The sequence below is a fragment of the uncultured Megasphaera sp. genome, from assembly GCF_900539295.1.
In the GTDB taxonomy this organism is placed as follows: domain Bacteria; phylum Bacillota; class Negativicutes; order Veillonellales; family Megasphaeraceae; genus Megasphaera.
This window is the reverse complement of the sequence record NZ_UQBH01000003.1, coordinates 1-57671: the sequence shown is the minus strand read 5'-3', so window position 1 is coordinate 57671 and position 57671 is coordinate 1. Positions and strand designations below refer to the sequence as shown.

At 51.9% G+C, this 57671-nt stretch carries 44 protein-coding genes; 7 read left to right on the top strand and 37 right to left on the bottom strand.

Features of this window, described 5'->3' with window-relative positions; translation table 11 throughout:
* Window positions 1–115: 115 nt before the first annotated feature.
* The 3 genes from QZQ46_RS01570 to QZQ46_RS01560 all read right to left on the bottom strand — a co-directional run bounded on the left by QZQ46_RS01570 (window position 116) and on the right by QZQ46_RS01560 (window position 5299).
* Entirely contained in the window at window positions 116–1459 is a 1344-nt protein-coding gene (locus QZQ46_RS01570; RefSeq protein WP_296826205.1) for an S-layer homology domain-containing protein, read from the bottom strand.
* 316 nt (window positions 1460–1775) lie between these two features.
* Window positions 1776–3230: a [FeFe] hydrogenase, group A gene (locus tag QZQ46_RS01565; protein WP_296826204.1), complete on the bottom strand. Its 1455-nt coding sequence runs from the start codon at window positions 3228–3230 to the stop codon at window positions 1776–1778.
* A 200-nt stretch (window positions 3231–3430) separates the two neighbouring features.
* Window positions 3431–5299 carry an ABC-F family ATP-binding cassette domain-containing protein gene (locus QZQ46_RS01560; RefSeq protein WP_296826203.1) on the bottom strand — a complete coding sequence of 623 codons (1869 nt, stop codon included), beginning with the start codon at window positions 5297–5299 and terminating at the stop codon, window positions 3431–3433.
* Window positions 5300–5458: 159 nt separating this feature from the next.
* Between QZQ46_RS01560 and QZQ46_RS01555 the strand changes: the two genes are divergently transcribed.
* Window positions 5459–7009, top strand: a complete 1551-nt coding sequence (locus QZQ46_RS01555; protein ID WP_296826202.1) for a polysaccharide biosynthesis protein — start codon at window positions 5459–5461, stop codon at window positions 7007–7009.
* 95 nt (window positions 7010–7104) lie between these two features.
* Here QZQ46_RS01555 and QZQ46_RS01550 read toward each other — a convergent pair whose 3' ends face one another.
* The 11 genes from QZQ46_RS01550 to QZQ46_RS01500 form a co-directional block, all read right to left on the bottom strand.
* Window positions 7105–8277: a pyridoxal phosphate-dependent aminotransferase gene (locus tag QZQ46_RS01550; protein WP_296826201.1), complete on the bottom strand. Its 1173-nt coding sequence runs from the start codon at window positions 8275–8277 to the stop codon at window positions 7105–7107.
* A gap of 142 nt (window positions 8278–8419) precedes the next feature.
* Window positions 8420–9628, bottom strand: coding sequence for an alanine racemase (gene alr, locus QZQ46_RS01545; protein WP_296826200.1), 1209 nt, complete (start codon window positions 9626–9628; stop codon window positions 8420–8422).
* Between the two features lie 60 nt (window positions 9629–9688).
* The gene (locus QZQ46_RS01540) at window positions 9689–10951 is read right to left on the bottom strand and encodes a serine hydrolase (protein WP_296826199.1); all 1263 of its coding nucleotides are present in this window, start codon (window positions 10949–10951) and stop codon (window positions 9689–9691) included.
* Between the two features lie 119 nt (window positions 10952–11070).
* The gene (locus QZQ46_RS01535; RefSeq protein ID WP_296826198.1) at window positions 11071–11856 is read right to left on the bottom strand and encodes an alginate biosynthesis protein AlgP; all 786 of its coding nucleotides are present in this window, start codon (window positions 11854–11856) and stop codon (window positions 11071–11073) included.
* Between the two features lie 101 nt (window positions 11857–11957).
* On the bottom strand, window positions 11958–13154 hold the full coding sequence (locus QZQ46_RS01530; protein ID WP_296826197.1) for a tetratricopeptide repeat protein: 1197 nt from the start codon (window positions 13152–13154) through the stop codon (window positions 11958–11960).
* A gap of 191 nt (window positions 13155–13345) precedes the next feature.
* Entirely contained in the window at window positions 13346–14200 is an 855-nt protein-coding gene (locus tag QZQ46_RS01525) for a pirin family protein (protein ID WP_296826196.1), read from the bottom strand.
* A gap of 222 nt (window positions 14201–14422) precedes the next feature.
* Window positions 14423–14905 (bottom strand): prolyl-tRNA synthetase associated domain-containing protein, encoded by a 483-nt coding sequence (locus QZQ46_RS01520; protein WP_296826195.1) that lies wholly within the window; start codon window positions 14903–14905, stop codon window positions 14423–14425.
* 180 nt (window positions 14906–15085) lie between these two features.
* A complete protein-coding gene (locus QZQ46_RS01515) occupies window positions 15086–15829 on the bottom strand; it encodes an SDR family oxidoreductase (RefSeq protein ID WP_296826194.1) in 744 nt (247 codons plus the stop codon).
* 22 nt (window positions 15830–15851) lie between these two features.
* On the bottom strand, window positions 15852–16286 hold the full coding sequence (locus QZQ46_RS01510) for a hypothetical protein (protein ID WP_296826193.1): 435 nt from the start codon (window positions 16284–16286) through the stop codon (window positions 15852–15854).
* Window positions 16283–16651: a cyclophilin-like fold protein gene (locus QZQ46_RS01505; protein ID WP_296826192.1), complete on the bottom strand. Its 369-nt coding sequence runs from the start codon at window positions 16649–16651 to the stop codon at window positions 16283–16285. The genes QZQ46_RS01510 and QZQ46_RS01505 overlap by 4 nt, the downstream gene beginning before the upstream one ends.
* A 1-nt stretch (window position 16652) precedes the next feature.
* Window positions 16653–17138 carry a flavodoxin gene (locus tag QZQ46_RS01500; protein ID WP_296826191.1) on the bottom strand — a complete coding sequence of 162 codons (486 nt, stop codon included), beginning with the start codon at window positions 17136–17138 and terminating at the stop codon, window positions 16653–16655.
* Between the two features lie 102 nt (window positions 17139–17240).
* On the opposite strand from QZQ46_RS01500, the gene QZQ46_RS01495 reads away from it, so the two are divergent.
* The gene (locus QZQ46_RS01495; protein WP_296826190.1) at window positions 17241–18176 is read left to right on the top strand and encodes a LysR family transcriptional regulator; all 936 of its coding nucleotides are present in this window, start codon (window positions 17241–17243) and stop codon (window positions 18174–18176) included.
* A 74-nt stretch (window positions 18177–18250) separates the two neighbouring features.
* A complete protein-coding gene (locus QZQ46_RS01490) occupies window positions 18251–20728 on the top strand; it encodes an excinuclease ABC subunit UvrA (RefSeq protein ID WP_296826189.1) in 2478 nt (825 codons plus the stop codon).
* 151 nt (window positions 20729–20879) lie between these two features.
* On the opposite strand, the gene QZQ46_RS01485 is transcribed toward QZQ46_RS01490, so the two are convergent.
* The 8 genes from QZQ46_RS01485 to QZQ46_RS01450 form a co-directional block, all read right to left on the bottom strand.
* Complete coding sequence (locus QZQ46_RS01485; RefSeq protein WP_044504158.1) at window positions 20880–21065, bottom strand: FeoB-associated Cys-rich membrane protein; 186 nt, start codon at window positions 21063–21065, stop codon at window positions 20880–20882.
* A gap of 33 nt (window positions 21066–21098) precedes the next feature.
* Window positions 21099–23483 carry a ferrous iron transport protein B gene (feoB, locus tag QZQ46_RS01480; RefSeq protein WP_296826188.1) on the bottom strand — a complete coding sequence of 795 codons (2385 nt, stop codon included), beginning with the start codon at window positions 23481–23483 and terminating at the stop codon, window positions 21099–21101.
* A gap of 20 nt (window positions 23484–23503) precedes the next feature.
* Window positions 23504–23740, bottom strand: a complete 237-nt coding sequence (locus QZQ46_RS01475; RefSeq protein WP_044504160.1) for a FeoA family protein — start codon at window positions 23738–23740, stop codon at window positions 23504–23506.
* A gap of 21 nt (window positions 23741–23761) precedes the next feature.
* A complete protein-coding gene (locus tag QZQ46_RS01470) occupies window positions 23762–24055 on the bottom strand; it encodes a DUF2325 domain-containing protein (RefSeq protein WP_044504161.1) in 294 nt (97 codons plus the stop codon).
* Between the two features lie 251 nt (window positions 24056–24306).
* Entirely contained in the window at window positions 24307–26397 is a 2091-nt protein-coding gene (locus QZQ46_RS01465) for a cation-translocating P-type ATPase (RefSeq protein ID WP_296826187.1), read from the bottom strand.
* Window positions 26398–26399: 2 nt separating this feature from the next.
* Window positions 26400–27032: an HMA2 domain-containing protein gene (locus QZQ46_RS01460; protein WP_296826186.1), complete on the bottom strand. Its 633-nt coding sequence runs from the start codon at window positions 27030–27032 to the stop codon at window positions 26400–26402.
* A 2-nt stretch (window positions 27033–27034) separates the two neighbouring features.
* Window positions 27035–27319 carry an HMA2 domain-containing protein gene (locus QZQ46_RS01455; RefSeq protein WP_065360473.1) on the bottom strand — a complete coding sequence of 95 codons (285 nt, stop codon included), beginning with the start codon at window positions 27317–27319 and terminating at the stop codon, window positions 27035–27037.
* Window positions 27320–27399: 80 nt separating this feature from the next.
* Window positions 27400–27618, bottom strand: coding sequence for a hypothetical protein (locus QZQ46_RS01450; RefSeq protein WP_044504165.1), 219 nt, complete (start codon window positions 27616–27618; stop codon window positions 27400–27402).
* Window positions 27619–27922: 304 nt separating this feature from the next.
* Between QZQ46_RS01450 and QZQ46_RS01445 the strand changes: the two genes are divergently transcribed.
* Window positions 27923–28642: a hypothetical protein gene (locus QZQ46_RS01445; protein WP_296826185.1), complete on the top strand. Its 720-nt coding sequence runs from the start codon at window positions 27923–27925 to the stop codon at window positions 28640–28642.
* Here the strand turns inward: QZQ46_RS01445 and dprA are convergent.
* From dprA to hrcA, 12 genes are all read right to left on the bottom strand, one after another.
* Entirely contained in the window at window positions 28637–29761 is a 1125-nt protein-coding gene (gene dprA / locus QZQ46_RS01440) for a DNA-processing protein DprA (protein WP_296826184.1), read from the bottom strand. The two genes, QZQ46_RS01445 and dprA, sit on opposite strands and share 6 nt — an antisense overlap.
* Window positions 29762–29774: 13 nt before the next feature.
* Window positions 29775–31280, bottom strand: coding sequence for a YifB family Mg chelatase-like AAA ATPase (locus tag QZQ46_RS01435; protein ID WP_296826183.1), 1506 nt, complete (start codon window positions 31278–31280; stop codon window positions 29775–29777).
* Between the two features lie 4 nt (window positions 31281–31284).
* Window positions 31285–31656 carry a YraN family protein gene (locus QZQ46_RS01430; protein WP_296826182.1) on the bottom strand — a complete coding sequence of 124 codons (372 nt, stop codon included), beginning with the start codon at window positions 31654–31656 and terminating at the stop codon, window positions 31285–31287.
* A 103-nt stretch (window positions 31657–31759) separates the two neighbouring features.
* Window positions 31760–31888 carry a hypothetical protein gene (locus QZQ46_RS01425; protein ID WP_296826181.1) on the bottom strand — a complete coding sequence of 43 codons (129 nt, stop codon included), beginning with the start codon at window positions 31886–31888 and terminating at the stop codon, window positions 31760–31762.
* On the bottom strand, window positions 31885–32229 hold the full coding sequence (locus QZQ46_RS01420; protein WP_292278308.1) for a histidine triad nucleotide-binding protein: 345 nt from the start codon (window positions 32227–32229) through the stop codon (window positions 31885–31887). Before QZQ46_RS01420 ends, QZQ46_RS01425 begins: the two co-directional genes overlap by 4 nt.
* Window positions 32230–32267: 38 nt before the next feature.
* A complete protein-coding gene (gene mtaB / locus QZQ46_RS01415) occupies window positions 32268–33587 on the bottom strand; it encodes a tRNA (N(6)-L-threonylcarbamoyladenosine(37)-C(2))-methylthiotransferase MtaB (RefSeq protein ID WP_296826180.1) in 1320 nt (439 codons plus the stop codon).
* Window positions 33587–34315 (bottom strand): 16S rRNA (uracil(1498)-N(3))-methyltransferase, encoded by a 729-nt coding sequence (locus QZQ46_RS01410; RefSeq protein ID WP_296826179.1) that lies wholly within the window; start codon window positions 34313–34315, stop codon window positions 33587–33589. Before QZQ46_RS01410 ends, mtaB begins: the two co-directional genes overlap by 1 nt.
* A 4-nt stretch (window positions 34316–34319) precedes the next feature.
* Window positions 34320–35195 (bottom strand): 50S ribosomal protein L11 methyltransferase, encoded by an 876-nt coding sequence (gene prmA, locus QZQ46_RS01405; protein WP_296826178.1) that lies wholly within the window; start codon window positions 35193–35195, stop codon window positions 34320–34322.
* A gap of 20 nt (window positions 35196–35215) precedes the next feature.
* Window positions 35216–36547, bottom strand: a complete 1332-nt coding sequence (dnaJ, locus tag QZQ46_RS01400; protein WP_296826177.1) for a molecular chaperone DnaJ — start codon at window positions 36545–36547, stop codon at window positions 35216–35218.
* 23 nt (window positions 36548–36570) lie between these two features.
* The gene (dnaK, locus tag QZQ46_RS01395) at window positions 36571–38421 is read right to left on the bottom strand and encodes a molecular chaperone DnaK (RefSeq protein ID WP_296826176.1); all 1851 of its coding nucleotides are present in this window, start codon (window positions 38419–38421) and stop codon (window positions 36571–36573) included.
* A gap of 33 nt (window positions 38422–38454) precedes the next feature.
* The gene (gene grpE, locus QZQ46_RS01390) at window positions 38455–39057 is read right to left on the bottom strand and encodes a nucleotide exchange factor GrpE (RefSeq protein ID WP_296826175.1); all 603 of its coding nucleotides are present in this window, start codon (window positions 39055–39057) and stop codon (window positions 38455–38457) included.
* An 18-nt stretch (window positions 39058–39075) separates the two neighbouring features.
* The gene (gene hrcA / locus QZQ46_RS01385; protein WP_225069726.1) at window positions 39076–40110 is read right to left on the bottom strand and encodes a heat-inducible transcriptional repressor HrcA; all 1035 of its coding nucleotides are present in this window, start codon (window positions 40108–40110) and stop codon (window positions 39076–39078) included.
* A gap of 306 nt (window positions 40111–40416) precedes the next feature.
* Here hrcA and QZQ46_RS01380 point away from each other — a divergent pair, with 306 nt between their 5' ends.
* Entirely contained in the window at window positions 40417–40821 is a 405-nt protein-coding gene (locus tag QZQ46_RS01380) for an OsmC family protein (RefSeq protein WP_292278315.1), read from the top strand.
* Between the two features lie 108 nt (window positions 40822–40929).
* On the opposite strand, the gene QZQ46_RS01375 is transcribed toward QZQ46_RS01380, so the two are convergent.
* Complete coding sequence (locus QZQ46_RS01375) at window positions 40930–41199, bottom strand: helix-turn-helix transcriptional regulator (RefSeq protein WP_296826174.1); 270 nt, start codon at window positions 41197–41199, stop codon at window positions 40930–40932.
* Between the two features lie 280 nt (window positions 41200–41479).
* Here QZQ46_RS01375 and QZQ46_RS01370 point away from each other — a divergent pair, with 280 nt between their 5' ends.
* Window positions 41480–41833 carry a MerR family transcriptional regulator gene (locus QZQ46_RS01370; protein ID WP_296826173.1) on the top strand — a complete coding sequence of 118 codons (354 nt, stop codon included), beginning with the start codon at window positions 41480–41482 and terminating at the stop codon, window positions 41831–41833.
* A 161-nt stretch (window positions 41834–41994) separates the two neighbouring features.
* Window positions 41995–43035: a DUF362 domain-containing protein gene (locus QZQ46_RS01365; RefSeq protein WP_296826172.1), complete on the top strand. Its 1041-nt coding sequence runs from the start codon at window positions 41995–41997 to the stop codon at window positions 43033–43035.
* Window positions 43036–43253: 218 nt separating this feature from the next.
* Here the strand turns inward: QZQ46_RS01365 and QZQ46_RS01360 are convergent, their stop codons facing one another.
* Together QZQ46_RS01360 and QZQ46_RS10565 are read right to left on the bottom strand one after the other, a co-directional pair.
* Entirely contained in the window at window positions 43254–52928 is a 9675-nt protein-coding gene (locus QZQ46_RS01360; RefSeq protein WP_296826171.1) for an S-layer homology domain-containing protein, read from the bottom strand.
* Window positions 52925–56734: an ESPR-type extended signal peptide-containing protein gene (locus QZQ46_RS10565; RefSeq protein WP_298014579.1), complete on the bottom strand. Its 3810-nt coding sequence runs from the start codon at window positions 56732–56734 to the stop codon at window positions 52925–52927. The genes QZQ46_RS01360 and QZQ46_RS10565 overlap by 4 nt, the downstream gene beginning before the upstream one ends.
* Between the last annotated feature and the right edge of the window lie 937 nt (window positions 56735–57671).

Here is a 57671-nt window from a genome sequence, read left to right as displayed (position 1 = left end):
TCCCCCTGCAAAGCCTGCCGGCACAACTCCTTTCAAAAGGTTTCCCTTATGCAAAAGAGGACTGCCAAAGTTGACAGTCCTCTTTTGTTATATGCTATGTAGGGGAAAGCGACTCTTAGAACAAGAAGTTGATTTCTACATCCGTGAATTCATCGGGATCGTCCGAGCCGTGTTTCGCTTTGGTGCCGAAGGTCTGAGCAGCCGTGAGGACGACGTTTTTCGCTAAGGTGTAGTCAATGCCGACACCCCAGGATTTGACGTTGTCGAGGACGCTGTCATCGCGCCAGGAGTTGGTAGCACCGCCGAGGAGGGCACCTTTATCGGAGTTGATGTATTCAACCCATGCATCCCACGTGCCCTTGGTATCGCTGTCAGCCGAGCCGTAGGTCAATTTACCGATCCAAACTTCCGGATCCTTGGTGTCGTCGCTGCCGAGATAAGCACTGTTGCTGTTGATCTTTTCGTAGTTAGCGAGGGCGTTCCATTTGCCGAAATTGAGGCTGGCATACGCACCCCAGAGGTCATCCGCTGCGAAGTAATCGCCGGTGTTGGCGCCGCCGCTGACGGAGAAGTCATTGTAATAAGCACCGATAGCAGAGCCTGCCGAGCTGCCGCCGCCGAAGATACCTTCCAAGACGCCGTAGCCGGTCTTGACGCCGTCAAAGCCGTCTTCATCGGAACCTGCAATGTCGCCGGCTTTAAATTTACCATAGCCGCCGGTCAACGCAAAGTGGTCGCCGGAATAGGACAATTCAGCCCGGTCGAAGACGTCGCCGTACTGGAAGCCGTAGGCATGATCACCGCCGAGGACGTACGTATCGGTACGGCCGACGCTGAGGTTCCACGTATTGCCGCCGAAGTTGTAGTCGACTTTGGCATTGTCCGTGAAGATGTCGTTGTTGTCGCTGGCCGAGCCGTTGTCGCCAAAGTTGAGGTCATTCGTGCTGATACCGTAGGTTACGGTCGTACGGTCGTTAACCTGGGCATTGGCACGGATACGAACGCGGTAATCCCAAGAAGAGTCGTTGCGGTAGCCTTCGCCGTCTTTAGCATTGGCCGTGCCGCGGCTCTGGTGCTGGAAGCGAACACGAGCGTCACCGGTCAATTTGACGTTGCCGACGCGGTTTTCGAGGGCGCTGACGCGGACGCCGAGGTTGTTCAGTTCATCGGCAAATTCGTCAGCCAATTTGTTGATCAGTGCCCGCTGTTCGACAGAAGCCTTGTCCATGTGAGCCATGGCTTTGGCAACCATTTCGGCAGCTTCATAACGGGTAATGTTGCGCTGACCCTGGAAGTGTTCGCCGTCGACACCCTGGATGATGCCGGCATCGGCCAGTTCTACGACGGATTTGTAAGCCCAGCTGTCAGACGGTACATCGACGAAGGGATTGGCCGCAAAGGCGCTGGCAGCACCGACAGCCATCATAACGGCTAAGGTTGTAGTGATCTTCTTTTTCATTATGTATACCTTCTTTCTTGGTTTTCAAGCCAGAAAAAGACAGGCAAACAGATCTTCCTTATTCGCTGCAATCGAGTGTTCCTAGTTTCCTCTCGCCTAAAACAAAGATAATGTCTGCACTTGCCCGCTCATTCCGTAGCTTGTTACAATGAGTACATACTTATTATAGCCTTTCATGATATTGGTTGTCAATATCTTATTTATTGTATATATTTTTCATCCACAATAGTCATAAAACCCACCACACAGCCATCGGCAAAAATCCCCGACAAAAAAGGCCCTGCAAAAAGATGCAGGACCTTTGTGATAATTCTCCTTATTCAGCTGTAGGCGGTTTGTATTTCGGCGACATGGGATTCGTCTGGGGCGTGAGGTTCTTCATGCGGCCCAACTGATCGCTCTTGTCAGAGAAATAGGTATGCAAGGTAAATTCCGCCATTTCCGACAACGGTTCGTCGAGGAATACTTCATAGAGTTCAGCGATTTCCGGATTCTGCCAGCTGGCTTTGACGTCCGTATCGGCATCGCTCTGATAGAGAGAAGCCGTCCGAGCTTCCTGTACTTTTTTAATCTGCGGCATCTTGACTTTCGGCTGGCCGCCCCCACCGATACAGCCGCCGGGGCAGGCCATGATTTCGATGAAGGAATAGTCTTCAAAGGCGTCTTCTTTGATGAGTTCGTCGATGAAGGCACGGGCATTGCCGAGACCGCTGATGGCCGCGACGTGGATGACGAAGTGACCGAAGATGACCGTCGCTTTTTTGACGCCCTGCAGGCCTCGTACCGGTTCGAAGGGGATGAAGTCCTTCGGAGCCGGACGGCCGGTAAACATATGGTATGCCGTGCGGATAGCCGCTTCCATAACGCCGCCGGAGTTGCCGAAAATACGGCCGCCGCCGGACGAAGAACCGAAGGTCTTATCGAACTGGCTGTTTTCCAGGCTGTCAAAGTCGATGCCTTCTTCCTGAATCCACCGAGCCAATTCCCGCGTCGTGATACAGATATCCGTATCGCGGATTTCCGGTTCATCCCAGAACAGGCCCGCGGCGCTCAGCTGGGGACGGCGGATTTCCGATTTTTTGGCCGTGCACGGCGTGACGCAGACGTTGACGATTTTCTTGGGGTCGATGTTCTTCTGCTGGGCAAAGTGAGTCTTGATGACCGGGCTCAAGATACTGATGGGGCTCTTCGTCGACGACAGATGAGGAATGAGGTCGGGATAGAAGGTTTCCGCAAATTCAACCCAAGCCGGGCAGCAGCTGGTGAACTGAGGAATCGGAATTTCTTCAGACTGCAGGCGGTGGAGCAACTCCATCGCTTCTTCCATGATGGTCATATCAGCACCGAAATCGGTATCGAAGACGTAGTCTGCACCGAGGGCACGCAGGGCCGCAACCATCTTGCCTTCGACGAAGCTGCCCGGTTCCATGCCGAAAGATTCACCGAGGCCGACGCGGACGGCCGGAGCCGTTTGGAAAATAACGATTTTATCCGGGTCTTTCAAGGCGTCCTTGACCCGGCCGACGTCATCGACTTCGTTGATGGCATCAAAGGGGCAGGCTGTCGCACACTGGCCGCAATGGACACAAATCGGAAGATCGCCGGTGCTGGACAGGGAATAGTAATCCAGTACGGTCTGCGTGTCGGCACAGGCGCGGCGGCATAAGGTACAATTTTTGCACTTGGTGACGTCAAACTGAACGGCACAGTTATGTTCATCAATGGGGACGCGGCGGTCGATGTTTTCAAAGCGGGAATGAAATTCAGGCATAGCAAATACTCCTTTTCGGTCTGAAATTTAAAATGCTGGTATGACGTTGGCAGCGGCCAAGAACTATGTAACATTTTATCACAAACTTTGTTACTTATAGGATAATACAAACCAGCATAAATTTCCATTGCTTTTAGAGAATTCGACCGCCTTTTTTGCCATATTTTCTATGCTTTTTTATCATATTTAAAAAATTACGGTCAGTCCCCCTTTAAATCTTCTAATTCACACCATCTTTCCGTCAAAGTATCCACTTTCTCTTGCGTTTCCTTTTGATCTGCCAAGAGTGTCTCGACTTGTTCGTAATTACTGCCGGCTGCCGCGATGGCCGCGTTGATTCCCTTGAGCATCGCCTCATAACGAGGCAGTTCTTCCGTAATTTTCTTCAGTTCTTCCTCTTGGCGCTGCGTCAGTCCGGCCTTAATCTGTACCGGTTTTATATTCGTTTTAGTAATAGAAGGTCGACTGGGCTTTTCACTTTTCTTTTCTTGGTGATGACTGTATTTTTCTTCCAAGTATTCACTATAATCGCCGTAAAAGCGTTCCCACTGCCCCGCGTGTAATGTGAAAAGTTTATCAACCACCCGATCTAAAAAGTAGCGATCGTGAGAAACGACGAGGACGACTCCCTGGAAGGTGTCGAGATAATTTTCAAGGACCGTCAAGGTCGGAATGTCGAGATCATTCGTCGGTTCGTCCAATAAGAGGACGTTGGGCTGGTCCATCAAGAGGCGCAGCAAGTACAGACGGCGCCGTTCGCCGCCGCTCAACTTGGCGATAAACGTGTGCTGCATCTCTTCCGTAAACAGGAACTGTTCGAGAAGGCGCGTGGCCGAAATGCGCTGGCCGAATTGGTTGACCACAAAGTGCCCCCGTTCCTGAATGTAATCGATGACCCGCATCGATTCATCAAAATCCGGCAGCTGCTGGGTAAAGAAGCCGAAGCGGACGGTCTGGCCGATGGTAAGGGATCCTTCTGTCGGTACCAGTTGGCCGGAAAGGACCTTCAAGAGGGTCGACTTGCCGACGCCGTTGGCTCCGATGATGCCGATGCGGTCGTGCTTGACGACGTGATAGTCCACGTGGCGGAACAAGGGCTTGGCCGGATCGTAGCCAAAGGCCACGTCATCGATGTCGAGGATGGTCTTCCCCAGTCGGGCTGACGTATCGAGGAGTTCCACTTCGCCGATGGGCTTGCCGTTTTCAATGGCACAGAGCTGTTCATACCGTTCCTTACGGGCCTTTTGTTTCGTCGACCGCGCCTGAGCGCCGCGCTGAATCCAAGCCTTTTCCCGGCGAATGAGGTTGCGCCGCTTGGCTTCACTGGCTTCGTCCCGTTCGAGTCTCTCTTGGCGCAGTTCCAAGTACTGGCTGTAATTGCCGGCATAGGTATAAACGCGGCCCCGGTCGAGTTCAATCATCGAATCGACGACGGTGTCGAGGAAATACCGGTCATGAGTGCTGAGCAGGATGGCAGACTTGCTGTCCCGGAGGTATTCTTCCAGCCAGAGGATGGTCTGTTCGTCGAGGTGGTTCGTCGGTTCGTCCATGATCAGGAGATCACAGGGCATGATCAGAGCCCGAGCCAGACCCAAGCGTTTGCGCTGGCCGCCGGAGAGGTCATCGACGGACTGGGATAAGTCGGAAATCCCCAATTTTCCGAGGATGATCTTAGCCTGCGCCTCGAGTTCCCAGGCCTGCTGGCGGTCCATTTCGGCACTGAGAGAGACGACGGCTTCGTCATCACCCTTTTGAACGGCTTCTTCATACTGCCGGAGGAGCTTCATGATGGGCAGATTGCCGTCGAGGACGCTTTCAAGGACCGAGTGGCCCGGCACAAACTGCGGTTCCTGGGGCAGATAGTGGATGCGGGCCTTGGGATTGAACCAAAGGGTACCGCTGTCCATATCGGAAAGGCCGGCAATGATCTTAAGGAGGGTCGTCTTACCGGCCCCATTGAGGCCGATGAGGCCCAGCTTCTGGCCGCTGTCGATAGCAAAGGATACGTCATCGAAGAGGACGCGGAGACCATAGGATTTCTTTACCTGTTCTACTGTTAATATATTCATTAATACATCACTTTCTCTATCTGGATTTTACGTTTACACTAGCACAAAGACCGGCAAGATGCAAGCCTTTCGACCGGCCTAGGACTATATACAAGGCCTGGCAAATGTGATAAAATTAGTTGTTATCGTGATAAATTTCTAGAGAGATAAGGGGTTACTATGGCAAACAAGTTTATCTCGGGTACCTTGATCCTGACCTTGTCCGGCTTTGTCGTCAAAGCTATTGGCAGTATCAACTGGATCATCTTGTCCCGTATTCTCGGCGGTGAAGGCATCGGCATCTATCAGATGGCCTTTCCGATCTACCTCTTGGCACTCGATATTTCCAGTGCCGGCCTTCCCATTGCAATTTCCATTATTACGGCTGAAAAAGTAGCCAAACAGGATTACTTCGGAGCCCAGCGCATCTTTCACGTATCCTTATCGATGCTGTGTACGACGGCCTTCTTCCTGAGTGTCCTCATGTTCTTTGGCTCCAGCTTCCTTATCGATGAACATATCATTCGAGAAAGCCGGGCTTATTATTCCCTCATTGCCCTGGCACCGGCAATCTTCTTTACGACGATCATCGCCGGCTATCGCGGCTATCTCCAAGGCTGGCAGCAGATGACGCCGACGGCCTTGTCCCAGATTGTCGAACAGCTGGTCCGCGTCGTCGTCATGCTGGGCTTTGCAGCCCTTCTCCTGCCCTACGGCCTCGACTATGCTGCCGGCGGTGCCAGTCTCGGTGCCGGTGCCGGTGGTCTTGCCGCCTGGCTGGTTCTCGTCTATTACTATTATAAACTGAAGCGGACCCTCCCCGTCGACGGACCGGTTTTTGAAAAGGAAAAGATCAAGTACATCTTAAAGCGCCTCATCGTCCTGGCCATTCCGATTTCCCTTTCAAGCATCATGCTCCCCGTCGTCTCCAATTTGGATCTGCTCATCGTACCGCGACGCCTCGAAGCTGCCGGCTATGCCACCCACCAGGCAACGGCCCTTTTCGGCTACCTGACGGGCATGTCGGTCCCGCTCATCAATTTGGCCACGATCTTGACGGCGGCCATGGCCATGAGCCTGGTTCCGGCCATCAGCCACAGCTTCACCTTGAAAGAATACGATGAAATCCGCGAACGGACGGCGACGTCCATGCGCATCGCCTTCCTGGTCACCATCCCCTTCAGCGTCATCCTCTACGTCATGGCTGAACCAATCGTCACCTTCATCTACAACGCGCCGGCCGCTGCCGACGCCACGCGGGCCGTGGCCATCGCCATCTGCTTTTTGGGACTGCACCAGATTTCAACGGCTATCCTCCAAGGCCTAAAAAAGCCGAAGATTCCGGTCATCAACATGGTCCTGGCCGCTGTCGTCAAAGTTATGTGCAACTGGTTCTTAGTCGCCATCCCGGCCTTCGGCATCACCGGTGCTGCCTATGCGACTGTCGCCGACATCGCCGTCGCCGCCATCCTCAACATGTGCTTCATTTACCGTGAAATCGGCTACGTCATCGACCTCAAAGTCATCTTAAAGAACGTCGTCTCGGCGGCGATCATGGGCGTTGCCATGTACTTCATGTACCCCTACCTATTCAACCATATCGGCCTGTTCCTGGCCCTGTTCCTATCCTGTATCATAGGCTCGGTCATCTACATCGGCGGCATGGTCTTAAGCGGCGGCGTCACCCGTCAGGATGCTGCCAAAATGCCCTTTATCGGCCGATTCATCTAATTTCATCTGACACAACAAAAGGAGCTGCCCCGCAGGACAGCTCCTTTTTTATGGAAAATTTGAGAAATCAGTTGATAAGCAATACAGAAGTAAGATTATTTGCGGTATTTTTCGACGAAGCGGCCCATTCTCTTCAGTGCTTCTTCGATCGTTTCCATACTGGTTGCATAGGAGATGCGGACAAAGCCTTCGCCCTGTTCGCCAAAGGCCGTACCCGGAACGACGGCAACTTTTTCTTCCTGAACCAATTTTTCGCAGAATTCAGCCGAAGTCATGCCCGTGCAGCGGATATCCGGGAAGATATAGAAGGCGCCCTTCGGTTCAAAGACCGGCAGGCCGATGTCGCGCAGGCCTTTATAGATAACTTGGCGGCGGCGGTCGTATTCCTGACGCATAGCTTCTACTTCTTCATCGCAGTCCTTCAGGGCCGTAATGCCACCGAACTGAGCCGTCGTATTGGCACACATGATGGCATACTGGTGGAGTTTCAAAATCGGTGCTAACCCGTCGCGAGGTGCGCAGATATAGCCGAGACGCATACCGGTCATGGCATGAGCTTTGGAGAAACCGTTGAATACGATTGTCCGTTCGCGCATATCCGGCAATTTGGCGAAGGTCGTGAACTTAGCATCGCCGTACATGAGTTCGCAGTAAATTTCGTCTGCCATGACGATGAGATCGTGTTTTTTAACGAATTCAGCGATAGGCATCAATTCTTCTGCCGTCATAACCGTACCGGTCGGGTTGTTCGGATAGCCGATAACCAAGGCTTTCGTCTTCGGCGTAACGACTTTTTCCAGAGCGGCTACGCTCAGTTTGAAATCATCTTCCGGATAAGTCGGTACGAATACGGCTTTCCCGCCGGCTAGTTCAACAGCTGCCGGATAAGCTACGTATGCAGGGTCTGGAATGAGGACTTCGTCGCCCGGTTCGGTCATAGCCAACAGAGCCATGGCCAAGCCTTCGGAAACGCCGACGGTAACCAGGATTTCATCTTTCGGATCGTACTTGACGCCATAGCGTTTTTCAAAGGTTTCGCTGATGGTTTCACGAAGTTCCATCATGCCCGAGTTACCGGTATAGCTCGTTTCTTTCGCATCGAGGCTGGCCTTCATAGCGTCGATAACTTTATCGGGGGCCGCAAAATCCGGTTCGCCGATACTGAGGGACAGGACGCCTTCAACCTGAGCTGCAATATCGAAGAATTTGCGAATCCCCGATGGCTTGATAGCCCTGACATTTGCCGCTGTTTTTTCGTTCCAATTCATACTAATACACCGCCTTTTCCTATGAGTATTTTTGCACTTTAATATGCTTTCTTTACATATATTATATCACTTTTGCAAGAATGATAAAAGGTTTATAACAAAAAAAATGCTGTTCCTCTCACGAGGACAGCATTTTTCTTATCTATTCGCTTATGGGCTTGTCAAAAAGATATTCTTCCCGGCCTACGGCTTTGCCGTTTTTCATATAGACACGGGGAACGCGGCGAGACAGGTTGCACATGATTTCATAATTAATCGTGCCGCAGACATCGGCGATTTCTTCAATGGAAATGAAGCTGTCGCCCTGTTGACCGAAGAGGACGACTTCGTCGCCGGCATGAACGTTGGCTTCGCCGCTGACGTCGATCATGCACTGGTCCATGCAGATCGTCCCGACCTGAGGCACGCGGTGGCCGTGGTAGAGGACGTCGACCTTGCCCGATAAAATACGGGAATAGCCGTCGGCATAGCCTACGGGAAGGGTGGCGATTTTGCGGCGTTCGGGAGCCTTGTAGTGACGGCCGTAGCTGACCGTGGCCCCGGCATCGATGAGCTTGACGTGAGCGATACAGCAACGCAGGGACATGACTGGCCGCAGGTCATAGGGCGTGATGTCGATGTCCGACGACGGCTCACAGCCGTACATGATGATGCCCGGCCGCACCATGTCGCAGTAATATTCGGGAAGTTCCAGGACAGCCGCACTGTTGCAGCAGTGGCGAAGGGCAATGTCGATGCCTTCTTCTTCCATGCGCTTGCACATCCAGCGGAAATGACCGTACTGTTCGTTCGTAAAGGTTTTATCCTTACAGTCCGATACGGCAAAGTGAGTAAAAATACCGCGGACCTCGATGTTCGGCAGGGCCGCCAAAGTCTTGATATCGGAGACACTGGCTTCATTGACGGGAAAACCGACGCGGCTCATGCCCGTATCGATGGCGATATGGACGCGCAGAATCTTGCCCAGACGCTGAGCTTCCTCTGAAAAGAATCGGGCATTCTTCAAGTTGAAGACCGCCGGCTCGATATCGTAAGTGAGGAGTTCTTCTGTTCGCCTGGCATCGGTGTGGCCGAGGATGAAGATTTCCTTATCGAGGTGAGCATAGCGCCGCAGTTCAACGGCTTCGTCCAAACTGGAGACGGCAAAGCAGTCGGCCCCGTTTTCCGCAAAGGTACGGGCCAGTTCGACACTTCCGTGTCCATAGGCATTGGCCTTGACGACGGCCGCGATTTTGACGTCCGGTCCGACGTGTTTGCGAATCTGACGCATATTATGGGCCGCTGCATCGAGATCAATTTGAGCCCAGACAGCCCGCCGGGTAAAATTCATCGTACTTTCATAAGCATTCATTGTATATCGCCTTCCCCTATGGAACTTTCCAATTGTATTGGTATCATCATAGCACAGGGCCTAGAGACCGTCAATAAAACGGCACAGGCCGTCTAAGACCTTCTCTTCCCAGATATAATTGGTGCTGAAAGAGCCCAGGCTGCGCGGATCTTCTTCAGAGATTCCCTCGCCGTTCATGACGTAGGCAAAACCGCTCTTCGTCCCCGGTATGACAAAGAGACCCGACAGGAGACCAAAGGCCTGCCCCGTGTGCCCCCAAAGAGAAATTTCTTTTTCGCGGCACGGCCGGGCAGGACCGCTGCCGTCCACCAAGAATGCTCCTAAGCCATAGGAAAAAATCGTCTGACCGCAGGTATTGCCGTTATGGCCGTCATACTGCCACTGAGGCTGGAACATCTCCCGTAAGGACGAAGGCTTAAGAATTTGCCGCCCTCGATACGCCCCGTCATGGAGGATCATCTCGAGGGTCTGCCCCATTTCAGCAAGGGACAATCGCAGCCCGCCTTGAGGCGAAAAAAAAGTGCCATTGGTCCCCGGTCGGTATCCATCGAGCTTATAGGTCTGACAGACCATTTCTGCATAAGGGTTTTGAAGGGCAACCGTCTCTTTTTCCGGCTGCCGGCCTTCAAAATCGTCGATGCTCCCCTGCCAGCTGCCGCCTTCACCATTCTTACGGTAAATCGTACCCAGCTTTTCAAATTCAGCTTCCGTCAGATTGCCCGGCACATAGTCGCCCCAGCAGTCAAGGTCCTTTAGGATGTGCTCCTTTTGATAATGGTCAAAGCGCTGACCGGTCACGGCTTCAATGACCGTTCCCAAGAGGCCGTAATTGAGGTTGCAGTAGGTAAAATACTGTCCCGGCATTTCTCCCGTGGGAGCAAAGTGCCGCCCCTCTTCCCAGTAAGGACTGCCGGCCTTGAAAAAGGATTCGACGCCGACAGACGGCGGTATGCTGTAGACCTTACCATCGCGCAGTCCCGACGTATGCGAAGCCAGCATGCGCAGCGTCAGCGGGATATCGTCATAGGCCGGATGGCGCAGGCGAAAGCCAAGATAAGAGCTGACGTCGTCATCAAGAGACAACACGCCCTCTTCGACGAACTGCAGGAGGGTAAAAACAGTGAACATCTTCGACACGGAAGCGATGCGAAAGCGGCTGTCAGCCGTCATCGGCAAGGGGTCCGGCCGGAATCGTCGGATACCGCCGGCAAAGCGGTACACTTCCTGCCCTTCATGATAAACGACGAGGGCCAAGGCCGGAACTTGAAAGGCCCCATCGCCGATGAGAGATGAAAAATAATTGTCCCAATCTGGTATCATCATGTGCCGTCTCCTAATAAAAAGCCTCATAAAGGCATCGATTCATCAAAAAAAGACTGCCCTTGCAGACAGTCTTCCCTCCGGCCTCGAAAAGAGCCCTTTTCCCCTCTGAAAAGGAACCCTTATCCGCGGTAATTTTCCGGATAAATAGTTATATCGAAATGATTTTTATCCCATTCATGCGTAATCTGATGTTTGTACGGTGCTAAGGCATTGAGGAGTACTTCATAGGCCTTGCTGCCCTGATAGATGCCGTCATCAGAAATATCGACTTTATAACCGTTTTCATGGGAGTAAAGGCCGCTGGCGTGGTAGCCGCCTTCAGCGCCGCCGGTAATGATAAAGGAAATACCGGCCTGACGAGCTTCCGCATTCAAGCGGTCCAAAAAGGCGATGGTCGAACTCTGGAAATGAACCGTATCCGTCGTGTGATTGCTGTCCCAGGGCGTATCCATCCCTTCAGTGCTGCTCCATTTGCGAAGGTTGCTCTTGCCAAAATCACGGCGATAGGCATAGGCATTGGCAATGGCCGCATCGTAAGAATCGTGCTGATACTGATACTCATACTGATCTTCATACTTCTGGCGATTCCAAGGCGTAACGACCGTTGCTTCATGAGTCGATTCAGCATAATGGTATTTTTCTTCGCCTGTCGTGGATGCGGCAGGAACGCTTTCCTGGTTATTCAAAATAGCGTGAACCCGATCTTTCAGCGAACCTTCGTGGTGTTCCGCAGTCTTCGTCGGCACATATTTTTTCTGAGCCGGCCCTTCGTGCTGAGCCTCTTCTGCCGCACCTACTGCGGCAGATACTGTTTTCTCCGTTCTGACCTGTACGTCTGCTGCCGATACCGTAACAGCACCCATAAGGCAGCATATAGACAAGGCCGCCATAACAGCCTTCTTCATCAAATTCCCCCTTCAATACGATGATGTATATATTATAGGCAGTTTCACTCAAGAATAACGCCTACAATTATACCACATCTTGCGGGAATTTGAAAAGTAAATTATTCGGACAGCAATTCGCGCTGAGTCATTTCCTGAACCGAGGCTTCATCCTGGTCGGCTTTCTGACTGTCTCCCAGTTTCTGGAAGGCCTGGCTGCGCGTTTTATAGCCATCTGCATAAGGCGCGATAGAAAGGGCTTTGGTCAAATATTCAACAGCCCGCTTGTAATCGCCCTGATCAAAAGCCAACTGGCCCATACTGTCGTATACGGCATGGTAATCGGAATTGGTTACGGCCAAGCGCAGGGCACTGGCATAGTCTTTCCGAGCCTTATTGTACTGTTTGAGATAGCGGTAACATTCACCGCGGTTGTTGTAATCCATGGCCGTTTCCTTTATGGACAAAGCCTTGGTTAAATCGGCAATCCCTTTTTCCGGCTGCGATAATTTGGCATAGACCAAACCTCGCTGGGAGTAGACATCCCTATTTTCCGGCTCTTGTTCAACCGCTTTATTCAACAAGTTCAAGGCCAGTTCATTCAGGTCGTTCTGTTCAGCCATAAAGCCGGCTAAGAAATAATGGCCCTGATGCATGAGTTCATACATGGTGCCGATATTCATACGGCGTTTTGCCAGCTGCTTTCTTCCTTGTTTTTGGTAAATCAAACTTTCGAGGAAATAATTCTTTGAGAAAGACGGCAGCAGTTTTTCCCCTTGGCGGAGATCGGCCAAAGCCTGATCATAAGAGTCGGTCTTGGTATAGGCCCGAGCCCGGTTAAAATAGGCCAGTACCTGATAAGGTTCGCCCGGTTTCGACAAGGTCAACGCCTGAGTATAATCCTTGACAGCCAATTTATAATCCTGGCGCTGTTCGTAGACCGAACCCCGGTTAAGATACAAATAGGTCTTGTCCGGTGCCAAGGAAACAGCCTTGTCACTATCAGCCAGGGCTTCGTCCGAGTTGCCCATCATCAAGTAAATAAGGCCGCGCCGAGCATACAGATCGGCGTTGTCCGAGTCTGACTCAATTTGTCGATTCATGATCTGCAGGGCTTCGTCATAGTTATTACTCCGAACGGCTTGAGAAAGGCTGCTGTCTTGATTGTCTTCCGGCAGGGACGGCGTCACTTCCGCTGCCGCCGCAGCAGCTTTTGTCGTCACATCGCGGCCGGCATCGTCATCTGCCATGGAAAAAGCCGGTATCATGAGCAAACAAGACGCCATCCCGGCCAACACACATCGTTTCAATCCTTTCATAATCAGGACCCCCTTATTGGTGGTTAAATGAATGCTATTGTATATATTTCGACATTTTTCTAAAAAATCCTTCAAAGATTCAGTTAAATACCAAATCCACGGTTATTTCTCCTCGAAAAAGGGCAAAAAAAGCCCCTCCGGTGGGGATATTCGCCGCCGGAAGGGACAAAAACACATCTTTTTTGTAAGGCTCAGCCCTTATGAGGGTCAAAGTCGAGCCGATCTTTTATAAAGGTATTATTTTGCAATTCTTCAAAGGCCTGCTGCAGCTCCTGTTTAGTATTCATGACGATAGGGCCGCCCCAAACGACGGGTTCATGAAGAGCCCGGGACTGCATGACCAGTATCTGCGAGCCCCCTTCAGCCCCCTGGAGGGTCAGGCTTTCGCCGTCTGAAAGTTTAACCGCCGTCTTTACTTCCACCGGTTCGCCGGCGATGACGGCATCGCCTAAGAGGGTAAAGGCCATGACCGAATCGTCGGCCTTCGTTTCGAGGACGAATTCAGCACCGGCTTCCAAATGAATATCGTAGTAATTGAGAGGCAGATGGTCGCCCTGATGGGCCTTGCGGCCCTTGTATTCTCCGGCCAGCAGACGGATAAATCCGCCTTCGATGCTGATTTCTTCGATTTCATCGTTGCCGATATGGCGGTACGTCGGCCGGCTCATCTTTTCTTTCTGCGGCAGGTTCAGCCACAGCTGGACGCCTAAAATCCGCGGTGACGCCGGAACCTGTTCTTCATGGAGAATCCCTGATCCCGAGTTCATCCACTGGACTTCGCCGTCGGAAATACTGTCTTCATTGCCAAGGGTATCCTTGTGGACCATCTTCCCTTTATAGAGGTAGGTCACCGTTTCAATCCCCCGATGAGGATGCATGGGAAATCCCGCCGTATAGTCATCGGGATTCGTACTGTCAAAAGAATCGAGCATGAGGATCGGGTCAAAAGCTTCTACCGTAGCGTTTCCCAAGACGCGGGTCAGGTGGACCCCTGCCCCATCAATGGCTTTAGAGCCCTTCACGCGCTTTACAATTATCCGTTCCATATTTCCCTCCACTTCTACACATGATTTCACCAATCGGTGATAACACAGACATCTGCCCCAAAGGCGGTCCTTTGCCATCAATTCGGCCAAGGCCGCACCAAGGCATCATAAGAGACAGACAAGTTAATTACACAAAAAGTATTGTTTCACGTCCATAATACCTTTTTTCTGCTTTCAGGTAAAGAGGTCATTTTTTCGATTGTGTCTAGAGATTCTTATCGATCAAACGTCGACAAACTCCGCCTCATTCCCGTGTTCTTGAATGAGAGACAGCAAGTCGTCAGCCGAAAGCCATACCGTCGCCGTATTGTCATTGGGATGAACGCCTATGAGGTTATCCTTAAAGTCGGCATCGACATAGAGATGAACCCGTCTTTCCCCATCGTTGAGGAGACCCAGGGGCGTCACGGCGCCGGGAGTCAGATGCAAGATGGCCATCAAATCGTCCGGCGAGGCAAAAGAAAGGGCCCTCAGGCCCTGGGCTTTGCGAAAGGCCTTCAAATCGACCCGCTTATCGCCCTTGACGGAAATCAAATAGTAGTGCTGCTTTTTATCGTCGCGGACAAAGAGGTTCTTGGCATCCCACTGCGGATAGGGCAGGGCCACGGCCCGTATTTCTTCCATATTGAAAACGGCCTCGTGATCCGTCACCTCATAGGAAATTCCCTTGGCCTTCAAATAAGCGTATATCTCTTCTTTTCCCATGATGGATTCCTCCTTGCCGCCCCTTATCACAGGCCGCAGCTCATATCTTTATGTTCTTTAGTATACCATGGTTGGGGCCATTTTTTGAATGCTAAAAAAAGAGCGCCGCCCTCCTAAAAAGAAGGATCAGCACTCTTTCTCCTGCCTTACGATTATAAAAAATCTCAGCAAGCGTACTCGTCAAGCCTGACTCGTCGGATAGATGGTCATTTCACTGATGTCGACGTCTTCCGGCTGTTCGATAGCAAAGCGGACGCAGGAAGCGACGGCATCGGGAGAAATGCTGTGGACTTGATAGAAATTTTTCATCCGCTCTGCCGTAGCCTCATCACCGATATGATGCACGAGTTCCGTATCGATGGCCGCAGGAAACAGGGTCGTCGTGCGAATACGGGTCCCCTCCTGGGCCGACTCCATGCGGACGACTTCCATGGCATTGCGGACAGCAAATTTTGTGGCCCCGTAGACGCCGGAACCGACGTAGTTTTTAAGGCCGGCCACAGAAGACGTAGTAATAATATGACCGCCCTTTTGGGCTTTAAAAACAGGCAGTACGGCGGCAATGCCGTGGAGGACGCCTTTGAGGTTGACGTCGATCATGGCATTCCATTCATCGATGCGGACGTCACTCATGGGCGAATTGGGCATGATGCCGGCATTGTTGAATAAGACATCGACCCGTCCGAAGGTATCCATGGCAGCCTGTACCAGACCTTGGACCTGGTCAAATCGGGTCACATCGACTTGATAATACGCGGCTTTCCCGCCCAGGTGTTCAATATCGCGGACGAGGGCTTCGAGCCGCTGCGTGCGCCGGGCGCCGAGCATGACCTTGGCCCCTTGTTTGGCCAGCATCATGGCCGTGGCTGCGCCGATGCCCGAAGACGCACCGGTGATGACGACGACTTTATCACGAATAGACATAGTAGTTCTCCTTTCTAATCAATTATTCTTCTTTCGTCAGCCGATGATGATAGCGGACGACATTCATTTCTTTCAAATTATCGGGATTGATTTCAATCGTTTCGCCATAAGGCTCGAGGTAAATGCTGTGGTCGCCGCTGATGGACCAGGTCCCGGAATAGATGTTGTCTACATTATGCTGATTTTCGGTCCACGTGTGATCGGCCTTAAAGGTAATCTTTTGGTTGATGTCGGTATCGATGTGGTTGATCCATACGCCGACGATATCCTTATCTTCAATGGCCCGTTGTTTTTGGCTGGCCGATGAACTTTCATCGACGCCGGAAGCCTGGGCCGTACCGGTATTTTGCTGCGGCTGCGGTTCATTTTGCGCCGCTTCCCCGCAGCCGGCTACGAAGGCAGATATTAAACTGATCAGCAAGACAGACGTGATTTTCTTCGACAATTTCATCATCATTTCTCCTTTACAGTTTCAAATAAAATATCGGCATCGGCCATGCCGGAAAAGAAACGGATATCGCCGTCGACGTGGCCAATGGGAACCTGTTCAAAGACTTCGCCGTTCTGACTGTATAAGATGACCAGACTCCCGAGAGGCGGCCAGAAAGAAATGTCACCTACGGCGTAATCCTTATTCTGCGACGCTTTTACGGGCAGGCTGCCGCCGCCGAAGCGATGGCACATTTCCCGACCGTAGAGATTGGACATCTTAATCGTAAAGGGCATCTTTTTCAACAAGGCCCGTGCCGTAGCATTGTCCTTCCAGTCGGCCCAAAGAACTTTTTCGTGATTAATCGTTACTTTTACTTTCGTATCGTTCATCTTATGGATTCACTCCTAACTTCTCAATCCAGCTGCGTATTTTCTTCTGACAATGATTCACTTCATAACTTCCGATACAGAGCCCCCGGCCCAAGGTCGACTTCGGCAGATAGCGCTTCATATCGGCTATCGTATCGTGTAAGTCGCTGCCGCCGGAAGTCGCAAAGGGGATGACCGTCTTCCCGGAAAAATCATAGGCTTCATAAAAAGACCGGACGACCATCGGTTCCCGGTACCACCAGATGGGGTGGCCGATGAACACTACATCGTAGTCGTCCATGGCGGCTATCTGAGTTTTCAAAGGCGGGCGGATATCGTCATTTACTTCTTGGTGAGCCTGACGCGAGCAGGGGTCGTGGTCTTGGGGATAGAAACGGTCGGTTTCTATTTCGAATAAGTCGCCGCCGGTCTGCCGGGCAATTTCCCGGGCCACGGCGCGAGTATTTCCGCTATGGGAAAAGTAGGCAATTAAAATCGTGTGCTTCATCGTTGTCCCTCCTTCTGACAAGGTTATTATGCCACGCCTTGCCTTGACTGAGAATCGTCAATAAGTTACCATGGTATTAACCAAAAGTTTACGGAGGCTATGATGGATATTCAAAACCTGCAAACTTTCCTGGCTGTCGCCAAGCTGGGAAGCTTTACCAAGGCGGCTGAACAGAACTTCATTTCCCCGACAGCCGTCATGAAGCAAATCAATAAACTCGAAAGTGAACTGGACTGCACCCTCTTGGAGCGATCGTCAGCCGGCATCCGCTTGAAGCCGGAAGGCGAGGTTTTCCTCGCCTATGCTCAGCAGCTGATTGAGCTCTCCCACGAGGCCTATTTGGCCTGCCATAAGGCGACGAACCAAAGTTTCACCCTGCGTCTGGGGACGTCCCTCCTCCATCCCAGCCGTCCCTTTTTATCGATTTGGAACCGCATCAAGGACAAGCTGCCCCAATACAGCCTGACCATCGTCCAGCTCCCAAGCGACCTTATCACCCAAAACCGGGAATACGAAGCCCTGGGAAAGACCTGCGACATCCTCATCGGCACCTTTGATCAGGCGACGACCCACACCTTGGTCGACGCCGTTCCCTTAGGCTCTTATCGCTTCAGTATCGCCGTCCGCTCAGACAATCCCTTAGCCGAAAAAGACCTGTTAGAAATCAAAGACCTGGAAAACCAGCACCTGCTCATGGTCCCTAAGGGCATCAGCCATAAAAACGACCTGCTCCGAGCTCAGATGGAGCAAGAGCTGGCCCATTGCCAAATTCTCGAAACGCCGGGCCGTTACAGTCTCGATACCTTCAATGCCGCCATCGACAAAAATGCCGCCCTCATCAACCTGACGCCCTGGGAAGACATCCATCCCGGCCTGGTCAGCATTCCCTTGGCGACGGATATCACCGTCGACTACGGCATCTTAGCTGCCAAAGATGCACCGTCTCGGGTAAAAGAATTTCTATCGACCATCCGCTACCATCTCCTCACCCAAATGGGCGAATACGGCCCGGTTACGCCTGTCGAAGGAAGTCCCTGACAGCCGCCTGAAATACGCAGCCCACCGTACGCTGCCAAAATGTTTACCTTTTTCCATTACCGGGAGTGAAAACCATGATTGATAAAATGCTCATCCGCGGCGCCAAGGTCCATAACCTGAAAAACATCGACGTCGATATCCCCCTTCATAAAATCGTCGGCATTGCCGGCGTTTCCGGCTCGGGCAAGTCGTCCCTGGCCCTGGGCGTCCTCTACGCCGAAGGCTCCCGCCGCTACCTGGAATCCCTGTCAACCTATACTCGCCGCCGCATGACCCAGGCCTCGCAGGCCGCCGTCGACGAAGTCCTCTATGTGCCGGCGGCCTTGGCCCTGCACCAACGGCCCGGCGTTCCGGGCATCCGCAGCACCTTCGGCACGGGTACAGAACTTCTAAACAGCCTGCGCCTCATCTATTCCCGCCTGGCCAGCCACCGCTGCCCGAACGGGCACTACGTCCGGCCATCCTTAAACGTAGCCGCCGAAAAAGACCTCGTCTGCCCGGAATGCGGCGTCCATTTCATGGCCCCGTCGGCAGAAGAACTGGCCTTTAACTCTCAAGGCGCCTGCCCCGACTGCAGCGGCACGGGAACGGTCCGCACCGTCGACATGGCGACCCTCGTTCCCGACGAATCCATCAGCATCGACGACGGCGCCGTCGCCCCTTGGAACAGCCTCATGTGGTCCCTCATGACCGACGTCTGCCGGGCCATGGGCGTCCGCACAGACGTGCCCTTTCGCGATTTGACGGCCGAAGAAAAAGACATCGTCTACCACGGACCGGCCGTGAAGAAGCACATTTTCTACAAATCTAAAAATTCCAATGAAGCCGGCGAACTCGACTTCACCTACTATAACGCCGTCTACACCGTCGAAAACGCCTTGTCTAAGGTCAAGGACGAAAAGGGCATGAAGCGCGTCGAAAAATTCTTAAAAGAAGAAGTCTGCCCGACCTGCCACGGGACCCGCCTGTCGGAAGCAGCCAGGGCCCCTAAGGTACAGGGCATCTCCCTCGACGAATCCTGCACCATGACCCTCTCGGCCTTAACAAAGTGGGTACAAGCCGTTCCGAAATCCCTCCCCAAAGACATGGTTCCCATGGCCGACAGCATCGTAGAGGCCTTCCAAAATACGGCCAAGCGCCTCATCGATCTGGGCCTGGGTTACCTCACCCTCGACCGCTCGGCAGGCACCCTCTCGACGGGAGAACGGCAGCGGATGCAGCTGGCCCGGGCCGTCCGCAATCGGACGACGGGAGTCCTCTACGTCCTCGACGAACCGTCTATCGGCCTCCACCCGGCAAACATCGTCGGCCTTACGGGCGTCATGAACGATTTGGTAGCCGACGGAAATTCCGTCATCCTCGTCGACCACGACACGCAGATTTTAAAAGAGGCCGACTGGATTATCGAAATGGGCCCGAAAGCCGGCGTCAATGGCGGCCATGTATTGGCAGAAGGAACCCTTCCTGCCATCGAAGAAAATCCCGTCTCCCAAATCGGCCCCTTCCTGTCGGGCAAGGCCAATACCAAAATCCGTCCCGACGTCCCGCAGGACGAGCTCTTTGCCAACGGTCAAATCCATCTTTCTACAACGGCCATTCACACCGTAAAACCGCTCGATCTCACCATCCCCAAGGGGCGTTTGACCGTCGTCACCGGCGTATCGGGATCGGGCAAGACGACGATGGTCCTCGAAAGCCTGATTCCCGCCATTGAATCCGTCATAGCGAAGCGTCCCCTGCCGGCTCACATTAAAGGCGTCGACGCCGGCGGCATCGAGCAGGTAAAACTCATTGACGCCACGCCTATCGGCATCAACGTCCGCTCGACCGTTGCGACCTATGCCGGCGTTCACGACGAACTGCGAAAGCTCTATGGAAAATCGCCAGAGGCCAAAGAACAAGGCTACAAGGCCAGAAATTTTTCGTACAACACGGGCTCCCTGCGCTGCCCCGACTGCGACGGCACGGGTACCATCAGCCTCGACGTCCAGTTTCTCCCGGACGTCCATATCCCCTGCCCGACCTGCCATGGCTCGCGCTACGCCCCGGCCGCATCGGCCGTTAAATTGACCAACAAAGAGGGAATCTCCCGGACGCTGCCGGAATTGATGGCCATGGATGTCGACGACGCCGTCACCTTTTGCACCGAATGGAAGGGCGTCTCGCAGCGGCTCACAACGCTCAGCCGCCTCGGTCTGGGATACCTGACCCTCGGCGAAGAAACGCCCGGCCTATCCGGCGGCGAAGCTCAGCGCTTGAAACTGGCCAGTGAAATGGGGCGCACCCAAACGGCATCCCTCTTCGTCTTCGATGAACCGAGCATCGGCCTCCATCCCCTGGACGTCCAGGTCCTGCTCCGCGTCTTCCAGGCCCTCCTCGACAGGGGTGCGACGGTCGTCGTCATCGAACACGATCTCGACGTCATCCGTAACGCCGACTACATCATCGACATGGGCCCCGGCGGCGGCGAAGAAGGCGGCCGCATCACAGCCATCGGCACACCGGAAGCCATAAAACAGAATAAAGACAGCATCACTGGCCAATACCTATGACACAAAAAGCCTCATCACGGATTTCTTTATATCTCCGATAAAGAAATCCATGGTGAGGCATCTTATTTTTTACAGCAAATTTGTGTTTCCATACAAAAGAACCTCCACCGACCAAGTTGACCGATGGAGGCTCTTTGCTGTTATCTGCTATTTATTTTTGGCAGCAAGGCGGGAGTTTCGATTTATCCCCCGTCTTTGACTGTCCGCTTGACGAGCAGCTGCCCGAGCAGCCGCCGCAGCAGCCTGCCGTTCCGTTGAACAGGCCGCGGACGTGACGGATGAAGTACGCTACGGCGATGATGACGACGATAGCGACAATAATCGTTGCAGGACTCATACCAGAACCCCCCTTTCTATGGGATAGAGGATCTTATGCACCGAGACCGGCCATAAGAGCCAACTGATAGGTAACGTAAGCCAGGACATAAGCCAAGACGAGGCACATGCCATCGCTGGCAAGGAGCATCTTCCAAGAACCCGTTTCACGCTTGATGACTGCCATTGCAGCGACGCAGGGCATGTACAGCAAGGTGAAGACCATCAGCGACAGGGCAACGGCGGGGTTGAAGTTCGGGTCATCAGCCAAGAAGGTGATGAGGTTGGCTTCATGGGTATCGTCAGCCTGGACGCTGTAAATCGTAGCCAAGGTCGAAACCATGACTTCCTTAGCGGCCGTGCAGGCTACGATGGCGACACCGATCTTCCAGTCATAACCGAGCGGTGCGATAACCGGTTCGATGAAGTGGCCTAAGCGGGCTGCATAGGACTGGGAAATCTTTTCAGCATTCTGCTGGCTGTCGAGTTCCGTCGTAGCATCGTCAGCAGCGACTTTGGCATCGAATAAGGGCAGAGCCTGAGCATATACCGTCGGATTGGAAGCTTCGAGATCGGCAAAAGCATCGGGATACTGTGGTTTTTCTTCAACGGCTTCAGCCTGCTGGACGCTTTCTACGTCTTCTTCTTCGCTGTCTTCTTCTTCAGCAGCAGCGTCGGCAGCGGCAACCATCGATTCATACATGCCGTTCAATTCACTGTTTTCTTCGATGGACGTAAGGCCGTAAGTCTGGAGGATACCGGCCTGCTGCTGTTCCATCTGAGCCGTAACCTGTTCTTTAGCGGCATCGAAGTCCTGAGAATACTGGACATCCATAGGATATGCCGTGAGGAACCAAACGATGATCGAAGCACCGAGGATAAAGGTACCGGCCTTTTTGAGGTACAGTACACTGCGTTCCCACATATGCATAAGAACGCCCTTGAGGGTCGGAATGTGGTACGGCGGCATTTCCATGACGAACGGTTCCTGTTCGCCTTTAAAGGTCGTATGACGCAGGACCAAGGCGACGGCAACGGCGACGATGATACCCAAGAGGTAGACGCCGAAGAGGACCGTACCGCCATAACCGGAAGCGCCGAAGAAGGCGCCGATGAGCAGGGTGTAAACAGGAAGACGAGCACCGCAGCTCATGAAGGGGCACGCCAGGATAGTGACCAGGCGGTCCTTTTCATTATCGAGAGTACGAGCGGCCATGATGCCCGGTACGTTACAGCCAAAGCCGAGAATCATGGGGATAAAGGACTTGCCGTGCAGGCCGAGAGCTCTCATAGCGCGGTCGATAAGGAAAGCAGCGCGGGCCATGTAGCCCGTGTCTTCGAGCAAACTGATAAAGAAATATAAGAGGACGATAAGCGGTACGAAACTGAGGACCGAACCGACACCGCCGATAACGCCGTCGACGAGGAGCGAGCGCAGCTGTTCATCTTCGACGACCGTACTCAGCCAGTCACCGAGCATGCCAAACCCTTGATCGAGCCAATCCTGCGGATAGGCACCGAGGTCGATGACGACGGTAAACATGAGCCACATGAGGCCTAAGAAAATAGGAATCCCCAAGACGCGGTGCGTCAGGACGCGGTCGATTTTATCAGACAAGGTATCGCTCGTACCGACATTAATAATGGATTTATTAAATACGTCAGTCGCAAATTGATAGCGGCATTGAGCAAAATAAAAGTCTAAATCGAGGTTTTTAGCCAGGGAATCGCGGAGAGAAGCCGCCAGTTCCAAGATATGTTCCGTACCGTCAATAGCCTTGACCTTGGCCACGGCATCGGAGTCGTTTTCAAGGAGTTTAACAGCCAGCCAGCGGATCGGATAATTGATGACGCCAATCTTATCGATGGCATCGGTCAATTCAGCAATCGCCGGTTCGACGTCAGCACCATAATCGACTTCCGCATTGACCAAGTGTTGTGCTTCCATGCTGGAAATCGCGTCGAGCAGTTCTTTCGTCCCTAAGTTTTTACTGCCGACTAAGGGAACGACGACGGCACCGATTTGACGGCCTAACTTTTCGAGGTCGATTTTAATGCCCATTCGTTCGGCAATATCCATCATATTCAAGGCGATGACCATCGGTCGTCCCAATTCGACGAGCTGAGCGGCCAAATACAAGTTACGTTCGAGATTCGAGGCATCGAGAACGTTGACGATGATATCCGGCTTTTCATTGATGATGACGTTACGGGCAACGACTTCGTCGAGGGACCGTGCCGTCAGGCTATACGTACCCGGAAGGTCGACAAAGAGCAAATCTTTGCCGTTAAAGGTGCGATGGCCTTCTTTCTTTTCGACAGTAACGCCGGGATAGTTGCCGACGTGCTGCTTTGAACCTGTAATGTTATTAAAAATCGTCGTTTTCCCGCAGTTAGGATTGCCGGCAAGGGCAATCTTAATCTTTCCTGCATTTTCCATGACTACTAAATACCCCCTTATTATTGATCCACGGCTACCGAAATCATAGCCGCTTCATTCATGCGCAAGGCCATAGCACAGCCTTTAATTTTGACTTCTACCGGATCTCCGAGAGGGGCCTTTTTAAAAACAGAAATGCGAGAACCTTTGACGACGCCCATATCTACCAGGCGATGCTGGATATTTCCCCGGCCTTCAAGGGCTTCGACAATACCTGACTGACCGACTTTCATGTCAGCTAACGAAACAATCTTCATGACTAACTCCCCTTTGCTTGCCTAGACGACGGCTTCCTCCGTCCTGGCTGCTAGTATAGTTTTCAGTGCGCTTGAGCTGCTGGTATGGGAACGGACAATATCCACGTTCTTGCGCTGGGCTTCCTTCAGAGCGCAGCGGACCATACTGTGACTCACGGTACTGGTAAACAACACCACAAGATCAGGCGACCCGATTTTCGACTTAAAATCACTGGGCACCTGAGTAAATACTTTGGCCTTATAATCGAATTCTTTGCAAATACGCTTATAACGGCACACCATGCAATCATTTCCACCTACGATGACAACACTCATTTACATCGCTCCTTTCAGCTCCGTAAATAATACTCACACATCCCTTCAGCTATTGATAATATATTTCATTACCAAATATATTATATATTTTTTCACATACTCTGTCAACACTTTGCTATTGAAATTCATTTATAAAAAGAAAGAAGCGCACGAAAGTACGCTTCTTTCTTTACAAAATGCACCTTGCCGCATTCTTTTTAATATGTGATTCTTTGTCTTAATTAAAACCTATTCTCTAAAATCGAGATTTTTTAGGCTCGCCGTTTCGGCATGGATGGCCCGAGAATGCGAACGCTGTTCAATACGACGGCCAAAGTCGCCGTATTGTGGATGACGGCGGCCCAGAGGGGACTTATCTTTCCTAAAGCGCCGAGAAGCATGGCCGCCGAGTTCACGGCAATGGTCGCCGTAAAGTTCTGGTTGATGGCCCGCATCGTTTCCCGTCCGATATGGAGGGCATCGTATAATTTAGCCGGGTCTTCCGAGCGGATCGTAATGGCCGCCGATTCGGCAGCGATGTCAGTCTTGTTGCCGCCCAGGCTGACGCCGATGTCGGAAAAAGCCAGGGCCGGCGCATCGTTGATGCCGTCGCCGACCATCATGACGTTGCCTCGTTTCTGCATCTTCATAACGTAGTTGGCCTTTTCTTCCGGCAGGATTTCGGCGTGGTACGAATCGATATCCATGTCGTGGGCTACTTCAGCTGCTACGTCTTTCGAATCGCCGGTCAGCATGACGACTTCGTCGATGCCTAAGCGGCGCATGCGGTTCAAGGTCTTTTTCATGCCCGGCCGAATCGGATCCTGTATGGTCAGGAAGCCGAGATACTGGCCGTCGCGGGCGATGTACAAGAGGTTCTTGCCCCAAGTCTTATTATCGGCTGCCGGCATGCCTTCTACCCCTTCTTCGGTCATGAAGCGGCGGCTGCCGACGAGGACATTGCCGCCGGGATAAGTTTCAAAGGACGGAACAACGGCCTTCATGCCCCGGGCAACGACCGTTTCCGACGAATCATGAGACGGCGTCTGCCAACCCTTGGCGTTAACGTATTTCTGTACGGCCACCGCTAAAGGATGAACAGAATGCATTTCAGCCGAAGCCGCCAGGAGGATCATTTCCTTATCGTTGACCCCTTCGACCGTTTCGATGTGGTCGATTTGGGGAACGCCCATGGTAATGGTCCCGGTCTTGTCGAGGACGACCGTATCGATTTCAGCCAGATTTTCGATGTAGTTTCCGCCCTTAATAAGAATCCCTTTCCGGGCTGCAACGCCGATAGCCGCCGAAATGGCCGTTGCCGTCGACAGTTTCAGACCGCACGAGAAGTCGATGAACAGCAAATTGAGAACTCTTTGCCAATCCTTCGTCGCCCCGTAGACGATAGCCGCACCGATAAAGGAAATGGGAACTAAGAGATTGGCCATCTTATCGGCAAAATTCTGAACCGGCGCCCGACGGGTCTGAGCTTCTTCGACGAGGTGGATGATCTGGGCCAGAGACGTATCGGCACCGACCTTTTCGACGCGGATGACGAGGTCCCCGGCTTCAATGACGCTGCCGGCATAGACAGCCGACTTTTCCTGTTTGATAGCCGGATTCGATTCGCCGGTAATGGAGGCCTGATTGACAGCGGCGTTGCCGTCGACAACGGTACCGTCGACGCAAATCTTTTCGCCGAGATGGACGGCGATGAGGTCGCCCCGCTTCAGCGATTCGACGGGAACCTTGCGTTCCCTGCCGTTTTCGATAATCCAGACGTCACGCTGATCCAGTTTCAAAAGGCCGGAAATCTGACGGCGTGCCCGTTCGGCAGCGTATTCCGTCATCATTTCAGCCCCGTTCGAGAGCGCCAGGAGAGTCAGACTCGATTCCGGCTTTCCGGACAGGACCGAAGCCGCCACAGCCGTTGCCGTCAACGTATCGGCGTTGGCCTGATGGTCTTTTACCAGGCCGAGGATACCGCTTTTAATATAGCGACGCGCGATGTATAAGGTAAAGAGTCGACGAAACAAGAGCATGGATCCGTAAAATTCCGGATTTACCTTGCGCAGGATGTTCATGGCAATGAAGCCGCCGACAGAGATGATGGCTTCCCGACGATAGGTGGCGACGTCCATTTCTTCCGGCTTATTTTCTTTTTTGCGGCCGTACTTATCTTCAAAGGCCCGGATAAAGAGCTTCAAGGCCCGTACATCGAGGTTCTTATGATAATAGACAGTGACTTTCTTTTCTTCCACAATGGCCGATACGATGCCGCTGACTTGGCGAAGCTTGACGCTCAGGATTGGACGCATGCGGCTGGGAATTTCGCTGTGAAGAAAAATCGTATTGCACAGGTACATGATCATTCCCTCCTCAGCAGCGAGAGAGCCCACCACAGCATCTGCGGCCCTGACGGGCGCTCACCCATGAAAACGGTCTTTCGCAGGCCGCGAATGATTAGGAACAAGGCGGCAACCGTCGTCAAATCGAGGAGATGATTTGATTTCTTTTTAATGATGCGGCTTAAAAAATCACCTGTCGCCCGGGCGACTTTGAGATAGGTTGTATCGTCTGACTTCGGAGCCCGTTTCCGATCGGCGTCATAGACGGCATTGATAATCCCTTCGACGGCATTGGGAAAGAGGCGGGAGCGGAAGAAATCTTCCAAAAGATCCAGCGCAGCTTCACTTGAAGCATAGACCAAAATACTGCCCGTAACGGTGTTGACCTCGATGGAACTGATGCCGGTCATGACACCGATTTTCTTTTCCATGAATTCGGCCAACCCTGCATTACCGACAAGGGACGCAGCCCGGTAGCGGCGACGGCCGGGGAGTGTGGACACGCAGGCAAAACGCGGCACATCAACAGTCTTTTCTCCTTGCATCGAAGGCGCACCGGCAAAGGCGCTGCCTCCCCTTTTCTTATTATGGAACAAGTCGTAAACGGCCTTTCCGATCGACGTGCCCACCATAAAACCTGAGGCGTATGACATAATCACCTTCTCCTTTCAGCATGGGTCATGATATAGTTTTCTACCCGAACGAGTTCTCGGTTTGTCCGCAGAAGCTGCGGACGGTAAGTAATCAATACCGAACCCGTAAGGACGTTGATATCGACATTATCGATTTCTTTATAGCTGGCAATATAGGCGTATACCTTGCGGCCCAATTCAGCATTGCCGATGAGTTTCTTACTGTGCAGGCGAATGCGGCCCGGTAAGTAAGACGAGATTGAGACAGAACGGATGATGAAGTCCCATTTCGACGTCGGAATAAACATAAACGCAGCCCTTTCTATCTTTTTACCCTTTAAAAAAGACCGTTACCGAAAGGCAACAGTCTTCTTTTGACAGTCTGTAATTATTTTGCCTGTGCGGCTTCCTGAGCTGCAATCATGTCTTCTAATTCTTCCTTCTGGCGCTGCAATTCAGCGAGGGGAACAGACGCCGTCAAAGCGCCGGCTGCCGGCTGCTGCATAGCCAAGAGCTGCTGTTCACGTTCGGACATTAATTTGTAGCCGAAAACCCCTGCGACGACACCAATACCTAAGCCAATCCAAAAATCCGTATTCTGAAACATACGACACATCTCCCTTTTTTAATAATCTATACCAAAATCTGATTTTATTATAAAGTGCATTTCTTCACTTGTCAATATTATTTATCAATATCAAGATAACTTTTTGATTTAAAATAGATTGTAAAAAGGCAGTCACTCAAGGATTACATAATCTCGTCTCCCGTAAAGCTTAAGATACCTATGCGAGTTCGCTGAACTCAGTACATTTATTTTATCGTCAAAATTTGCTATAATGAAACGTACCTCATGTATAAGTCAGGTAAATAATGAAATTATATCTTACTAATAGAAAGGTGTGATACGCTTGTTCAATCCGTCTCTCTTCAAAAAGGTTCAGGAAATAATCGCCGAAAACCCGGATAAACGGGTTCTTCCCCTTTCTTTCGATGGAATGAACTACTTTATCAAGCGACGTATGAGCAATGGCCGCAATGCTTTTGCCAAACAAAATCCGTCATCGGCCTTCTGGTGTGAGGCCTATAAGATTACGATGGTCAACTCCCGCCTGCCATTGGCGCCGAAAATCGTCCTCTTCGATGAAGATTTCTTCGTCATGGAAAATGTCGGCAGGCCCCTCCAGAGCATTGCAAAAGGAGAAGAGTACGTCGACGTGCGCCTCGATGCCTTCACCAAAGCCGGCGAAGGACTGGCCCGGCTCCATGCTGCCGGCCTGCACCACGGCCGCCCGGCCCTGCGGGATATCGCCTATGATCTGAAAACAAAAGCCATTACCCTCCTCGACTGGGAAAATGAAAAGAAATTCATCCATGCGCCGGCTGCCGTTCTCGATCTCTTCCTCTTTATTCACAGCTGCTTTCGTGAAAAATGGTCCGACTCCTCCCTTCTCGATGCCGCCCTTACAGGCTACACCAGTATCGAAGGAAGCAGGCGGACCATCAAAGGTCTGAAAAACCTGGTTCTCGATTACAATACCCTCTTCTACCTCTGTCATATCCTGACCCCCTTCGGCTGGATTGACGTCGTCTCCGTCGATAAGACGCGAAGCTATATTTCCCGCCTATAATCGAAAAGCTGCCGCAGCACAGCGGACAAAGCCGCCGGGCATTTCCTCGACGGCTTTTTTGAGCTGCAGCCGAAGGAGTGTATGCAGCAGTTCGGGAAGGGACAAGCCGGTCACGGACAGCAAATCTTCAGCCGGAATGGCCCGTTCCATCGACAAGGCCTGAAGGACGCAGGTCTCCTTGTCATCGAAGTCGACCGATGGACAGTCCTCAGCAGCCGCCGGAATATGCCAGCCCCGGCTTTGAAAGACCTGCAGGATATCGTCGGCTCCGGTCAAGGCCATGGCCCCCATCTGCAGCAAGTGATTCGTTCCCTTACTCGTTTCGGCAAAAATACTGCCCGGCATGGCAAAGACGTCGCGCCCTTCTTCCAGGGCAAAGTCGGCCGTAATGAGGGAACCGCTGCCAAGGGCCGCTTCAATGACGACAGTAGCTGCCGCAACGCCAGCGATGATTCGGTTGCGGGCCGGAAAGTGCTGAGCCCGCGGCTCGGTCCCAAAGGTATATTCCGAAAGGATGGCTCCGCCCTGCTCGACGATGTCTCGAAAGAGGCGCTTATTCTCCCGCGGGTACGTCCGATTGAGGCCATTGGCAACGACGACGACGGTCCGCCCCTTCCCTTTTAAAGCCCCGGTATGAACACGGGTATCGATGCCTCTGGCACCGCCGCTGACCAGGGTAATCCCCCGCTCGGCCAGACTCATGGCCAGGGTTTCGGCTGCGTTCAGCCCATAGGGACTGGCTTTTCGCGACCCGACCATGGCCAGGGTATATCGATCCGCTTCCAGCATTCCCTGACAAAAGAGGACCAGCGGCGGCTGGGCGATGAAGGGCAGCCAGCACGGATAGTCATCGTCCCACAAGGCAATGGGGCGCACGCCATAAAAGGAAAGCTTACGTTGAAATCCATCCCAATCAAAAACATTTCGTTCTTCAACGACTTTGCCAAAAGAAGCCGGTGAAAATCTCCATCGGCACCGCAGGTCGTCGTCCCACGAAGCCTGCCAAGCGGCCTTGGCCGAACGGTATCGGTCGAGGAGGGTCTTCAGACGCCGGCTGCCGAGGCCCGGAAGAGATTGGAGAGCCGCTGCGTACATCGTTTCTTCGGTCACGCCGTTCACGTCGTCTCCCCCTTTACAGTTTATTGCGGTAGCTGATGGCTTCGGCCACATGATGTTCCTGAATATCCTCAGCCCCGGAAAGGTCGGCAATGGTTTGGGCTACCTTGATGAGCCGGTCGTAACTGCGGGCGCTGAGGCGGAGTAAATCAAAGGCCTCACGCAGCATGTTCCGCGCTTCCGGACTCAGCGAGCACGTCTCCTTGATTTCCCGGTGCCCCATGTGGGCATTGCAGTAACAGTCATAGGCTGCCAGCCGCGCCGCCTGCCGTTCCCTGGCCCGAAGGACCCGGCCCCGTATCGCCTCGGAAGTCTCGGCCCCGCAGCCCCCTGCCAAGTCGCCGTAAGCCGGTCGGGCGACGCGGACGTGGAGGTCGATGCGGTCCAATAAGGGGCCGGAAATCTTATGGATATAGCGATAGCGGTTGTTTTCCGAACACGTACAGTCATCGTCAAAGCCATAACTGCCGCAGGGACAGGGATTCATGGCCGCCACCAGGACGAACCGCGAAGGATAAGATAAGGCGGCGTTGACTCTGGCGATGTGGACGATGCCGTCTTCTAAAGGCTGGCGCAGCACTTCCAGGACCGACCGGGGAAATTCCGGCAGTTCATCGAGGAAGAGGACGCCGTGGTGACTGAGGGTCACTTCTCCGGGATGAGGAATCGTACCGCCGCCTACCAGGCCTGCCCGGGAAATGGTATGGTGGGGACTGCGAAAGGGGCGCCGCTGCATGAGCTGCCCTTCTCGAAGGAGGCCGGCGACACTGTATATTTTGGTCACTTCCAAGGCCTCTTTTTTCGCCAAGGGCGGCAAGATCGTCGGAATCCTTTTAGCCAGCATGGTCTTGCCGCTCCCGGGCGGACCGATCATCAAGATATTATGACCGCCGGCGGCCGCGATTTCAAGGGCCCGTTTGGCTTCGACCTGGCCCTGTACTTCGGAAAAGTCGATATCGTAATCGAGGATATCGGCCTCTCTTTCCTGAGGCGTTATCGGCTTCAAAGTCATATCGCCCTTCAAATGACCGGCAACCTGTGACAAAGATTCGGCCGTATAGACCGTAACTGACGGACAAAGGAGAGCTTCGGCTCCATTTTTCGAACTGACGAAGACCGATTTGACGCCCTGAGCAGCACTTTCGATGACCATGGGCAGGACACCGTTTATCGGCCGGATTTCGCCATCGAGGGCCAGTTCTCCCAAAAAGAGGCAGTCCGCACAGGCTTCCAAGGGGATCTGACCGCTCGACGCCAAAATGGCAACGGCCAATCCCAAATCAAGGCCTGACGTATCCTTCTTCAAATCAGCAGGTGCCAAATTTACCGTCAGGCGGCGCATGGGAAATTCATAGCCGCTGTTCTTAATGGCCGCCCGGACACGCTCCTTGGCTTCTTTGACCGACGTCGACGCCAATCCTACCAGGTCAAAGGATGGCAAGCCGTTGGAAATATCCGTCTCGACGGCGATGACGTGACCGCCGAGGCCCAAGGTCGCAGCACCCGAAATGCGTGCAAACATGAATTCACCGCCTTTCTGCAAAGAAGGCATGGACGACGTGGCGAACAACGGGCTGGTCGTCAACTCCCGGCCAAACTTCGATGACGTCAAAGCGACAGGGCTTGTCCCACAAGCGGAACTGCGTCAGATAACCGGAGGCGACGCAGGTCAGTTTCTGCCGCTTCCGCCGTTCCACAGCCTCACAAGGCCTGCCGTAGCGTTCCGTTCGTCGCGTCTTGACTTCAATAAAAACGAGGGTCCTTCCATGATCGGCAATGATATCGATTTCGCCCATGCGATTTCGGTAGTTGCAGCAGCGGATGCGGTAGTCGGTCTGATGCCGTATATAAGCCAGTGCAGCCTGTTCTCCATAATACCCTAAAACCCGTGACTCCATGATACCTTCCCCTTTCATTTAGTTATTCCTTCCATTATAGTCGGCACGAATTAAAGAGGCGTAAAAAAAAGACCCCTGCGGGTCTTTTTTCATGAGAGAATCATTAGATTTTATGAATGGCTAAAAAAACGACGACGCCGATGAGGAGCACAATGGCAATGATACGGGTAAGCGAAGCCATGGAAAAGCGCACTTCACGCTGCGGTCTTCTTCGCGGCTGACGTTCACTCATACGCCGGGCCATGCCATTTCCTTGCCGCCTAAGATATGGGCGTGCATGTGATGAACGGTCTGACCGGCCTTTTCTCCCGTATTGAATACGACGCGGAAGCCGTCTTTATCGAGATTCATGACCTGTGCGACTTTTTGAATGGCATAGAGCATCTTGCCGGCCATATCGGCGTCATCCGGCGTCAGGGCTGCAATGCTCTGAACGTGTTTCTTGGGGATAACCAAAACGTGTACCGGTGCCACGGGATTGATGTCCTTGAAGGCGAAGAAATTATCGTCTTCCCAAACCTTGGTGCTGGGGATGTCCCCGGCGATGATCTTGCAGAAAATGCAGTCTTCCATAGTGAATTCCTCCTTCTTGGTACGGCGAAGTCAGCTTTTTATCCTTCAGCCAAAGGGCCTCGTCCGACAAGCTTCTTGCCGTCTGTTCCCACAAGGGTAACGGAGACGACCGTCCCCTGAGAACCTTCCGGCAGTCCCCGGACGGCGACGCGTTCATAGTTTCCCGTAAAACCTTCTCCATCGGTACCTTCCTGGGTTTCGACGAGGACCGAGGCCTTCGTCCCGACGAGGGACTCGAGGAGAGCCCCTTTCTGGCGGGCCGACAACTCATTGACCAATTCGACGCGGCGCTTCTTTTCAGCCGTATCGATCTGGCCACTCATGGTCGCAGCCGGCGTCCCCTTTCGCGGCGAATAAGGAAAGGCGTGAATATGGGAAAAATTGAGACGGCGCAAGGTTTCCATCGTGTCTTCAAAGAGAGCTTCCGTCTCACCAGGAAAGCCTAAGATGAGGTCCGTCGAGACCGTAAGACCACCGATACGGCTGCGCAGACGAGCGATGAGCTCTTCGTACTCAGCGACGGTATAATGGCGGTTCATGGCTTTTAACACGGCATCGGAACCGGCCTGAAGGGGCAGGTGCAGGTGACGGCAGATTCGATCGGAGCTGTTCATAACGGCAATCATGTCGTCGTCGATTTCCAGCGATTCGATAGACCCCATACGGATGCGGGGTACATCCGTTTCTTTGACCAAGCGGTCCAATATATGGGCCAAGGACGGATGATCGTCGAGATCCCGGCCATAGGCGCCGAGGTGGATGCCGGTCAGGACGATTTCCTTAAACCCGGCGTCGACCAGCCGTTTAGCTTCAGCAATGACGGCATCGGGACGGCGCGACTTCAGCGCACCGCGCGTATAGGGAATGATGCAGTACGCACAAAAATTATTGCACCCTTCCTGTATCTTCAGGTCTGCCCGCGTATGCTCCACTGCCGACGGATAGAGGGGAATTTCCTCAAACTCATCGTGTTGGCGCACGTCATGGACGGCCGTGAAAGCTTCCTCACTGCCGTTGTCGAGCAACTCGCCGACGATGGCTACGATGCGTTTTCGTTCGTTCGTCCCGACGACGGCATCGACTTCGGGCATGGACGCCAAAAGTTCCGGGTCGAGCTGAGCGTAGCAGCCGGTGACGATGACCTTGGCAGCATCATTGCGCTTCTTGGTCCGTCGAATGAGCTGGCGTGACTTTTTTTCACCGACTTGGGTAACCGAACAGGTATTGATGATATAGACGTCGGCAGAGCCGTTAAAATCGGCTTCTTCAAAGCCAGCCTGAAGAAATAAGCCCCGTATGCTGTCCGTATCGTATTGGTTGACACGGCAGCCCAGGGTAGCAAAAGCAATTGTTGGCATTACTTGAATCCTCTTTCGTACATAATGATAGACAAGGCCGCCAGCGACGCCGTTTCAGCACGCAGGATCCGCGGGCCGAGCGAGACGGTCCGGCACCAGGCAAACTGCTGTCCGGCGTAGGCGATTTCCTTTTCGGCATAGCCTCCTTCGGGTCCGATGGCAATGACGACGTCACCGGTCCGCACATCGTGGCAGGCTTCAGCCAGCGGCGCCGTTTCCCGTTCATAAGGAATGATGCAGCGCGTATCGGCATAAGCGTCGACAAAGTCCGTAAAGGTCATGACCGGCGCCACGTCGGGCACGTCGTCGCGACCGCACTGTTTAGCCCCTTCAAGGGCCAGGCGCTGCCACCGTTCAAGGCGGGACTTCTGCCGTTTATCATCTAATTTTACTACACAATATTCCATTTGTACAGGAACGATTCGGCTGACGCCGAGCTCCGTCGCCTTCTGTATGACCCAGTCGAACTTGTCGCCTTTTAAGATACCGGCAGCCAGGGTAACCGTCCCGGCCGAAGCCGTCGGATCGGATAGTTTTTTGGCCGGCGTCAAATAGGCCGAATGACCTTCGATGCGGGTAATGAAGCATTCATAGGTCGTACCGGTAACGTCGGTGACGGGAATCGTGTCGCCTACGGTGTGCCGCAGGACGAGGACGACGTGGCGGGCATCGTCAGCCGACAATTCAAAGGTCCCGCAAATGGGAAAATCCGTAAAAATCTTGCGCATGATCTCACCTCGTCAATTTCACGGCATACCAGCCGCTGCGAAGCTGTTCATCAGCCCAGATAAACCCAGCCTGTTCGGCAGCCGATCGGACCTCATCGATGCGGTCGTCGATGATACCGCTGACGATGAGCGTACCGCCCTCTTTTAAGTAGGGAGCTACCGTCGGAAGCAGGGCCAGAACGGCGTTCGTCACCAGATTAGCCACGATGACATCGGCCTTTTGGCCTTTTGGAATGGCTGCCAGGAGGTCGCTGTTGGCAATGGACAAGCGGTCTTCGACGCCGTTGATGGCGGCATTGACCCGAGCCTGGGCGACGGCGGTGCTGTCAAAGTCGACGGCCGCAGCATGAGCGGCGCCTAATTTTGCCGCGGCAATGGCCAAAATTCCCGTTCCCGTACCGATATCAAAGACGACGTCGCCGGGCTTTACGGCATCTTCGAGATACTGGACGCAGAGACAGGTCGTATCGTGAAAGCCGCTGCCAAAAGCAAGGCCGGGGTCGATCGTAAGGACGTCTTCATCAGGAGCCGGCGACGCTTTTTCCCAAGCTGGTTCAGCCCAGAAATGGCGGGAGATTTTCTTAGGATGGAAATGATCTTGCCAGGCAAAGAGCCAATCTTCATCGTTGACATTTTTTTCGATGACCTGCCAGTTGCCGAGGTCGGCACCGCGGCTTTCAAGGGCGTTCATTTTTTCTCGGATCGTTTCCACAAGGCCTTCTTGAGTCAGCGGAAAATACGCTGTAATGCGAACGCGGCCCTCAGGGTCCGACGTCTGGTCGTCGATGACCGAGCCGTTGCTGCCGCATTCATAAACAAGAAGGGCCACCAAATCGGTGGCCATTGGGGAAACGAGCAAATCGACTTCATTCCATTGCATCGTCTATTCTCCCTTCATCTTTACAGATCTTCTTTTAATCGGGCCCAACTCCAACAGAAGTCGTCCCGCAGCTTTCTCAAACTCAGAAAAAGGTCATCTTTCAGCTTCGTCCAGAAGCCTTTTTTGCCCTTCTTCGAGTCTTTTTTCGTATTGCTCACAGCACTGTCATCGGCCTTTTGTTTATCCGGCGTCGATTCAGCCGGCTTCGGCTCCCCCACCCACGTTTCACCGCCGGCATAGGCGAATTCACGCAGGAGCTGCTGCTGTTTATCATTCAATTTCTTAGGAACGGATACCGTGACCCGGACGTGGTGATCACCACGGCGGTTCTTGGCACCGAGGACAGGAACGCCTTTTCCGCGAAGGCGGAAGGTCGTACCGGTCTGCGTGCCGGCCGGAATGGTCAGTTCAACCTTCCCGTCCAGTGTTTCGACAAGGATTTTCGTCCCTAAAGCTGCCTGAGCAAAGGAAATCGTTTCCTGCGAGAGGATATCGTTCCCTTCGCGAACAAATTTAGAATCGCGGCGAACGAAGATATAGACGTACAAATCGCCGTGAGATCCGCCGCGGGTACCCGGTTCGCCTTCGCCGGCAACGCGCAGGCGTGCACCGTCATCGACACCGGCAGGGATCTTAATCTTCAGTTTCTTACGAACCTTTACGGTTCCCTTGCCATGACATTCCTTACATTTGTCATGAATGATCTTGCCTGTACCGCCGCAACGGCTGCAAGTGCGGACGTTGACCATCTGGCCAAAAGGCGTGTTCTGAACGACGCGCTGCTGGCCCGTACCGTGACAGTCGGGACAGGTATCGACCTTGCTGCCCGGTTCAGCCCCTTCGCCATGACAGTGAGTACACGTTTCTTCCTTGGGAACTTCAATTTCCATTTCCTTCCCAAAGGCCGCATCCTTGAAGGCAATATCAATGTCATAGCGCAGATCGGCACCTCGCTGAGGCCCGTTGGACGACTGGCGTCCGCCGCCCTGACCGCCGAAGAAGGAATCGAAGATATCTTCAAAGCCACCGAAGCCCTGACTGCTCTGGCCGAAACCGCCAAAGCCGCCAAAACCTCCGAATCCGCCCTGACCAAAACCAGCGCCGGAACCGGCAGCATTCCCATTTTGGAAGGCTGCCGGACCGAACTGGTCGTACTGGGCACGTTTTTGCTCATTAGACAAGACGCTGTAGGCTTCATTGATTTCTTTGAATTTTTCTTCAGCCGCTTTCGGATCATCGGGATTGCGGTCCGGATGATACTTGAGGGCCAGCTTTTTAAAGGCTTTTTTAATTTCTGCATCGCTGGCGTCTTTAGGGACGCCAAGCACTTCATAATAGTCTCTTTTGCTCATCTGAGAAGCCCCTCTTATCTATCTTACTTCTTATCGTCGTCAACTACGGTGTAATCGGCGTCAACTACATTGTCGTCTTTCGGCTGGCTGTCGCCTGCGTCAGACTGGGCGCTGCCTTCCGGCTGTGCCTGCTGGGCAGCGTCGGCATTCTTGTACATTTCGCTGGTCAAATCGTAAAGCGGCTTGGTCAAGGCTTCCGAAGCAGCTTTGATCTTGTCGACGTCGTCGCTCTTTACAGCTTCTTTCAAGTCGGCAATCTTATCTTTGATTTCCGAAACTTTAGCAGCGTCGGCTTTGTCGCCCATATCCTTGATGGTCTTTTCGGCCTGGTAAATGAGGGAGTCGGCGTTGTTCTTAGCTTCGATGCCTTCTTTACGTTTCTTATCTTCGGCTTCGTGAGCAGCAGCTTCTTTGACCATGCGGTCGATTTCGCTCTTGTCGAGGCCCGAAGAGGATTTGATGGTGATTTTCTGTTCCTTACCCGTTCCGAGGTCTTTTGCCGAAACGTTTACGATACCGTTAGCATCGATGTTGAAGGTAACTTCGATACGAGGTACTCCACGCGGAGCTGCCGGAATGCCCGTCAGTTCAAAGCGGCCGAGGGTCTTGTTGTCGGCAGCCATTTCGCGTTCGCCCTGAAGGACGTGGACGTCAACGGAAGGCTGGTTGTCGGCAGCCGTCGAGAATACCTGGCTTCCGGAAGTCGGGATCGTCGTGTTGCGGTCGATGATCTTAGTGAAGACACCGCCGAGGGTTTCAATACCGAGGGACAACGGCGTAACGTCGAGGAGGAGAACGTCTTTGACGTCGCCTACGAGGACGCCGGCCTGGATAGCAGCGCCGATAGCAACGCATTCGTCAGGGTTTACGCCCTTGCTCGGTTCTTTGCCGAGGATCGATTTAATAGCGTCCTGAACAGCCGGAATACGGCTGGAGCCGCCGACGAGGATGATCTTGTCGATTTCGTCGATGCTGAGACCGGAGTCAGCAATAGCCTTCTTGGTTGGTTCCATCGTAGCATGGACGAGGTCTTCCGTCAATTCGTTGAATTTAGCACGGGTCAAGGTCAGGTCGAGATGTTTCGGGCCCGAAGCGTCAGCCGTGATGAAGGGCAGGTTGATGTTCGTCGAAAGAACCGTCGACAATTCGATTTTTGCTTTTTCAGCAGCTTCTTTCAAGCGCTGATCGGCCATCTTATCCTGCGAGAGGTCGATGCCGGTCTGTTTCTTGAATTCGTCAACCATCCAGTCCATGACCTTGTTATCGAAGTCGTCACCGCCGAGTTTCGTGTTGCCGTTGGTAGCCTTTACTTCAAAGACGCCGTCGCCAAGTTCGAGGATCGAGACGTCGAATGTGCCGCCGCCGAGGTCGAATACGAGGATTTTGCCGTCGCCGCCTTTATCGAGGCCGTAAGCGAGAGCTGCTGCCGTCGGTTCGTTGACGATACGGAGAACGTCGAGACCGGCGATCTTGCCGGCATCTTTCGTAGCCTGACGCTGGCTGTCGTTGAAGTAAGCCGGAACGGTGATAACGGCCTGGGTTACTTTTTCGCCCAAGTAGCTTTCAGCGTCTTCCTTCAATTTCTGAAGGACCATAGCCGAAATTTCCTGCGGCGTATAGCTTTTGCCCTGAACGTCAACGGTGTAGCTTTCGCCCATGTGACGCTTAATCGAGGCAATGGTGTTTTCCGGGTTAGAAACGGCCTGGCGTTTTGCCAACTGGCCTACAAGGCGTTCGCCGGTCTTGGAAAAACCGACAACCGACGGGGTGAGACGAGAACCTTCCGTATTCGTGATGACCGTAGGTTCGCCGCCTTCCATAACAGCGACTACGGAGTTTGTCGTACCTAAGTCAATACCAATAACTTTGCTCATAAAAGATTCCTCCATTCTTATACTAAACGATAATTAACCGTTAAATGCAACTTTTACCATGGCCGGACGCAAGGTCTTTTCGCCCAGGAGATAACCTTCCTGGAGGACCTCTACGACGATATCATCATCGTATTCGTCACTGGGCACACGCATGACAGCCTGATGATAATTGGGGTCGAAAGGTTTGCCGACGGCATCGATTTTCGTGACCCCTTCCTTTTGAAGGACGTCCATAAGCTGTTTATAAATCATTTCATAGCCTTCGATAAAGGAGTGTACGTCGTCGGAAACGGCATCTGTCGGAGCCTTGAGGGCCCGTTCAAAATTGTCGATGACCGGCAGGATCTCGCCGATGACATCCATTTTGACGACTTCCGAAATTTGAAGCTTTTCGGAAGCAGTACGCTTCTTATAGTTGGCAAAATCAGCCTGCAGGCGGACGAACTTCTGCTCAAACTTAGCGGCTTTTTCCGCATCGGCCTTGTCAGCGCCGTCATTGGCATCCGGTTCTGTTTGTGCAGAGCCCTCATCTGCCGCCTGAGCGTCTACGGCTTCAGCCTTTTCCTTGGCAGCGTCTTCAGCCACTTTATTTGCTTCTTCCTGTAATACAGTATCTTTTTTCTCTTCGTTACTCATCTCGTTCGGTACTCCTCCTTACGTCTCGTCCTGGTAATGGGACAGCATCTGTGTCATATGCTGTTTCATGAAATCCAACAGGCCGATGATCTTGGCATACTCCATCCGAGCCGGCCCTAAGACGGCCAGCTTGCCGAGAACGACATCGTGATCGGTAAAGGTCGCTTCAATGATGCTGCAGTCGTTGATGGGAGACAACTTCGTTTCCTCACCGATGCGGACGGTAACGGACTGCCCTTCGCCTTCATCGTGAAGGATGTTGGCGACGATGTCCTGTTCTTCCAGCATGGTAAAGAGGCTCTTGGCCTTGTCGACGTCCTTAAATTCCGGCTTGTTGAGCAGTTCCGTCGTACCGCCTTTATAGAAATGCTCGCCTTGGCGGCGGGTCTGCTCCATCGCCCGGAAAGCCAGTCGATACAACTCGACATCGTCGACGATGGTTTCATGAAATGTTTCGATAGCCTTTTCATCGATGCGGTCCATGGCCGTACCGGTCAAATAGTTGGTCAGCTTCTGGGCAATGATGTTCAAATCGTCCATGCTGGCCCCGCCGGGTTTCGGGTAAATACAGTTTTCAACCTGTCCCGTATCGGTCACGACGATCATGATGGCTCTCCTGTCATCGAGGGGCAGGAAGCGGATGTACTTAAGCTTCGAGTTAAGCCGCTCCGACGCCATGATCAAGGTGACGTTGTGCGTAATCCGAGCCAGGAGCTTGGCCGTCGACTGAAATATTTCATCGACACTGCTCAGCTTATCCTGAAACCAGGATTGGACGAACTGCTTTTCCGCTTCCGTAATCTTCGTCGGTTTGAGGAGGCAGTCGACATAGAGCCGATAGCCTTTCAAGGATGGGACACGGCCGGCCGACGTATGCGGCTGTTCCAAGTATCCCATCATTTCCAAATCGAACATCTCGTTGCGGATCGTCGCCGGGCTGATGCCCAAGTCGTACTTGCGGGCAATCGTCCGCGACCCGACAGGCTCGGCAGAAGCGATATAGTCCTGAACGATGACTTGCAGTATCTTCTGTTTGCGTGCATCTAAGTTCATGACGATATCACCTCTGCTCATTTGACTTTTCTTAGCGTTCTGACTATTTGACCTCTAAGACTATATATAAGATAGCATGCCCCCATTCTTTTGTCAAGCGTTTATAGTCAAAAAGTCAAAAGAAATATCAAAATGGAAAAAGGCCGCATAAACTCCCTCATTCAACCGGCAAAATCGATATGAAAAGAAGCCGTAAAATCCGGGAAGTTTGCCTCTCGTCTGTGGTATAATCAAGAAAAGGGCAAACAGTTTAGGACGCCCTATATATAACATTAATTTGATTATCGTCTAAAAGGAGGAACTATCATGTCTCATGCAGCATTTAAAGGTAATCTGAGAAACGAACTGAACGACGCCAAAAAGAAACAGACCATCATCACCGACGGTCCGAAGAGTCACGGCGGCCTTGAAGAAACGTACTCCCCCGTCGAATTGCTGGCTGATACCTACGCATCCTGCGCCATCACCATCATGGCAGCCGTCGCCGGCCAACTGGGCTGCGACCTGACCGGAACCTATGCCGACACCGAGACATCTGTCGACGAAAAAGAATTCCGCATCGCCCACATCGGCATCCATTTCCATATGCCCAAATCCCTCGATGAAAGCCATCGCAGCGCCATCGAAGCCTCAACGCGTGACATGTGCATCGTAGGCCGCAGCCTCCATCCCGATATCAAAAAAGATTTGACCTTCACCTACGACGCATAAGAAATCTTTGCGGGTATCACCAGTTCATTCTTGATAGAGTAACAGGCCCCTTAGGATCAGACGAAAATCTGACCTTAAGGGGCTTTTCGTTTCTTACAAATATAATTTCTATTTATTTTCCTGTTTTACTTTTACCAATTTTTCCCGGTATATCGATTCCAGTTTATTCCAAAAACCAGCCGGCACGCCTAATACCAACTCGATTTTTTCAGCTATATCCGGAGTTAAATGAACTTCGCCATTCATTAATTTGCCGATAGTTGTTTCAGACATTCCCATCCGTTCAGAAAAATCGTTTTGGGTCATGCCTCGATCTTCAAGCTGTTCTTTAATGGTAGCACCGGGCGGCACAGCAATATAGCTCTTGCTTTCCAACATGACGCTCACTCCCCTCTACTTCTTAATTATATTGTATCTTGATTCTCAAGAACAATCAAGAATCGCCAAAATCGACAGTCGTTGTCTCATCACCAATGCTTCCCCAGCCTATCTGATTGTCTTCACGGAAATCTTATTCTTAATATTTCTCTTTCAATATCCGGCCCCCGGCATCACCGTAAAATGATGGGCATCAAAAAACTATCCTATAATTTATTTTTTCGCCTTGACTTAGAGACGACTCCAATAGCTATAATGTAAATCAAAAGGAGGGACTACCTTGAAAATAAAAGATGTAAGTGAACAATTAAAGATTTCGCCGGACACGCTTCGTTACTACGAAAAAATCGGACTCATCCGCAACGTGCCCCGCGATAAGAACGGCGTCCGCGACTACAGCGAAGAAAACTGCAAAAGCATTGCCTTCATCAAGTGCATGCGGGCAGCCAACGTCTCTATCTCCGGCCTGACGCGTTATATGGAGCTCTTCGAACAGGGAGACGCTACTCGCAAGGAACGGCGAGAAATTTTAGTCAATGAACGAAAACAACTCCAGAGCAACTTGCAGGACATCCAAGACGCCTTGAGCCACTTGGACTGGAAAATCAAGTTATACGACGAAGGAAAATTTTAATTATATAGCTCCTTTTCAACCAAGAAGAGTCGACATTTCAAAAATTTCACAAAAAAATCGCCGACGCCATTTCTTTTGCAAAACGTCTGCCAGAGCACCGAGGGCCTTTTTTCACCCTTTGCAGGCTTTGACGCCGGTTATCTTACAGGAGGTCATCTATTATGGAAAGTATAACTCGGCGCAGCTTCTTAAAATTAGCCGGCAGTGCCGCCCTCGGCCTCGCTTTGGGCAAAGCCAATATCCTGCCCGCCATGGCCCAGGCCCCCGTCGTCGGCAGCAAAGAAACGCCGGCCACACCCGATCAGCCCGGTTCCTATGCCAAGGTCTATTACACCAAGCACATCGACGCCGAACACCTTATTAAGTTGTACCAAAAGGTCAATGAAGGCATTTACGGCAAGACGGCCATCAAAGTCCACACGGGCGAACAGCACGGCCCGTACATCCTGCCTCGGGATATGGTAAAAGCCTTCCAGGCCCAGGTTCCTGACAGCAGCATTGTCGAAACGAACACCCTCTACCCAGGCGACCGTGATACGACGGAAAAACATCGTCGGACCTTAGAAGTCAACGGCTGGAATTTCTGCCCCGTCGACATTTTAGATGAAAAGGGCAACGTCATGATGCCCGTCCGAAACGGCCTTCATTTCTCGGAAGTATCCTTAGGCCGCAACATCACCAATTACGACTCCATGATCGTCCTGACCCATTTCAAGGGCCACGCCATGGGCGGCTACGGCGGCTCGTTAAAAAATATCGCCATCGGCTGCGCAGACGGACAGGTCGGCAAGCGGCAGGTCCACGCCTTCCATGAATCGCGGGCTCCTATCGGCTCTGACTGGTCGGACAACATGGTCCTCGAAGAAGGCTTTATGGAAAACATGGCCGACTGCGGCAAGGCTATTTGTGACTACTTCGGAAAACACATCGTCTTCCTCAACGTCCTGCGCGCCATGTCCGTCGACTGCGACTGCGCCGGCACTTCGGCTGCTAAACCTGTCATCCCCGACTTAGGCATGATGGCCTCGACAGATATCCTGGCCATCGACCAGGCCAGCGTAGACATGGTCTATGCCCAGCCGGAAAAAGATAAACACGACCTGGTAGAACGCATCGAATCCCGCCACGGCCTACACCAATTGACGGCCATGCGGCAGTTAAAAATGGGAAATGACAAGTATCAGTTGATTTCCATCGACTAAGTCCCCTTGCAAAGAGACAAACCTTCTAAATAGCATACTGCAAAAAGGCCCTGTGCCTCCCTACACCGTCTTGTCGGTATCGGAGAACACAGGGCCTCTTTTTTTGATTCCTAAAAGCTGCAGTACTTATATCTGCAAAAAAATTGCGGCTGCCAAAAGACAGCCGCAACTTCACATGCGAATCAGAAGATTCTTAAAAGATATCCATAGGAACAGGATTAGTTTTGCTTGTTTTCCGGAACGATGCGGACACGCTGGATGGTCGGTTTCCCGTCTTTATCCTTAGCGACCGTGTCGATGCGGATGTACTTCAGTTCTGCAGAGAATTCGTTGGCCAAGCGATCCAACGTATCATCGCCCTGAAGGGCTGCATTCGAGGCAGCTCCTGCCATGATGGCACGATAGACAACCGCAGCGAATTCGTAACGGGTCATCATGCGGTTACCATCGAAGTTTCCATCCGGATAGCCTTCAATGATGCCCAGCTGATGAAGTTTCGTGACGTATTCGTAAGCCCAGTGGTTGGCCGGAACATCCGGGAAGAGTTCGCTGCCCTTGGACTCAATCGTACCAGGATTCTGGCCGGTCAACTGATTGATCATTTGACTCTGACGATTGACGATGTCTTCCAGTTTAGCTACGTCATCACGGAGGTGTTTGATTTCCTTGGCCATGCCGACGCGAGAATTCGATACGTTGTTGCCCTGACCTAACTTGAAGGAAACACCGGCATTGATCATATTTTCACCGCCGCCGATGGTGCCGCCGACCGAGAAGGTGGTATCTTCGTTCGGTTTGTAGAAGGCACCGAAAGCACCGGCGTTAGCGCCGCGATAGTGGCCATAGCCAAAGGCGAAATCCCATTTATCATCGGGATCGAAGTCCTGCGGATGGAGGGCTGCCAGAGCGGCTGCACCGGCACCGACGCGGTTGATGCGGTTATCCAGTTTATTGACTTCCCCACCCAGGTTATTGATAGCCTGGTCGCGCAGGGCCAATTGACCGCCATTGATAGCTTCCGTCGAGCCGGGAGCTACCGTGCCGTCAGCAACACCGCTTACGACGTTGTTGCCCATGTTGACATTGCTGTCTTGAATGGTAATCGTGCGGTCGCTGTCTACGGTCTTGATGGTGACACCGTTGTCATTAATCGTCGTGTTGCCTGTAGTCACACTGTCAAGGTCTTTCAAGTCCTTGGCCAGCTTGATGTCGAGGCCGTCACCGCTGCTGTTCTTCACAACACCGATGTTGCCGCTGGACAGTTTAGACGTATCGGCACCGCCGTTGAGTTTCAACGTATCGCCGAGGCCTACAGTGACGCTGTTGTCTGCTCCATCATCGCCTTGGAATACACGGCCTTTGCTGACCTTGTCATCTACGACTTTCAGCTGATCTTCGGTGGCAGCACGGCCGGACTGGATATTCTTGCCATCCCAGGTAGTATTATCCAAGCCTGTGAGGTAGTTGCCCGTTGCCGGATTGCTGTCGCCTGCCGTGTTTTCCTGGTTGCCCAGAACGGCACCGCCTGCGGAAATCTGGCCCTTAGAGCCATCCAGTTTGACCTGGTTGTCGCCGCTGCCGGCCGTAACGGTTGCCCCGTTGCCGTCGATATTGACCTGCTTGGAAGCATCATTGTTATCACCTAAGGTGATGTTGTCATTCAGATTAACCTTGTTAGTGTCAGGATCTACAGTGATGTTCTTACCGGACTGAGCTTTCACTGCGTCGGCTTGACCTTTCGCAATGTTGTAAACGTCACCGATATTCGCACCGTTGTTGTAGTTTTCCTGACCGGCTACAGACGTGTCATAAGTATTTCCAAGACCGCTGCCTACGTCCTTGATTACCGTATTTCCGGCATTGATGCCATCTTTATCGATGGAGATGCCAGAATCTTTAATGGCAATCTTGTCGGTAGAAACGCCATCTTTATCGATGGTCGTATTGCCGGCGGCGATAGAGCCATCTGTACCAAGGTCGACATCTTTATTTAAGCCAACTTCAATCTTGCCATCTTTAACGGATGTTACGGTATTACCATCACCGGCGATGTTGATCGTGCCGCCTAAGTTCTGTTTTACAGTTTTGCTGTCGTCAGCACCTAAGACGAAGCCGCCGCCATTGTCAGCATTGGTAACGTTGTTGACAACTTTGTTCAAATCGCCAACACTAGCCGCGTTGTTGTAGTTTTCCTGACCGGTTACCGACGTATCATAGGTTTTGCCGTCTATACCGCTGGCTACATTGACGATCTGGTTGCCGCCGTTGTCCAGACCTTTATTGGTAAGGGTTACCGAATTTGTACCGCCATTGATAGTAACCCCGCCGTTGTTGATTACGGTGTTACCCATGGTGACGGAACCGGTGGAGCCGAGGTTCAGGTCTTTATTGAGCTTAACCGTTAACAGACCATTGTCACCATCCTGGCTGGATACGACGCCGATGTTGCCATCGGTGAGGTCGGCTTCATTCGTGGCATTGCCCTTCACCTTGACCTGATTGTTCAGTTTCACGGCAGAAGCAGTGCCGAAGTCACCGCCGTATTTCATGCCGTCATCGAGAGTTGCCACCTGATGGTCATTACCTTCAGGATCGGTGTAGATGATGCGAGTCATCGTGTCACCAGGCTGGCCATTAACGCCGGCTTGTCCCGGAGTGGTATAGATGTCGGTCATGCCGTCTTTGCCATTGAGGCCGATATGGCCTTCCAGGCCGTCGACGCCATCGACACCGTCTTTACCGGTAATGCTGACGCCGGCTTTACCGTTTTCACCTTTAATGGAGATACCGTCGTTGCCGTCGATAGCTACGCTGTTTCCATCGCTGCCGTTAACACCGATAGATCCATTCGTGCCATCTTTCGCACCGATAGAGAGGTTATCGCTTAAGCCTACGGTAATCTTGCCGTTTTCAGCATCGGCCGTCGTCGTGATATTCTGACCGTCACCGGCAATCTGAATCGTCTTGCCAAGGTCCTGCTTAACAGCGTCGCCGTTGTCATCGGTCAAGCCGAAGCCGCCCGTTGCATTGTCACTGGTACCATCGGAAACAGCCTTGACAGCATCGCTTACGGTCTTGAGCTGATCTTCCGTAGCTGCACGACCGCTTACGATATCCGGATTGGCCACATTCCATTCGGTGTTGTCCAAACCGGTTACAAAGCTGCCGTCTTCAGCAACTTTACCGGCTGTAACGACCCCTTGGTTACCGATTACAGCGGTGCCGGCTTCTACGGTATTCAGGCCGGTAATATCTTTGGCCAACTGAACCGTCAACTTAGCATTGTCACCATCTTGAGAGGCTACAACACCGATGTTAGCGTCGGTAGATAATTTGGAAGCCTCCGTTTGTCCGCCAACGATATTGACGGTCTTATTCAGCTTGACAGCGGCAGAACCGGAGTCACCGGTATACTTCATACCGTCATCAAGGGTTGCTACCTGATGGTTCGTGCCTTCCGGATCGGTGTAGATGATACGAGTCATGGTGTCTCCATCTTGGCCATTGACGCCGGCTTGTCCCGGAGTGGTATAGATGTCGGTCATGCCGTCTTTGCCGTTGAGGCCGATATGGCCTTCGGCGCCGTCGACGCCATCGACACCGTCTTTACCGCTGATGGTGACACCGTCTTTGCCGTCAGCACCTTTGACGGAAATACCGTCCGTGCCGTTGATAACGACGGACGAGCCGTCTTTACCATTGACGCCAATCGAGCCGTCAGCACCATCTTCACCTTTCGTACCGATAGAGAGGTTGTCAGCCAGTTTCAGGTCATAGGTCGTCTTATCACCAACGGTAGTGGCTTTCAGTTTCAGGTTGCTGCCTGCATAGTCAGTCGTACCTGCTGCGGTACCACCTTCAACGGTGACTGCCGTAGCGGCAGCTTTTAACTGGCCGTAATTGACGGCATCCGAGTCTGCCGTACCGGCGCCAACGTTAGTAATTTTATTGCCGCCGTTGTTGAGACCCGTGCCCGTCAAGGTTACAGGGTTACCCGTAGTCGGCGTAATGGTAACACCGTCGTTATTGATAACCGTAGCACCTGTTGTGACGGAACCGTCTTTACCCAGGTCGATATTCTGTGCCAACTGGACTTTCAACTGACCATTGACGTTATTGACGCCAATATTGTTTTCCGTCAGTTTGGTCGCATCAGCACCGCCAACGATATCTAATTGTTCGTTGAGTTTCTTAGCGATGACATTCGTGCCATCTTCCTTAGCATTATCCCCGGCGTACTTCTGACCGTCACTCATGGTAGCGATGGTCTGGCCGCCTGCGATAATTCTATCTACAGGAGTGCCGTCTACGTTATTAACGCTACCGCCGGCTGCAATAGTAACCGTTGGCTGCGTTCCGTCAGCTCCGGCAGGGCCGGTCAAGCCGATAGAGCCGTCAGCGCCGTTGATGACGACGGACGAACCGTCTTTACCGTTGACGCCAATCTTGCCGTCGACGCCGTCTGTTCCGTCAGCACCCTTGGTACCGATAGAGAGATCATTGCTCAAGGCTACGGTAATCTTACCGTTTTTGGCATCAGCCGTGGTCGTGATGTTCTGACCGTCACCGGCAATCTGAATCGTCTTGCCCAGATCTTGCTTAACAGCGGTACCGCTGTCATCGGTCAAGCCGAAGCCGCCCGTTGCGTTTTCACTGGTACCGTCGGAAGCAGCTTTTACAGCATCACTGACAGTCTTGAGCTGATCTTCCGTAGCTGCACGACCGCTTACGATATCAGGGTCAGCCACATTCCAGCTGGTGTTATCCAAACCGGTTACATAGCTGCCCGTTTGAGCTTCTCCGCCGGCTGTAGTTTCAGTCTGATTACCGATAGTAGCATCGCCGGCTGTAACCGTGTTCAAGCCTTTAATATCTTTGGCTAACTGAACCGTCAATTTCGCATTGTCGCTGTCTTGAGAAGCTACAACGCCAATGTTGTTGTCGGTAGATAACTTCGAAGAATCCGTTTCTCCGCCGACGATATTGACGGTCTTATTCAGTTTGACAGCGGCAGAACCGGAGTCACCGGTATACTTCATGCCGTCATCGAGGGTGGCCACTTCATGATTTGCACCATTCGGGTCGGTGTAGATGATACGAGTCATCGTTTCACCGTCTTTGCCATTGACGCCAGGCTGTCCCGGAGTCGTATAGATGTCGGTCATGCCGTCTTTGCCATTGAGGCCGATGTGGCCTTCGGCGCCGTCGACACCATCGACACCGTCTTTACCGGTAATGGTGACACCATCTTTGCCGTCAGCACCTTTGACGGAGATACCGTCCGTGCCGTTGATAACGACGGACGAACCGTCTTTACCGTTGACGCCAATCGAACCGTCCACACCATCTTTACCGTCAGCACCTTTGGTACCGATAGAGAGATCATTGCTCAGGCCTACGGTAATCTTACCGTTTTCAGCATCAGCTGTAGTCGTGATGTTCTGACCGTCTCCTACGATGCCAAGGGCTTCGCCCAAGTCACGATGTACGGTTTCACCACTGTCAGCTGTGAAGTCCATGCCTTTATTGGTCAAGTCGGATTTAGCCGTTTCAGTGATGTTTTTAATATCACCGATGTTGGCTCCGTTAGTATCGGTATTGTAAGTCGGGTTGCCGTCAGCATCAACGCCATCGGAACCGCTGCCTACTTTAGTAATCTGATTGCCGCCATTGTTGAGGCCGCCGTTAGTGAGGCTTACGGCTGTATCGCCGCTGCCGATGGTCATACCGATATTGGTGACGACGGTATTCCCTACGGTAACGGAACCGGTAGAACCTAAGTTGATGTCTTTATTGAGCTTAACCGTCAACAGGCCGTTGTCGCCATCCTGGCTGGATACGACACCGATGTTGCCTGTCGTGAGGTTGGCTTCAGACGTTGCTTCGCCTTTCACATTGACCTGATTGTTCAGTTTTACCTTAGAAACGGTACCGAAATCACCGCCGTATTTCATGCCGTCGCTCAAGGTAGCAAGGTTCTGGCCGCCGGCAGTAATTCTATCTACCGGAGTTCCGGTTACGTCGTTGACGCTAGGTCCGGCGGTAATAGTAACCGTCGTGCCCGGCGTTCCGTCAGCTCCGGCAGGGCCGGTCAAGCCGATGGAACCATCTTTGCCGTTGATAACGACAGACGAGCCGTCTTTACCGTTGACACCAATCTTACCGTCGACGCCGTCTGTTCCGTCAGCACCGTCTTTCGCACCGATGGAGATATCGTTGCTCAAGGCTACGGTAATTTTACCGTTCGCAGCATCGGCTGTGGTCGTGATATTCTGACCATCGCCGGCGACTTGAATCGTTTCGCCAAGGCTTTGTGTAACTTTTTTTCCATCATCATCAGTCAAGCCGAAGGCACCGGTACCGGTCGAAATGGCATTCACTTTATCGTTGACCGCTTTGAGCTGATCTTCCGTGGCAGCTCGCCCCGTTACGGCATCCGGATTCGACGTATCCCAGGCTGTATTTCCTAAACCTGTTAAGTAGGTTCCTGTCTGAGATACACCGCCAGCCGTGGTTACAGTCTGGTTACCCAAGACTGCCGTACCGACGCTTACAGAACCGGTATCGCCTAAGTTGATGTCTTTGATTAATTGGACTTTTAACTGGCCGTTAACGTTATTGACGCCAATGTTGTTGTCCGTCAGCTTAGTTGCATCAGCACCGCCAACGATATCAAGCTGTTCGTTGAGGTTCTTAGCAATGACTTTCGTCGTATCGGTCTGGCCGTCATCACCGGCGTATTTCAGACCGTCGCTCATGGTAGCAACCGTCTGGCCGCCTACAGAAATACGGTCAACGGATGTGCCGGCTAAGTTATCTGCACTGGTGCCGGCTTGGATGGTTACCGGCGAACCGGAACCGGTATTGAGTACAATAGAGCCGTTGGAGCCATTAATAGCTACGGCCGAGCCGTCTGTTCCTTTAGCAGTAACAGAACCATCAGCACCATTGACAGCTACGGAAGACCCGTTAGCGCCATTTAGGGTAATAGAGCTGTCAGTACCGGTTGTACCGGCTTCACTATCTGCTGCTTCACCTAAAGTAATCTTATCAGCAAGTTTCACATCATAAGTCGGTGAACCATTGGCTGTCGTCCCTGCTTTCACCTGCAGGTTGTCCCCCGCATAGGTTCCATTAGTCGGTGCAGCCGTACCACCTTCGACCGTAACTTCGGTTGTTTTTGATTCGCCAATAGTAATCTTGCTAATTCTATCTTCTAACTGAGCTACGTTAACAGCATCTGTACCATCTGTACCGGTAGCCACATCGGTAATCTTTTTACCGCCTGCACTAATACCGCCAGTCGTGACAGACGGACCATTGGTGATGGTTAAACCGCTGTTATTAACAACGGTGTTGCCTGTAGTTACCGAACCGTTTTCACCTAAGTTGATGTCTTTATTGAGTTTCACGACTAACAGGCCGTTGTCGCCAGCCTGACTGGATACGACGCCGATGTTGCCCGTCGTGAGGTCAGCTTCTGTCGTGGCTTCGCCCTTGACATCAACTTGATTATTCAATTTGACATTGGAAACTGTACCGAAATCACCGCCGTATTTCATGCCGTCATCAAGTGTTGCTACGGTAGCCCCACCTACGGTAATACGATCGATGGGAGTACCTGCCAGGTTATTAACTTGAGTGCCCGCTGCGATGTTTACAAGAGAGCCGGAACCGGTATTCAAAGCGATAGAGCCGTCAGCACCGTTAATAGCTACCGCGGAACCGTCTTTACCATTAACAGTAATAGAGCTGTCTGTACCTTCAGTAGTGCCGTCTTCACTTGCCTTTTCACCAAGGGCAAGCGTATTGCTCAAGCCTACGGTGATTTTGCCATTGGCTGCATCACTGGTAGTCGTAATGTTGCCGTCACCGGCAATGTTTAAGGTTTCCCCTAAGTTACGGTGTACGGCATCGCCACTATCGGCTGTGAAATCCAAGCCCTTATTGGTCAATTCGGTTTTCGCATTATTTACCGTGGTATTCGTGATATTTTTAATATCGCCGATATTAGCTGCATTCGTATCTGTATTGTATGTCTTATTGCCTTCGGCATCGGTACCATCGGAACCGCTGGCTACATTAGTGATTTGCTTGCTGCCTGCATCGATACCGCCGGTTGTGACAGACGGACCGTTAGTGATGGTCAAGCCACCTGTCGTAAGGGCCGTATCACCGACTTTCACGCCGTCATTGTTGATGACGGTGTTGCCGGTGGTTACCGAACCGGTCGATCCTAAGTCGAGATCCTTATTCAAGCTGACTTCAAGGGCTCCGTCTTTAACGGTTGTCGTGATGTTAGACGTACCAGTCGGATTTTCGGTCGTAGCCGTTCCATCAGTGACGCCGCCTTTAACGGTAATCGTCTTGCCGAGGTCCTGCTTAACCGTTGTACCGCTGCCGTCAGCGAGGCCAAAGCCACCGGTTGCGTTTACACTGGTGCCGTCAGAAACGGCAGTGACGGCATCACTTACGGTCTTCAACTGATCTTCCGTAGCTGCACGACCGGTTACGATATCAGGATTAGCCACATTCCATTCGGTATTGTCTAACCCGGTTACATAGCTGCCCGTTTGAGCAACACCACTAGCCGTAGTTTCTGTCTGAGTACCGATAGTAGCATCGCCGGCTGTGACCGTATTCAAACCGGTAATATCTTTAGCCAGGCGAACGGTCAATTTACCATTGTCGCCGTCTTGTGCGGCCACAATGCCGATGTTGTTGTCCGTAGATAACTTGGAAGCATCCGTTTCCCCACCGACGATATTGACGGTCTTATTCAATTTAACGACAGCAGAGCCGGTGTCACCGGTATATACCATGCCGTCATTCAAAGTAGCAACGGTCTGGTCGCCTACAGTGATACGATCAACGGCATTGCCGTTTACGTCATTGGCACTGGTGCCGCCTTTAATGGTAGTGGTCGTACCGTTGGAGCCAGTCAAACCGATAGAGCCGTCGGCACCGTTAATAGCTACGGCAGAACCGTCGGTACCTTTCGCTGTGATAGAACCATCAGCACCATTAACAGCTACGGAAGATCCGTCCTTGCCGTTAACTGTAACAGAACCATCAACGCCGTCTGTACCTGCACTACCTAAAGTAAGGTTATCAGCCAGTTTCACGTCATAAGTTGTAGATTCATTGGTTTCTGTCTTTTCGGCTACCTGCAAGTTACTGCCCGCATAGTTGCCACCTGTACCGGCTGCAGTGCCACCTTCAACCGTAAGGTGCGTCTTACTGCCTTCACCGGCGTTGACCTCCTGAATCGCTTTTGTCAACTGATCGACATTGACAGCATCGGTGCCTTTAACACCGGTAGCCACATTACTGATGACATTGTTGCCGTTATCGAGACCGGAACCGGTCAAGGATACCGGATCGCCCGTAGCCGGGGTAATGGTAATGCCATTGTTATTGACTACGGTATTCCCCAGGGTTAAGGAACCGGTAGAGCCAAGGTCGACGTCTTTGACTAACTGAACTTTTAATTGGCCGTTAACGTTGTTGACGCCAATATTTTTGTCCGTCAATTCGCCTTCAGCACCGCCAACAATATCTAATTTTTCATTAAGTGTCTTAGGAATAATTTTGGTTGTATCACTCTGACCGTCATCGCCGGCAAATTTAAGGCCGTCGCTCATAGTCGCAACCGTCTGACCGCCTACGGTAATACGATCAACAGGATTACCGGCCAAGTTATTAGCACTCGTTCCTGCTTGAATGGTAACCGGCGAACCGTCAGCCGTATTCAAAGCGATAGAGCCGTCAGCACCGTTAATAGCCACGGCAGAACCGTCTTTACCGTTAACGGTAATAGAGCTGTCCGTCCCTTCTGTGCCGGCTGCACTGTCGGCTGCACTGCCTAAGGTAAGGTTATCAGCCAGTTTCACGTCATAAGTCGTAGCACCGGTCGTTTCTGTTTTTCAGTAATCTGCAAGTTGCTGCCTGCATAGTTGCCATTTGTATCGGCTGCGGTGCCGCCTTCAACCGTAAGGTTCGTCTTGCTGCCTTCACCGGCACTTACGCCTGCGATGGCCTTGGTCAACTGATCGACATTGACAGCATCCGTACCATCTGTACCAGTTGCAACATTGGTAATCTTATTGCCGCCGTTATTGAGGCCGCTGTTAGAAAGGCTTACCGTATTATCGCCGCTGCCAAAGGTCAAGGAACCGGTGGAGCCTAAGTTGATGTCTTTATTGAGTTTAACCGTCAGCAGACCGTTGTCACCAGCCTGGCTGGATACGACGCCGATGTTGCCCGTCGTGAGGTCAGCTTCCGTAGTTGCTTCACCTTTTACATCAACTTGGTTATTCAATTTAACATTGGAAACGGTACCGAAGTCACCGCCGTATTTCATACCATCATTGAGCGTTGCAACAGTGGCTCCGCCTACAGTGATGCGGTTAATCGGCGATCCGGTTACGTCGTTAGCACTAGTTCCTGCCTGAATGGTTACAGGGGAACCATCAGCTGTGTTCATTGCGATAGAACCGTTCGAGCCATTAATTGCAACGGAAGAACCATCGGCACCATTGACAGTCATAGAACCATCGGTAGTACCTTTGTCGCCAAGAGCCACAGTATTGCTCAAACCAACAGTAATTTTACCGTCTCCGGCAGTGGTTGTAACATTACCGTCACCGGCAATCTGAATCGTCTTGCCCAGGTCCTGTTTTACAGCTGTGCCGCTGTCGTCTGTCAAGCCAAAACCACCCGTTGCATTTTCGCTGGTGCCGTCAGTAACAGCAACGACGGCATCACTTACAGTTTTCAGCTGATCTTCCGTCGCTGCACGACCGGTTACGATGTCAGGATTTGTCACATTCCAAGTCGTGTTATCCAATCCGGTCACATAGCTGCCGTCCTGGGCAACATTACCGGCTGTAGTTACACCTTGATTACCAATTACAGCATCGCCGGCTTCTACAGTATTGAGGCCGGTAATATCTTTGGCCAAACGGACGGTCAATTTGCCATTGTCGCCATCTTGAGCCGCAACAATACCAATATTGTTATCGGTAGATAATTTAGTGGAATCAGTTTCACCACCAACAATATTTACCGTTTTATTTAACTTAACGGCCGCAGAACCGGTGTCGCCGGTGTATACCATACCATCATTCAAGGTAGCCACAGTCTGGCCGCCTACGGTAATACGGTTCACAGAAGTCCCGTTTACGTCGTTAGCAGCAGTACCGGCTGCTACAGTAGCAGTAGAACCGTCAGCGCCGGTCAAGGCGATAGAGCCGTCAGCACCGTTAATAGCAATGGATTCGCCGTCTTTGCCGTTCACCGTAAGGGAGCCGTCCGTACCACTGGTACCGGTGCTGCCTAATGTTACGTTATCGGCAAGTTTTAAGTCATAAGTGGCTGTACCTGTCCCAGTCGTTGATGTAAGTTGCAAGTTATTGCCTGTATATGTACCACTTGTACCGGCTGCCGTACCGCCTTCAACAGTAACTGTAGTCGTTGTACCGGATCCGGTGCTGACACCGGCAATGGCCTTATTCAATTGGTCTACGTTAACACCGTCGGTGCCGGCCGTACCGGTAGCCACGTTGGTAATCTTGTTGCCGCCGTTATTGAGGCCTGCCGTAGTCAAGGTTACATTACTACCGGATTTAGGTCTGATAGTAACGCCATTACCACTAAGCGTTGTCCCATTGCCCGTAGTAGGATTTGTTAAATATATCGTTTCCAAGCCACGAAGTGTTTTATTCAAACGAAGGGTAACCATATTATCACTGATAATAGCCCCGATATTAGGTTGAGCCGCAAAATCAGACTGATAGTACAGAGTATTGTCGACACCGCCGGTAATCTTCAAGGATTGATTTAAAAGCTTAGTAACCGTACGCGGTGTTCCGTCAGACCCATAGGTTGTACTATAGCTGCTGTCTTTGAAATCACCGGTAGTAGCCAGCATGGTATTGGTCCACTGTTTCATATTTACGGCATCCGTATCATACTGACCGGCCGCTAAACCAGTAAGTTTACGCGTTGTCGCAGTACCGCTGGCCCCGTCAGTACCGATGGAAACAACACCGGCTGTACTATTCCAGACACCGCCACTGGTTGTACCGGCATTACCTTTTGTAGAAAGCCAACTGCTCCATGTGCTGTCCTGATTATTCCAACCTTGACTGGTCGTATCCGTTGCACGAGTAGTAGAAGAACCGGAACCGATAGCCACGCTGTTCGCAACATTTGCAGTTGCCGTATTACCAATCGCTATAGATCCGGTTGCCGATGAATCGGTGGTTGCTGTATTACCTATAGCTATTGCATTTGCAGCCTGTGTACTAGCATATGAACCAATAGCAATCGTATCTTGTCCGGTACTTGCAACACCAGAAGCAGCCGATCGACCAATAGCAATACTTCTTGTGCCAGATGCAGTAGTTTGATAACCAACAGCCAGAGAACTAGCACCACTAGCCGTAGTTTCGTAACCTTGTGCCATAGCGTAGGTACTTGTAGCTTGAGCTGTTCGACCTAATGCAAGGGCACCACCGGCATTAGCCACAGCACCATAACCTACAGCCATGGAGCGTAAAGCCGTTGCCTTAGCACTATTACCTACAGCTATAGTATATTGATCGCTGGCAGTTGCAGCTGCCCCGGCAGCAAGGGAACCTATGGACGTAGCCTGAGCACTGTTACCTACGGCAGTAGTACTAACAGCACTTGCAATGGCGGCATCACCGACAGCGGTAGCGCTGATATCCGTCGCCTGGCTTGTAGCGCCAATGGCTACCGTATGATACGAAGTTGCTTTAGCCGCTGAACCTATGGCAGCTGCAGCTAGGCCATTACCGTCATACGAAGTTCTGCTAGTATCGGTATTACCGGCAACCGCATTATTACCAATAGCGATAGCGTCCGTAGAGTATGAACGAGTGTTAGTACCGATGGACATAGTATTTTCATAGGCAAGCGTACTCCCATCAGGTTGGCCGGCATACGCATTCTGACCGATGGCAATACCATGAATAGCATTCGATCGGTTATTTGAACCTAGAATAACCGAATTTCCTGCACGCCCATAAGCAATGTTGTCATGACCAATCATGACACGGCCACCAAGAGCTGAGCTGAGGCCCGTTCCCTCAGGCGTATCTTCCTTTGCAGTTTCGGTCGGAGCAATAGCAGTCTGATTAGCACCGATTACGACATCATTGATGCCGTAGGCTAAGGCCGATTTACCAATAGCAACGGCATTGGCACCGCTTTGGGTTACGCCGCCGACTGAATAAGTACCACCGGCGACAGCACCATCGCCCATTGCAATTGAGTAATTAATGGCCGCTGTAGCACCACCGATAGCAATCGTTTCTGTACCGGTCGCCGATGCATCCTTACCGAGAGCAAGGGCATCTTCACCGGATGCTGTTGCATTGCCCACAGCAACAGCCCCCTTACCATCGGCTGTCGCTACACCTACACCACCTACGGACGTAGTGTTATTATCAAAATTGGTTCTTGCGCCCCAACTATTAGCTGCTTCTACCGACATGGGATTGAGCAGCGTACCGCCTACGGCTAAACTGGTTAGGACAGCCAGGCTGAGCAGGCTGTGGGATACGCGCGCCGTGTGCTGCGATTTCGTTTTACTATTCCGTTTCGCAAGTTCAGAAACGACGACGTAAGCGTTTCTCACCTTGCTCCAGACGACCTTATAGATCTTATTCATAAAAAATCTTCCTCCTTAATTAAATCCCAATAACAACTCGTCTAAAAAAATAACGGATGTACTCGGAATCTGCCCTGACAATAAGCATCGGCCTGTCAGGATATGTCAATGATTTGTGACTTACGGTTTCAACAAAAAAAATACCGTCTCGGTAAATCGTCCCCCGTTAAAACGCCAAGCACAAATCAGGCTGCCAACACCCCTTTCTGCTGTGATGTTCTTCCATGAAACGTATACACTTTAACGATAAGTTACACTTCAAAACAAAATTGGGAATGTAATAAAAGTACATTTATAAATACTATGTCACTCTTTATAATAGATAAAACCACTCCACAAAATGTTTTATTTTATTTTCAATTGAAGGTGTCAACTTTAAACATATAAAAAAAACGTCCGTAATCCCAATTATTGTTTCATTTCTAATGTGGATTGTTTTAATCTTTGATATAATATATCATACAACAAATAACTTGTAAAGATTATCCATAAAAAATCCGTTCTACCACATAAATATAGACAAAATAAAATATATATTTTATCGACAATAAAGTATATTGTGTGTCAACATATTACCAATTTATCTATAAGAACAAAGTCCCTATTTCCATTACAAAACCCCCGACAAAAGGCGATAACAAAGCGCTTTCTATACAAAAAACCATCCGATATAGGATATATCGGATGGTTCTGTCATCGTATTATATTTTTACACCAAGTGTCTGCTTCAAGTATTCAGGGCAATAATCGGGACATAATTTGTCCATAATCAGTCCATTTTTCGCAAAAGTTTTGAATAATTTTCCCTCCGTTAAAAGAGCAAAAAGAAAAAACCGGTTGTATCATTACTCAAAGAGCAATAATACAACCGGTTTTCATGTATGGTGGGCGGTAATGGATTCGAACCATCGACCCCCTCGATGTCAACGAGATACTC

Excerpts from the sequence above, each read along its gene's own strand:
- QZQ46_RS01570 (WP_296826205.1), bottom strand. The coding sequence starts at position 1,459 with ATGAAAAAGAAGATCACTACAACCTTAGCCGTTATGATGGCTGTCGGT.
- QZQ46_RS01565 (WP_296826204.1), bottom strand. The coding sequence starts at position 3,230 with ATGCCTGAATTTCATTCCCGCTTTGAAAACATCGACCGCCGCGTCCCC.
- QZQ46_RS01560 (WP_296826203.1), bottom strand. The coding sequence starts at position 5,299 with ATGAATATATTAACAGTAGAACAGGTAAAGAAATCCTATGGTCTCCGC.
- QZQ46_RS01555 (WP_296826202.1), top strand. The coding sequence starts at position 5,459 with ATGGCAAACAAGTTTATCTCGGGTACCTTGATCCTGACCTTGTCCGGC.
- QZQ46_RS01550 (WP_296826201.1), bottom strand. The coding sequence starts at position 8,277 with ATGAATTGGAACGAAAAAACAGCGGCAAATGTCAGGGCTATCAAGCCA.
- alr (WP_296826200.1), bottom strand. The coding sequence starts at position 9,628 with ATGAATGCTTATGAAAGTACGATGAATTTTACCCGGCGGGCTGTCTGG.
- QZQ46_RS01540 (WP_296826199.1), bottom strand. The coding sequence starts at position 10,951 with ATGATGATACCAGATTGGGACAATTATTTTTCATCTCTCATCGGCGAT.
- QZQ46_RS01535 (WP_296826198.1), bottom strand. The coding sequence starts at position 11,856 with ATGAAGAAGGCTGTTATGGCGGCCTTGTCTATATGCTGCCTTATGGGT.
- QZQ46_RS01530 (WP_296826197.1), bottom strand. The coding sequence starts at position 13,154 with ATGAAAGGATTGAAACGATGTGTGTTGGCCGGGATGGCGTCTTGTTTG.
- QZQ46_RS01525 (WP_296826196.1), bottom strand. The coding sequence starts at position 14,200 with ATGGAACGGATAATTGTAAAGCGCGTGAAGGGCTCTAAAGCCATTGAT.
- QZQ46_RS01520 (WP_296826195.1), bottom strand. The coding sequence starts at position 14,905 with ATGGGAAAAGAAGAGATATACGCTTATTTGAAGGCCAAGGGAATTTCC.
- QZQ46_RS01515 (WP_296826194.1), bottom strand. The coding sequence starts at position 15,829 with ATGTCTATTCGTGATAAAGTCGTCGTCATCACCGGTGCGTCTTCGGGC.
- QZQ46_RS01510 (WP_296826193.1), bottom strand. The coding sequence starts at position 16,286 with ATGATGATGAAATTGTCGAAGAAAATCACGTCTGTCTTGCTGATCAGT.
- QZQ46_RS01505 (WP_296826192.1), bottom strand. The coding sequence starts at position 16,651 with ATGAACGATACGAAAGTAAAAGTAACGATTAATCACGAAAAAGTTCTT.
- QZQ46_RS01500 (WP_296826191.1), bottom strand. The coding sequence starts at position 17,138 with ATGAAGCACACGATTTTAATTGCCTACTTTTCCCATAGCGGAAATACT.
- QZQ46_RS01495 (WP_296826190.1), top strand. The coding sequence starts at position 17,241 with ATGGATATTCAAAACCTGCAAACTTTCCTGGCTGTCGCCAAGCTGGGA.
- QZQ46_RS01490 (WP_296826189.1), top strand. The coding sequence starts at position 18,251 with ATGATTGATAAAATGCTCATCCGCGGCGCCAAGGTCCATAACCTGAAA.
- QZQ46_RS01485 (WP_044504158.1), bottom strand. The coding sequence starts at position 21,065 with ATGAGTCCTGCAACGATTATTGTCGCTATCGTCGTCATCATCGCCGTA.
- feoB (WP_296826188.1), bottom strand. The coding sequence starts at position 23,483 with ATGGAAAATGCAGGAAAGATTAAGATTGCCCTTGCCGGCAATCCTAAC.
- QZQ46_RS01475 (WP_044504160.1), bottom strand. The coding sequence starts at position 23,740 with ATGAAGATTGTTTCGTTAGCTGACATGAAAGTCGGTCAGTCAGGTATT.
- QZQ46_RS01470 (WP_044504161.1), bottom strand. The coding sequence starts at position 24,055 with ATGAGTGTTGTCATCGTAGGTGGAAATGATTGCATGGTGTGCCGTTAT.
- QZQ46_RS01465 (WP_296826187.1), bottom strand. The coding sequence starts at position 26,397 with ATGTACCTGTGCAATACGATTTTTCTTCACAGCGAAATTCCCAGCCGC.
- QZQ46_RS01460 (WP_296826186.1), bottom strand. The coding sequence starts at position 27,032 with ATGTCATACGCCTCAGGTTTTATGGTGGGCACGTCGATCGGAAAGGCC.
- QZQ46_RS01455 (WP_065360473.1), bottom strand. The coding sequence starts at position 27,319 with ATGTTTATTCCGACGTCGAAATGGGACTTCATCATCCGTTCTGTCTCA.
- QZQ46_RS01450 (WP_044504165.1), bottom strand. The coding sequence starts at position 27,618 with ATGTTTCAGAATACGGATTTTTGGATTGGCTTAGGTATTGGTGTCGTC.
- QZQ46_RS01435 (WP_296826183.1), bottom strand. The coding sequence starts at position 31,280 with ATGTTTGCACGCATTTCGGGTGCTGCGACCTTGGGCCTCGGCGGTCAC.
- QZQ46_RS01430 (WP_296826182.1), bottom strand. The coding sequence starts at position 31,656 with ATGGAGTCACGGGTTTTAGGGTATTATGGAGAACAGGCTGCACTGGCT.
- QZQ46_RS01425 (WP_296826181.1), bottom strand. The coding sequence starts at position 31,888 with ATGAGTGAACGTCAGCCGCGAAGAAGACCGCAGCGTGAAGTGCGCTTT.
- QZQ46_RS01420 (WP_292278308.1), bottom strand. The coding sequence starts at position 32,229 with ATGGAAGACTGCATTTTCTGCAAGATCATCGCCGGGGACATCCCCAGC.
- mtaB (WP_296826180.1), bottom strand. The coding sequence starts at position 33,587 with ATGCCAACAATTGCTTTTGCTACCCTGGGCTGCCGTGTCAACCAATAC.
- QZQ46_RS01410 (WP_296826179.1), bottom strand. The coding sequence starts at position 34,315 with ATGCGCAAGATTTTTACGGATTTTCCCATTTGCGGGACCTTTGAATTG.
- prmA (WP_296826178.1), bottom strand. The coding sequence starts at position 35,195 with ATGCAATGGAATGAAGTCGATTTGCTCGTTTCCCCAATGGCCACCGAT.
- dnaJ (WP_296826177.1), bottom strand. The coding sequence starts at position 36,547 with ATGAGCAAAAGAGACTATTATGAAGTGCTTGGCGTCCCTAAAGACGCC.
- dnaK (WP_296826176.1), bottom strand. The coding sequence starts at position 38,421 with ATGAGCAAAGTTATTGGTATTGACTTAGGTACGACAAACTCCGTAGTC.
- grpE (WP_296826175.1), bottom strand. The coding sequence starts at position 39,057 with ATGAGTAACGAAGAGAAAAAAGATACTGTATTACAGGAAGAAGCAAAT.
- hrcA (WP_225069726.1), bottom strand. The coding sequence starts at position 40,110 with ATGAACTTAGATGCACGCAAACAGAAGATACTGCAAGTCATCGTTCAG.
- QZQ46_RS01380 (WP_292278315.1), top strand. The coding sequence starts at position 40,417 with ATGTCTCATGCAGCATTTAAAGGTAATCTGAGAAACGAACTGAACGAC.
- QZQ46_RS01375 (WP_296826174.1), bottom strand. The coding sequence starts at position 41,199 with ATGTTGGAAAGCAAGAGCTATATTGCTGTGCCGCCCGGTGCTACCATT.
- QZQ46_RS01365 (WP_296826172.1), top strand. The coding sequence starts at position 41,995 with ATGGAAAGTATAACTCGGCGCAGCTTCTTAAAATTAGCCGGCAGTGCC.
- QZQ46_RS10565 (WP_298014579.1), bottom strand. The coding sequence starts at position 56,734 with ATGAATAAGATCTATAAGGTCGTCTGGAGCAAGGTGAGAAACGCTTAC.